Consider the following 55,613-nt stretch of genomic DNA (forward strand, 5'->3'; position numbering starts at 1 on the left):
AGAGCGCCGCCAGTGGATCCCATCCGGCGCACGGTCTCCACCAGCAGCGCTCCGCCGGCTTGCAAGACCACTCCCGATCCGCCCGCCGATAACCGGACCGTGGACGGGGGGTATCCTCCCAGCTCACGTGTGCTTCCTTGATCTCCATCCGCCGCCTGGGCCGAGGAGTCGCCGGTCTTGTCGGGTACGGAGCACCCCGAGCGGAGAGGCCCACCCATGTCAGCCGACGGATGGCCGGAGTTCCTGGTCCACTCCGAGCCGTTCGCCGCGCTCTACAGCGAGCTGCCGGCTCTGGAGGGACTGGTTCTCAGATCGGTGCACCTCAGTCCGTACGGTCAGGCTGTGACGTTGCGGGTCGAGCTTCCCCGCTTTCCCGACCTCGCTCCGCCGGAGTGGACCGAAGCCGGCTGTGACCGCTTCGAGGCCCAGATCGAGTTCTCCGCGGTCGAGGACCTCCGGATGCGGGGTGTCCCCGACAGCACCGTGGTTGGCATCGAGTTCGGCCCCCGGATCCAGACCCCGGAGCGCCGGATCAGGCTCGCGGTGAGCGGCCCGGAGTTCTCGCTGGACTTCACCACGCACGGCCTCAAGGTGGGCCGTCTCAATGCCTATCGCTCCAACGACGAGGACCCCTACTCGGCTCGGCGATGGTTCGTGAGTCCCTTGGACCAGCGCAGGCACCAAGGGGTGCTGCCTCCCACGACCGCGAAGGTGTTCTATGAGCGAGTATGACTGGTCTGCCGAGGTGGCCAACTCCGAGGCGGTCCGCGACGTCCTCGGCTCACCTCCACCACCGCTCACCGACTACCACCTCGACTCCGTCCTCATCGACGAGCGCGAAACATCGGTCACCTTGAGGTTCTCCGCGTTCGGCATCCCGGCCGGTGCCGCCGACCTGTGGCAGGCCCGCGGCCACAACGCGGTCGAGTTCGTTCTGGTCTGCGTCGGCGTGAAGAACTTCGAGGTGGACGGCTGGTCCGGCTGGCCCACGACCGTCGCCGCGCTTGGCGGGCGAACCGTTGTGCTCGCCGGCCAGGACAAGCACGTGTCCTTCGAGACCGACGAAATTCGTGCTCTCCCCCCGGTCGGACGCCTGTGGAGCCAAGCAGAGTGACCTCAGCTCGACAGCCGACGAGGAACCGGCGCTTCGAGGCGTTCAGCTTGAAGGTGAACGTCACGGCCCTCGGTCGGGCCTGCGCAAGTGGCGGTCAGAAGACATCGGTGGTCCACATGCTGTGCATGTGCATGTCCCATGCGATGTCCAGGGATTCCTCTGCTCCCTCATGCCACGCGCGTTGCGCGGCGTCGTCCGGCACGGTGCGAGGCAATGCGAGCCGCGGCTGTCACACGGCAAGCGCGGACAGCGCCTCGAACAGCGCCGGATGGAGACACCAGGCTGGTTTCCCATCGGTGGCGCTTCAGTCACAGGGCTCGGGGTACGCCGATACGCGCCCTGCCGAGCGCGAGTAGCGCAGGGCTCGTGAGCCTCTGAGGGTTTGCCTGGACTTGTCCGTGTCTCTCGGATCAGTCCGGGCCCGCGTCCGCGGCTGGAACGCCGGTCACTACAGTGCACCCATGGACGCCGCCGTACTCGACCGCCGGACCCGCACGCACACCGAGTGCGTACCGCCCGTCCTCGTCGAGCGTCTGCTCGCCCTCGGCCATGCCGACGTCGTGCGCGCGCAGGCCCTGGCCGGGGACGGCGACTGGTTCTGCGCCCGGGCCTGGGCGCGGCGGCTCGACCGGCAGGGCGATACGCGAGGAGCCCTGGCCGTGCTGGCCCCCTATGTGGGCACCGGCTGGTACACGGCGGCCGAAGAAGCCGCCCGCCTCCTCGAAGCGGTGGGCCGCGCCGAGGAGGCCGTCGGCGTGCTGCGGCCCTTCGCCCGGGACGGGGAGCGGTCGGCGGTGCGCGCGCTGGCTCGGCTGCTGGCCCGCCGTGGCCGGGGCGAGGAGGCGTACGCGCTGCTCCTGCCGCACATCGACGACTGGTACCTGGCGGAAACACTGGCCGACGTCGCCGCCGGGCTGGGCCGGGGCGACGAGATGGCGACCCTGCTGGCGGAGCGGATCGCGGCCGACCGCACCTGCACGCGGTGCGGCGGCCCGGACTGCCCGCGCCTGCCGGAACCTTCGAACGCGGTGGCCCTCCTGGCGTCCCTCCGTGAGCGGCAGGGCCGCCCCGACGAGGCGCTTGAGGTGCTGTACACGTACGGCTCGGCGCCGGTGAACGACCACGACCCCCTGGCCGAACTCCTCGTACGGCTCGGCCGGATCGACGAACTGCGCACCTACGCGGCCGACGGCGAGCATCCGTCGGCGGTCCGCCGGCTCGCCGGGTTCCTGGAGGAGCAGGGGGACGTGCCAGGGGCCGTCGAGGTCTACCGGCCGCACCTGGAGCGGGACCTCGGACACCCGCGGATCCTGCTCGCCCAGTTGCTGGCCCGGCACGGCCGGGGTGATGAGGCCATCGAGGTCCTGCGGGCGCGTGAGACGGACGACGACTGCACCCTGGACCAGTTGTGCGGGCTGTTCGCCGCCGAGGGCCGCGCCGAGGAGGGCCTCGCCCACCTCGACGCCCTCAAGGAGCGCCGGGGCCGGGAGGAATGGGAGCTGTTCCGGCTCCGCGGCCCGCTGATGGCGGCCTGCGGACGCCTGGACGAGGCGGCGGCGCAAGCCCGCGCCCACCCGGAGGGCGGGACACCGTACGCGGTGGAGAGCCTGGCAGTCCTCCTGGCCGACTCCGGCCGCCTGAAGGACGCCGTCGCCCTGCTGGAGACGGCCCCGCTGGAACACCGTCACACCCTCGCCCCGCTCCTGGTGGAAGTGGGCCGCATCGACGAGGCCGTCGCCCTCCTACGCCTCCCGCTGCCCCCGGCACCCTCGACCTGGGGTGCGGGCTCGGACTACAGCGACTGCCCGCCCTTCTAGCGGTTCGGCCTCTAACGCTGGAACCGGTCGGTCGAGGGTTCGCGACGAATGATCCGGCGGAGGTGGCTGAGCGCCGGGCGACGGTGGAACTCCCGGGTCATCTGCGCCGCCGCCGCGCTGCCCTCACCGCAGGGCGCATCGCGCGGTGGCGGGTGTAGTGGTGGGGACGGCCCCCGCCGGAGTGCCGGCTGCGGGGCTGTCGTGGTGATCGGGGTCAGGTTCAGAAGATGCTCCCGCCGCCCTTGCCGCCGCCACCGCCGCTGCTGGGGGTCTCGGTGAAGACGCCGTAGTCGTAGTTGGTGGGGATGCCGTGGTCGGTGTTGTCGCCGCCCTGTTCGGTGCCTCCGGCTCCACCGGTGGGGGGCTTGGTGTCGTCGTCGTTGCCGGGGGGCTGGGGCTGCCCGCTGCCGCAGCCGCCGAAGAGGCCGCAGCCGCCGTCGCCGCCCTTGTGGGTTCCGGGGGGCTGGGTGTCGCCGCCGGTGGCGGTGCTGTTTTTGTTGATCTTGGTGAGGTTGCCGGATTTGAGGAGGGCGTCGAGGAGGGGGTTGTCGCTGTCGGTGGTGACGTGGGTGGTGGTGTGGGTGGGGGTGGCGTGTGCGGCGGTGGTGGTGAGGGTGATGCCTGCGGTGGCGAGGGTGGTGGCGATCATGAGCGGGGCGAGGCGGCGGGCCGTGATCGACATGGCAGGGGCGTCCTTACCTGGCTGGGGGAGGGGTGGCGGACGAGCGGGGCGGTAGGGGTTCACGCCGTGTTGTTGTCCGTGTCTCCATTGGGCCCCAGGCCGATGTCGGCGGTCACGACCCGGGATCTCGTGTCTTGACAGCCCCGCCTTGCCACTGCTCGCGGAACGGTCCGTCCACCGGGCCGACGCCGGGCTCGTAGGCCCTGCCTGCCGGTCATCCCGTGACACCGCAGGCCGCACCGGTCAGGAACAGGGGTGCGCCCGGCCACGGCCCGGCGAAGCCGGCGGACCGGAGCCGCCTCATTCCCTGCTCCCGCCAGGCTGTCGTTGGCCGGTCCCGTGCGCAGCACGGGGACGCCGGGCGGGCCTCCCCTGCCGGAGCCGGGACCCGGGGTGGGGCCAGGGGCGGGGGCGAGGATGACCACGGTGACTTCCCGCCCGGCCGCCCACGCGTCGACCGAGGCCGACGCCTCCCCCAGAGCCGGATCAGGTGCGCAGTCGAGGTCCAGGACGACCGAGTCGACGCCCGCGCCCAGCCGTGTCAGCGCCGAGGCGAGAGCGTCCCCGGCTGCGGCGTGGCGGAAGGGGTGGGAGGGGTCCGGGAGCGCGCAGAGGGTTACCACCGCCACGGATCCGTAGAGGCGGACCTGCACCGTGTAGGACCGCACCGTGGGCTCCCACTCACGCGGGGTACCGGCCCTGCAAGCAATCGGAGGCAGCTGTGCTGCGGCTGCGCGAGACGTGGCCGCAGCGGCCGGCGAACAGTAGGGTGCGGCCAGCCGTCTCAGGGGATGATGACGACTTTGCCGCGGAGGCGGCCTGCTTCACTGAGGCGGTGGACGTCCGCGAGGTCGGCCAGCGGGTGTGAGGCGCTGACGTCGAGGGTGACCTCACCCGCGTCGACGAGGTCCACGAGCGCCGCCAATTGCGCCACATCGTTGCGGGTGACCATGTGCGTCGCCGTCACCCCGGCGTCGGCAGGCGGGTCGATGGGGGTCGCGATCGAGACGATCCGCCCGCCCGGCCGCACCGCAGATGCCAGGCCAGTGGCATCGTCTGGGCTCAGCGGTACGAGATTGAGCAGGGCGTCTACCGGGCCGTCGAGCGCGGCGGGGACCGGCGCGGCGGTGTAGTCGATCACATGGTCCGCCCCATGTCGCCGCACTGCCTGGTCGCTGCGGGCGCTGGCCGTGGGAGGGTCGCGGCGTGTGAGAGAGGAACGGACGCAGGCGCCGGGACCAGCAGTGCAGCCGGTGCCCGGACGTATTCGGCAGCCGCGCCGGCACCCTCCAGCCGCCCGACGACTCGGTCGCCGACGGCGAACCCCTCGGCCCCGGGCCGATCTCGGTAACCGTGCCGGCGACGTCCCAGCCCAGTGTGTAGGGGAGATCCACGGGCAGGAATGCCTGCAGCAGCCCGGCGCGCAACGCGGCCCCGGTGGGATTGAACGAGGTCGCCGCGACGCGGACGAGCACTTCACCGGTGTCGGGTCGAGGCCGCGGAACATCGTCGTAGCTGATCACGGACGCGTCGCCGAACGCATGGATACGCGAGGTCTTCATCTTCATGCCGTGAAACCTACGGCCGCCCGCCGAGACGATCCATGCGCCAGGGTGCCCCGTTCATACGCGTTCGTCTCGCGCATACGCTCGCCCCATGGATGTGCTCAGCGAGGTGATCACGGTGGCACGGACCGGCCGGCCCCGGTCGGCGTACGTGCGATGGCACGCCCCGTGGAGAAAGGAGTTCGCGTCGGTACCGGGTTCGGCCGGCTTCCAGGTGATCCTGGAGGGGCGCTGCTGGCTCCTGTCGCCACACGCGGCGCCGGTCCCACTGGACGCGGGTGACGTGATGTTCCTGCCGCACGGCACCGGACACACCCTGGCCGACAACCCGGCAACCGCGGTCACCATGCCTGCCTGCACTCCTGACGACCCCGAGCTGCCCGGGCCCTACAGATCGGAGAGCGTCGACCGGCTCGGCCAGGGCGGTCCGTCCACCGTGGTGCTCTGCGGCGCCTACCAGCTCGACCCGTCCCGAGCACACCCCCTGCTGCTGACCCTGCCCGACATGATCCACCTGTCGGCAGACCGTAAACGTCACCCGGAGCTGCACGCGGCGGTGCGACTCCTGGCCTCCGAGGTGGGCAATCCGCGCCTGGGCACCACGGCCACCGTCCCCGCACTGCTGGACACGCTCCTGATGTACATCCTGTGCATCTGGCTTGCCGAACAGCCCGCTCACGGCAGCGCCACCGGCTGGGCCGCAGCGCTGAACGACCCGGCGGTCACCGCCGTCCTCCACGCCGTCCACCGGGAACCGACAGCCCCCTGGACCGTGGCGAAACTCGCCGCGGAAGCGGGACTCTCCCGGGCGGCATTCGCCAGGCGCTTCACCTCGATGATCGGACAACCGCCCCTCGGCTACCTGACCTGGTGGCGGATGACGACGGCAGCCCGCCTGCTGCGGACGACGGAAGCGCCTTTGAGATCCATTGCCGCCCAGGTGGGGTATACGTCCGAGTTCGCCTTCTCCAACGCATTCAAGCGCACGCATGGGTTGGCCCCCGGTGCATACCGGCGCAGGAGTTGAATCGGCCGCAAGGACCGCGAGTACGTTGACCTGTACACGACTGGGCACCTTCGGGTGTGCGCCGGCACACGGCACACGACATGTGGCCCGGCCCAGGCTTCGGCGGCGGATGCCTGCCCAAGGCCCTCGCCGGATTCATCAATCGCGCCGCGCCGATGACCTCGAAGCCGGCCAGGCCCTTGACAACGCCAGCAAGCTCCACCCCGAGCTCGACTACGTCGAAGGCCCCATCGCCGCCGTCCTCGGCGTGGACCTCGTCCTCCACCTCACCGAGTGGCACCACTTCACCACCATCGACCCAAGCGGCTGGCCACCCGTGTGGACAGTCACTCATTTCGGCTCTGTCGGGGATGCTGTGACGTCACGGGCCCTGGAGCATAGGATCAACCATCGCTGAAACCGGCTGGGCAGGGCCTTCTGTACCGTGGCGACCTCTTACCTTGCTGCCATGGGAGGGACCAACAGAACGGGACGGGTCGAGTTGACGCACGAGGACGCCCACGCGGGTGAGCGCGGTACCCGGGCGCGGTGCCTGCCCGAGCCGTGGATGTGTGATGTCTTCCATGTCGATGGCAGCCTGAGGGACATTCGGGTCCTCGACACGACCCGCGTCGAGTGGATCGCGGTCCTTGAACGGCTGCGTGTCGTAGCCGACGAGACCGAGGTGGAGCACCCCTACGCCCGGCTCGATCCAGTGCGTCCCGCCCCCGCCGACCTCTTCCGGGCCTGGGCAGACGAGCCGGAGGGCCAGGGGACGAGCTTCGCCTTCCGGGCGCGCTTCGGCGCCGTGTGGTTTTTCGCTCTGCCCTACGACGAGGAGGAGATCGAGTTCTCCCTCTGGCCGGAGCACGTGCTTGACGGTGAGGGGGTTGCCGCCGTACTGCGGTTTCTGGTCGAGGTTGCGACGGCCAGTCATCGACGCGCACTGCTGACCGCCGAGGTCGTCCGGTACACCCCGGAGCTGCCGACGCTGATCTCCCACGACCCCGACACCGGTCTCACTTCCCACATCTGAAGGGCGTGGTGGATGTCTCGCGTCATTCGGCCCTGTGGGCATCCTGCGGTGCCGCACGGTCATGGGGAGATCCGCAAACAACGTAGGACCATCTGATCGTCGACCGCCACGGCACCCCCGATCGTCGTCACGCTTACCGGCGGGAACCGACATGACGTCCCCCAGTTGTTGCCGCTACTGGACGCAGTCCCAGCGATTCGGGGTCCACGCCGACGTCCCCGCCGCACTTCATTCTGAAAGATCAGTAAGGGGCGATGCGCCAGATTCGGTAGCAGGGTGGCGAAGTCGATTTGCTGCCCTTCCGGGATGAACTCAGATGAGGTCGAAAGTGACGCTCACGGAGCCGTCCCAGTCCGGTGCATCCATAAGCGTGAGGGTTCCATCCTCGGCCTCGACGACTTGCACCGTGATCCCGCCGCGGTCCTCACCGGGAAACGCAATGGAGAAGTGGGGATCCATCTCGACGAGGAAGTCCCAGCCCTCGCGTTGGGTCGCGTCAAGGACGCTGGCATGCCGTCCGGTTGCCCGCCACTTGCCGCCCGCGTCGACAGTGACGGTGATGTCGATGTCGTACTCCTCAAGGCAGGTCGCGTGATTGGCCCACCATTGGAGGCGGGCCTGACCCGCGAATCGATCCATGAGCACACTATGCACGTTGCCCAGGCCGTATGGGTGAGTGTCTGCGCGGCTGTCGGCCGTCGTCGGTCAGGCCGCGAGACAGAACCGCATGGGGCAGACCGGACAGGCCCTCGCTTCATCCGGCGGCGCCTCGGACGCCGGGACCCCGCCCTCGTCACGGAGCGGCTGGCGGGATCCTGGGGACGGTCACCTGCTCAAGGAGGTTTTTGATGTAGTCGCGGCGCCGGTCGGAGTCCGGCCAGGTCAGCTGACGCACCGCCGGTCGGCAAGCTCGGGGAACCATCTCCTGATCAGCTGGCTCAGTTGTCCTCGCTCATGGGGGCCGCCTGGGGATGATCCCGGACAACTCCGCCGGGACCAGGTACTCCTGACTGCCTTGCGGTCCGCCCCCCCGGCGACGTCGCCAGCTGAGCCTCCACGTGGCCAGTGGCCGTGCAGGCGTCGTCCCGGGCAGCGGCTGATATCGGGGCCGAGGGGGCGCTGTCCCGCTCTCTCTGTGGACGGGGACGGGTCCACGCTGCAGGCTTCGGCCTTCTCCGCAAACGGGTCCTGCTCGCCCCGTAGTCGTGTTGTCAGTGCCTGATGCGAGGATCCGGGCGACCGTACGCAAGGAGATCAGCATGGGCACCTGGGACACCGGTCCCTTCGACAACAACACAGCCGCAGACTTCGCCAGCGCACTCGACGAAGCCGAGCCAGAGGCACGAGAAGCCCTGATCCGAGGCGTCCTCGTCCGGACGATCGACGCAACCGGCTACCTCACGGAAGCGGAAGAGGCGGTGGCCGCCGCCTTGATCGCGGCGCAATGCCCGGCAGGCGACTCCGTCGACATGCCCTACGGCCCGGAAACACCCATGCCCCTCTTCCCCTCCGACCTGCGCGCAGTGCTTGCCTCGCCACCCCCTTCCATCGCTCTCTTCGACGTCCAGCCGCAACGGAGCGTCACTCCCGCGATGGCCCGCCGGTCTTCGTCGTCGCGGTGGACGAGGCGGAGGGCAGCCAGGGGCAGGGGCAGCCGTCGAGGGCGGGACGTCCATCGCATGGGCCTGGCCGTAGGGGCACGTCGCACGGCCAGACGGGGTGGCCCCGTCTACCGTGGCGGCATGCGCCTGTTGTTGACCTCCGACACGCATCTGCCCGCGCGTGCCAAGAACCTGCCGGACGCGTTGCTGGACGAGGTCGACGCGGCCGATGTCGTCATCCACGCCGGGGACTGGACGGACGAGGCGACGCTGGACCTGCTGGAGGCCAGGGCCCGGCGGCTGATCGGCGTGTACGGCAACAACGACGGGCCGGCGCTGCGTCGGCGCCTGCCGGAGGTGGCCCGGGCCTCGCTGGAGGGCGTGCGGTTCGGGGTGGTGCACGAGACGGGCGGTGCCGCTGGGCGGGAGCGGCGCTGTGCCGAGCGCTTCGCTGATCTGGACGTGCTCGTGTTCGGGCACAGCCACATTCCGTGGGACACGACGGCTCCCGGCGGGCTGCGGCTGCTCAATCCAGGCTCGCCGACGGACCGTAGACGGCAGCCGTTCTGCACGTTCATGACCGCAGTCGTCGCCAGTGGGGCGCTGGCCGACGTCACGCTGCACCAGCTGCCGCGGCGCGGCTGATCCGTCGGTAGTGCAGCGCCCGGCGGGCAATCGGCAGGAGTCCGTGTTCTTGCCGGTGTACAGGTACGCCGAGGCCACCCGAGACGGCACCGCTCCGCATCCGACGGCGACCCGAATGTTCCCCCCCCCCGGGAGGGTGTTCCGGCACGGGTGGGCTCTCTTCCAGCGGGCGGGTTACCCGGCCGACCCCGAGCTGGCCTCGAGACACGTCGCCGGCGGGCGCTCGGGAGACCAGCTCTGAAGGCAGCGTCGAGTCCGCCACCGGATCGCTGCGCGTCCACTCCTGGGAAGACGGCGTCATCGACGATCTGCCCGACTCTGCCGCACACGGCCCCGGCCTCTACCACCAGCGGCCCTTGGGAAGACAGCGGCGAGCACAACTTCACGGATCTTCGGCAGCACGGAAGTGGCCGGCCGGAATCGCATCCCAGGTTTCCTTCGGCGAGGCACTGACCCCGGCTCACCCCTGCGACCGCACCACGCGGCAGCGGATAGCAGGCGCCTCCTTTCGACCCGTGCGGGCCTCCCGACCTGGGGAGATGAGCAGGCCCCTGTTATCGTGCGCCGATGTCAACGATCAAACAGTTCCAAGTGACCTTCGACTGCGCGGATCCTGTGCGCCTCGCCGCCTTCTGGTGTGAGGTGCTGGGGTACGTCCTGCCGGCGGTCCCGGACGGCTTCGCCACGTGGGAGGAGTGCTTCCGCTCGCTGCCGCCCGAGGATGCGGTCTACTTCGCGTGTACTGATCCCTCGGGTGTGGCTCCGCGTCTGCTCTTCCAGCGAGTCCCCGAAGGCAAGGCCGTCAAGAATCGGGTGCATCTCGATGTACGGGCCGGTGCCGGCCTCGTGGGTGAGGAGCGCCTGGCCACGCTCGAGGCCGAATGCGCACGGCTGATGGCGCTCGGCGCGAAACACGTGCTGACGCAGCGCGCCGATGGCGTCAACGAGTCGTGCATCACGATGCAGGACGTCGAGGGCAACGAGTTCTGCCTCGCCTGATTCTCGCCCGAGACCGCGGGGTGGGGAGCCGTATCCGGCCTTCGGGGACCTCGGTGCAGCCTATGTTCCCGAAGGCCGGCCTCCTGTGGACCGCTCAGGTCCCGCATGCGGCGGGAGTCATCCCGTGAGAGTGAGGTTGTGCAGGCGGGCAACGCCGTGCATGGCGTAGCGCACACCGTCGCCTCTCAAGCGGCAGTCGCGCAGGATCCTCCAGGTTTCTCGCCCTCGCGTCGGCGGTGCGGCACGATCAGCCCGACCGCCCGCTTGGCGCCGGACTCGACCCAGGCCGGGCAGTCGTCGCGGTTCCCCGCCAGTGGCCGGCGGGCCACCATGACCAGGCGGCTGTCGGCGTCGACGATCAGCACCGGGTCCTTGGCCAAGCGCCTGTGCGGGGCCGGCGCGAGCCCGGGGCCGAGATGGTCGATGACGCGGTCGGCAGTGGCAGCCGGTCCTCCCGGGACAGCTTCCACGTCCGACCACGGCCCGCCGCGTCGCCGCTGCCTCATCAACGTGCCGAAGGCACGCGGCTCAGCCCAGCGAAGGGGGCCGAGCAGGAACAGAATGCCCTGGAGCACAGCCGGTCCTCATGCCGCTCGCGCGCCCGGGATGGTGGCGAGTGGATGGCGAGTGCGGCGCTCCACCTTCGGCAGCAGCGGTTCGATCACCGTCCGCAGCCCGGTCCTCGACATGCAACTGCTTCGACCGAGCCACCCCACGCCCCCCGGACCCTCACTCCCGGAGCGATCCGACCACCTCGAAGCTCACCCGATGGGGGTTCTCAGTCGCGGTTGCGGTAGCCGGGGTGGACCCCCGGAGTCAGGCCCTGCTCGGTGGCGATGCGTGCGAGGAGGCCGGAGAGGTGCGTGCGCTGCTCCGGGTCGAGGGCGGCGAGCAGGGCGTCCTCGTGGGCCGCGGCGGCACGGGAGACCGCGCCGAGGGTGCGTGTGCCTTCCGCCGTGAGGTGGAGTTCGTGGTTGCGGCGGTCTGCGGCGCTGCGTCGCCGTTCGACGAGGTCCTTGCCCTCCAGATTGTCGATCAGCGTGACGACGCGGCTCGGTACGACGCCCAGGTCCTCGGCGAGGGCCCGCTGGCTGCGTCCTGGCTGCGTGGCGATCATGCGGAGCAGCCCGACGTCCGCCGGCGCCAGACCCAGCTGACCGACGCGTTCGGCGAAGCGTGCGGCGGCGTGCGCGCCGATCTGGGCAAGGAGGAACGCGGCTCCGCGCGGCCCGGTGGTGGCCGGGTCGGGGCCCGTCGTAAGCGGTTGCGGGGGAGTGTCCACCCGCCTATCGTAAGCCAAGCGAAATGATTCTCCACGATGAACGATTTGCCCGAGAGAATGGATCCGCCGTGACCGTGACCCCGCACACCGTCAGCCCGAAGGCACGCAGCCGACGCGACCCGCAGGCCGGGCCGCCACCCGGCATCCTCGCGGTGGTCTTCACCGGGCTCTTCCTCGCCGGGCTCGTGCTCAGCACCCTCCTCGCGGGGGGCGACTCCTTCCCCTCGCCCTTCGGGCCCACCGACACGGTGACCTCCTACTTCCGTGACCACACCGGCGCCGTCCAGGTCTCCGGGACCCTGCAGTTCGCGGCGTCCGTGCCACTCGCGATCTACGCCGCGACCGTCTCGGCACGGCTGCACAAGCTCGGGGTCCGGGCCCCCGGCGCCACCATCGCCCTCGCCGGGGGAGTCCTCGCGTCGGCCTTCCTTGCCTGCTCGGGGCTGGTCACCTGGGTGCTGTCCCGGCCCGAAGTCGCGAGCCGCGGCGAAACCGTACGCGCCCTGCAGTACCTGGCCTTCGGCCTCGGCGGCCCCGCCCACGTCGTCCTGCTGGGCCTGCTGATCGCCGGCATCGCCGTACCCGGGCTGCTCGCCGGCCTGCTGCCCCGCGCCCTGGCGCTGGCGGGCCTGGCGATCGCGACCCTGGCCGAACTGTCCACCCTGGTCCTGCTGACCGACGCCGCCGCCCTGCTGCTGCCCATCGCCCGGTTCGCGGGCCTGCTGTGGCTGATCGCCGCCGGGTTCCTGCTGCCGCGCCGCCGTGTCCGCACGGAGGGCTGACCGGCATGAAGAACACCGCCCCCGACCCGGCGGAACGGATGCTCCGCTTCCACCAGCCCGAGAGAGTCCTGCGACACCTCGGCCCCGCGCCCGACGAGGCCGCGCTCGCCGCCCTGTTCCGCCTCGACCGGTCCGGCTACCGAACGCGCCTCGACCGGTTCGAGGAACGGAACCGGTCAGCCGCCACCGCACTCGCGGCCGCTCCGGGAACGGCAGCCCTCCGTGCGGGCCTGCCGTTCCGGCCGGGCCAGCACGTGATGGCCGTCGGGGAGAGCACCACCGCCGACCGGCTCTCCTGGTTCGAAATCCTGCGGCACCTCCTCCCGGAGGGCGTCCGCTGCACCAACACGGCCGTATCCGGCAGCACGACGACCCAGGCCCTGGCGAACCTCCCGCAGCTCGCGTTCCACCAGCCCGACTGGGTGCTGTGCATGCTGGGGGCCAACGACGCCCAGCGACTGGACGGGGTCCCGCTCGTCGCCCCCACCGAGACCCACCGCACCCTGCTGGCCCTGCGCGACGGGGCGGTCCGCCGGACCGGGGCCCGCTGGATCTGGCTCACCCCGCCCGCTGTCGACCCCGGCCGCATCGCGGAGTACGCGCACTTCCGGCGCGCGGGCCTGTCCTGGGACGGGGCGGACCTCGACACCGTCGCGGAACTCCTGCTCGCCCAGGCCGAGACCACGGTCGACACCCGGGCCGCCGCACGGGGCCACCTGGAGGAGGACGGCATCCACCTCACCCCGGCCGGCCAGCAACGCATCGCCGCGACCGTGCTCGAAGCACTCGGTTCCCCGTCGACTCGGGAGAAGGCCATCTCCGGCCCGTCGGTGCCCCAGCCGTGACCGGGCCGCCTGCCTGTCACTCGGCAGCCGTCCGCGGGCCACGCCACGCCGATGCGGTACATCCACGCCCGTGTCCGTCGGGAGTTGCTCGAAGAGCCGTACCCGCCCGACTTCCCGCCGGTCGGGCGGCAGGAGGGTGATCGCCAGGGGTGGTGGGGGCGGTCATGGGCACGGGCGGACGGCCGCCGAACCGTGGCGAGGCCCGCTCACCCTGGTCACCGGCGCCGTCGTCCTCCTCGTCGCCGTATGGACCCTCGGGCCCGGACTGCGCCTGGGCGGCTGGCGGCCCTCCGACTGCCCGGCTACCGTCGGCGCCGCATGCCCCGACGCCTCACCGTCCCCGCGATCTGACTGATCATTACACTGTCCATGATCATTTGAGCGCCGGGGAACGGGGTGGCACGGGGGTGGAGACGGTCATGGCGGGAGTGGACGTGGCCCAGGCGCTGGCGGGCCGCCGACCCGAGGCGCAGGACCGATTCCTGACGGAGCGGTCGTCGGTGGTGGCCGACGTGATGGCCCACGGCTTCGGCCGTCGGTACCCGGACCTGGCGGCCAAGACCGGCTTCGCGCGCTGGCAGCTCGCGGCTCTGGTGGTCGCCGTCACCGCCATCACAGCGGCGGTGGCGTTGGTGCCATTGGCCGCCCTCGCACTGCTGACCGCAGCGGTGACGGCCTACAGCCTCCTGAACGCCGTCATCGCGGTGGCCGGCCTGCTGCACCGCAGGCCCGGGGCGGCTCCCACGGACCCGCCGGTCCCCGACGAGGAACTGCCGTCCTATACCGTCCTGGTGCCCGCCTACCAAGAGGCCGAGGTGATCGGCGGGCTGGTCCGGCACCTGGCCCAACTGGACTACCCGCCGGACCGGCTGGAGGTGCTGATCCTGGTGGAACGGCACGACCCCGACACCCGACGGGCCGTCCTCGCGGCGGATCCGCCGCCGTTCGTCCGCATCGTTCAGCTTCCGCCCGGCCCGCCGCAGACCAAACCCCGCTCGGTGAACCTCGGCCTCATGCTGGCCCGCGGCGAGCTGCTGGTGATCTTCGACGCCGAGGACCGCCCCGACGTCGCCCAACTGCGCTGCGCCGCAGCCCGGTTCGCCGCGCGCGACGGGCGGACGGCCTGCGTCCAGGCTCAGCTGCTGTTCCGCAACGCCACTGGGAACTGGCTGACCAGGCAGTTCGCCATGGAGTACGCCCTGCGGTTCGGACTCGCCCTACCCGGGCTGGAACGACTGCGCCTGCCGATCCCGCTCGGCGGCACCAGCAACCACTTTCGCACCGACACCCTGCGCGCGCTGGGCGGCTGGGACGCCTGGAACGTCACCGAGGACGCCGACCTCGGCATGCGCTGCGCCGCGATGGGCTACCGCACCGAAACCATCGAATCGATCACCTGGGAGGAGGCCCTCGACACGGTCGGCCCGTACGTCCGGCAGCGCACCCGCTGGTTCAAGGGCTTCCTGACCACGACCATGGTCCACACCCGCCGCCCCGGCCGGACCCTGGGCCGGTTCGGCGTGCCCGGGGTGCTCGTGCTGCTCGGCGTCGTCGCCGCCGCTCCGGTGACCGCCCTGCTCCAGCCCCTGCTGAGCGTCCTCACCGTGCTCGCCCTCACCGGTCCGGTATGGTCCTCGACCGGTGCGGGGCTGGTGGTACCGGCCGTGGCTGCCCAGGGCGTCTCCGTCGTGGTCTGGATCGCCATCACGTTCGTCGCCGCCCGGCGGGCGGGACTGGCGGCGCCCTGGCTCGCGCTGTTCAGCCCGCTCGTCCCGATACTGTGGTCGGCTGCCGCATGGCGGGCCGCGCACCAGCTGGCGTTCTCCCCGTTCAGCTGGGAGAAGACCCCGCACCGGCCCCACGCGGACTGATCCGGACGTTGACCACCAGGCGGTCCCGGCCATCGGATCGCCGACTGGTTGGCGCCGCGCCGGCGGCATCCGCTGCGCAGGCCACCGAGTCGGTGCCGGGCCCGGCCGCGCTGCGGGTGGGGGTGGCCTATGAGCAAGAAGGCGCCGCCCGGTGGGGGCCTGCGCTTCCCGCTCGGAACCGGCGACGTGACGGCGAGCCCCGGAGCGAGGGGCGGGGAGCCGTGGACGCCCGTACGGGGACGCCGCGGCGCCACCAGCGGACACCGGCCGAGCCGTACGGCGCCGTCTCGCCACGCCGAGGCGGCGGCTCCGGCCATCCGGATGCGCGTCGGCGGCAGCTGACACACGCCGGCGCTCACCCGGCGGCGGCCTTGAGGTGCTGGCACAGCCGAAGGAACAGATCCACGTTGGCGATGTTCTGCAGATCGGCGCTGTCCACGGTGGTGCGCTTCAGGGACCCATTGAAGATCAGCGTGCCGCTGAAGGAGGAGATCTCGGTGATCTCCGACCACGGAGCGGAGTGCCTGCGGCCCGCCAGACCGTGGCGGTCCACCTTGTAGGCACCGAAGTTCACCGTCTCGCCGCGTTCGACGGCTCCGAGGACCTTGGGCAGCTGGGCCCGCGTGACGGCTTGCATCATGTGCTCTCCCCACACGTCCGGCCACAGGAACAGCGCACCCTGCACCACCGACGTGATGCCCAGGGACTGCTTGTCCTCCTTGAGGAACACCCGCATTCCCGGGCCGATGTTCACGGCGGCGCCCTGCGGGTCCAGCAGCGTGTACCGGGCGTCCCACGGAACACCGTTGCGGGTGCTCAGGTACCGCAGCACCCGCACCGTCTCCCAGTCGTACGCGGCCCGGAACCCCTGGGGTCCCGTCACCACCGTGCCGTTGGTGTAGAGGTAGAGCCGCGACTCGTTGTGCTTGGTGACCAGGCGGCTGCGCTTGCACCGGAACGTCCGCAACCACGGCCCGAGGCCGCGTTCGGCCGCCAGCGCCGCGGCTTCACTGGTCGGCGGCTCGTAGGTGTCCTTCTCTTCCACGTCTTCTCCTGGCAGCGGTACTTGATGGTTGGGGGGCGATACGGCCACGTCTGCCGGGCGGTCAGCGCGCCGCGGCGAAGGCGGCTTCGAGGCGCGGGACGTAGTCGGCGAAGGCCGGGGCCCAGCAGCCGTAGTTGTGGCCGCCGTCGCAGCTCGGCGCCAGCGACGCACCGTTGCCGTAGTTGACGTAGCGGCTGGGGATGCCCAGCTGGTCCAGGCGGGCCTTGACGGTGTTCGAGGCCGCCGCGGTATGGACGTCGATGAGGTCGTTGTCGCCGGTGTAGAGCGTGACGCCGGTGCCGGCCAGTTTGGCGAGGTTGTCCGGCGCGGCCGGGTCGACCGCCTTCCATACGCGGTCGGCATCGAAGACCGGGTACGGGGAACCGAAGACGGCGTCGCTGTCCACGACCGGGCCGAAGCCGGTGCACTGGCCGGAGCCGGAGGAGGAGCTAGCGCACCAGGCACCCGTGACGTTGAGTTCGGTCCCCAGGACGGCAGCCGGGACCTGCCACATGCCGAAATCGATGCCACCCAACAGGGCGGCCACGTGTCCGAACAGGTCGGGGCGGGCCTCGGCGTAGTGCAGGGAGCCGAATCCGCCCATGGACAGTCCCACGACCGCCCGGTGGGCCCGGTCGCCGCGGGTCCGGAGGTTGGCGTCGATGAACGGGACGACCTGGGTGAGGTGGAAGGTTTCCCAGTTCGCAGCCCCTTCGGCGGTGTTCTGCATCAGCCAGTCGGCGTACCAGCCCTTCAGCCCGCCGTCCGGTACCACGGTGATCATCGAGTCCGAATGCAGTGCCGGGGCGGCCTCTACGTCGTTCACGTTGCCGCTGCCGCCGTGCAGGAAATAGGTGACCGGCCAGCGCCTGGCGGGATCGGTGCCGTACGCGGTGGGCAGGAGGATGCGGATCCTGTGCTTTCCGGAGAGCTGCTTGGTGGTGACGGTGAGGGTGAAGTCGGTCGGGCTGTGCACCTCCGTGTCGCCGGGGACCAGCGTCAGACCGTAGCCGTTGCTGAAGACGGGTATCGAGGGTGACGGCGAGGGCGAGGGCGAGGGCGAGGACACGGGCCCGGATACGGGCACGGGAACGGGAACCGCCGACGGGACGGCCGGTGCTGCGGCGTGCGCGGCGCCGGCGCCCGTCAGGGCGGTGATCGCGAGTGCCGCGCCGAGTGTGGCGAGGCGCAGGGACGTCATGGGTAACCCTTCATCGAGGAGGCTCGCGGCCCCGTGGGGTGCCCCGAGCCGGACGTCCCGATGTTGGTTCCTTCTGCCGTCCGGCCAACAGGTCAGGGGACCGGCCATTGGTGACCGGCCGCCCGAAGCCCGTGGTCCGGTGCCGCTTCCCAGGTCACCCGCCCTCGCCCTCCCGTGGCCGCGGGGCGCATGCCGGAGGGGGAGTGAACGTGGCCGGTGCGAAGTCCGGGTGCCGGCCGCGGAAGGTGCGTCCGAGGTGGTGCTGCAGCCGGACGTGGCGGAACTGGTACACGGCTCCGGTCTGGCGCAGCACCCCCCTGCGGTAGGCGTCGTCCAGGAACGCGGCGGGGGCCCAGGGAAGCCGCCCGGACAACGGCAGCCAGACGCGTGCGAGGACGATCCACTGGCCCCACGCCGTGAAGGCGAGCACGTAGGAGGCCGCCCCGCCCAGCCCGCCGACCGCGCCGATGAACAGGCTGTCCTGGAGACCCCAGTTCAGTGGTCCCATCACCCCTTGGAGCAAGCGCACGACCAGGTACCCGCCGAAGGCGATGGCCAGGGTGAACGCCGGTGCCAGGATGAGGAACTGCCGGCCGGCCGTGGTGCGGTTCGAGGCCAGCAGACTGACCGGGCTGGCCGCTGTGGTGACGTCCACGGGCGCTTCGAGCGCGGCCATGAGAGCGAAGACGAGACCGCCGGCCGAGCCGAAGATCAGCCCGAGGACCACCATGTTGATCAGGGTTCCCTCCATGACCTGCGGGTCGGTGAGCCGTGTCCCGGAGACCAGCGCGCGTTGGAGGGTGAGGGCGCAGGCGCACCCGATGCCCAGGACGGCTCCACCGGTCAGGCCCTGCGCGAACCGGGAGGCGAAGGTGCGCAGGGGTCTGCGCCCGAGACCGCCGTGGGCGGCGCGCAGGGTCAGCCGGACATGGCCCGGTTCGAAGGCCCCTCCTCCGCCGGACCGGTCCGCCATCGCGTAGACGGCTCCGAAGCCGAGGCCTGCGGCGGGTCCCATGAGGCCCCCCTGCAGGAGGAGTTCGCCGAGGGGGAGCGGGGTGAGCAGGAGACCGATCAGCCAGTCGGCCAGGGTGATGCCCATGGCGGTGGCCAGGACGAAGGCCGTGATCCGCGTCGAACGTGACAGCGAATCGCCGAGCTGCCACCACGCGAGGTCCTGCCGCTCACGGTCGAGGCGGACCAAGTGGTGGGCGAGGTGGCCGAGCCAGTGTTCGGCCCGGGCAGGGTCCGCGTACGGCGCCCGGGGCTGTCCGCCGGCCGTGTCCCGTTCGGGGGCGTGGCGTCGGTAGACCGCCGGCACGAAACCCGCCAACAGGTGTTCTTCCAGGCTCTTCACCGAGGGGAACCGGGTGTCGTCCAGAAGCTCGGCGGGATCACGGCCGGGCGTCTCGCTGTACAGGGTGCGGGCGAGAATGATCATGAGCGGGGTCGTCAGTACCGTGGCGAGGTTCCTGTGTGCCGAATCCTGGCCCGTGCGCAGTCCGGTGAGGACCGCGTCCCACGCCGAGCCGGGCACGCCGGTGCCGTCAGCGGCACTCGCGTCGGACGCAACGGTGCGGGTGGTGCGGGGCAGGTAGTCGGCGAGGTCCTCGAGAGTGAGGTCGACGAGCTCGATGCACCCCGCCCAGACGAGCGGAGCGTGCGCGGCCCGGACCGCTTCGGCGTACTCCTCGCGCCGACTGGTGAGGACCAGCGGAGTGGAGGTCGCGTTGAGCGCGTCCAGGGCGTCGCGCCGCAGGCCTTCGGCGATCTCGTCGAAGCCGTCCAGGACCGGCAGGATGAGGTCGGTGTCGACGAGCGCGGCGGCCAGGGGGACCCCGCCGGAGCTGCGACGGGCCAGATGCGGATGGTCGCGCAGCAGCCGGCCGATCAGCCAGTCCCGCAGTGCGGTGGTCGACGGGTCCCAGGAGCCGATGCTGAAGACGACCGGCACACGGCGGTGCGGGTCCGGGGTTTCCAGGAGGTCCAGGGCGAGCCTGATCGTGAGGATGGACTTGCCCGAGCCGGCCCGGCCGAGGACCACCAGGCGTCCGGAGGGGATCCTCAGGTAGACCTCGGCGAGACTGCGGAGGTCGCCGTCCAGATCCACCTCGCGCGGCGTCTCACCGGGCCCCAGGCGTTGGATGTTGTCCGCGCGGTCGGTCAGAGCGGGGGCCGCGGGCTTCCACCGTACGGGCAGGGGGAACGGGTCGTGGACGCGGCGTTGCGCCTCCTCGCTGCGCCAGCGGCGCCGGACCTCCGTCGCCAGCTCCCGCGCGGCGTCGGCGAGCGCGTCGTGGACGGCGGGGCGGACGGGTGGGGCGGGCACCGGCGCCGGCAGGGCGTGGCCGGGCCGGCCGGGACCGGTGTCCGCGGTGGCCGGCCGGGGTTCCCCGCCCGGTCGGGGAAGCCCGGGTATGGACTCGGGGCGCGGCCCCGTCCCGGTCGCCGCCCGGGCGGCGGGGGAGCGGGAGGAGCCGGCGAGAGCGGCCGCCAGGCGCAGACGGTCCCCTTCGCTCAGGCTCAGGGCGTCCGCGAGCAGATTCACCGTCCCCATCCGGTGGTTCGTGGAACTGCCGCTCTCCAGCCGTCGAATGGTGCGCTCACTGACCCCGGACCGTTCGGCCACCTGCTCCTGCGTCAGGTTCGCACCCTCGCGCAGCTCACGTAACAACGAGCCGAGGTCCTCTGTCATCCCGCATCTCTCCTGACCCACACGTACCGACGGCGGTGAGCCTACCCGTGGCCGCCGGTCACGAATGGCCGGGTGCCTGACCTGTCCAGCCGGCACCACCAGGGTCACGATCGTGGTCGGCGCCCCCGCGGACGGAAGGTGAGGAGTCGACGTGGCCAACCGCTACTGGTGCGGAGAGTGCAGCTTCAAAACACCCTGGCTCGAGGAATCCGAGGGGCTCGGTCGGCAGATCGAGCACTACACCCTCAAGCACCCCGGCACGGCCCCGGGTGGCCAGGTCGAGACCCGAAGGCGGCCGCCCGGGTACACGGCACGGACGCCTCCTGCTGGCGGCCGCCGTTCTCATCCTGCTCACCCTCGTGGCCCGCTGGCGCCCATGAACACAGACGACCTGACGGAACGACAAGGAGTTCGAGGCATGAGCGACTTCTCCACGGAGCCGAGGCGACCGCGACCCCAGCGGCCGCTCCCACGGCCGGCGGCGGCCACCGGCGCGGGCGCCATGGGCATCGCGCTGGGTCTCGTCATCACGAGCGGCGCGGTGTACACGCTGCTGCTCCTCACGGAAGGGAACGGCTTCGGGCTGTTCGGGCTGCCCGTTCTCGCCCTCGGCGTGGGCTTCCTGCGCAACGGCGGCAAGGTGCTCGCCGGGGTGGCCCACTCGGGGGACCGCCTCAGCCAATTGGGCCTGATGCCCGCGATCGTGGCGGGGCTGGGCATCGGCGGCATGGTTGCGGGAGCGGACTGGGACCGCGACGACTCCCTCGTTCAACTGGCGGGGTTCACCTTCGCACTCCTCCTCGCCGTCGTCCTCATCACCCTGTGCGGCCGCCCCTCGACGAAGGTCTACCTCCACGAGGACTGAGCCGGACGGGCGGTGGCCGGCCCGTCCCGTCCCCGGCCTGCGCTATCAGGAGTGCGACGGAGCCTGGAGGGCCGGGACGGCCTGGGCGGGGAAAGGAGGACCGAGCGGCGTGCCGTCCCCGAACGGGCGGGATCTGCTGAGCCACTGGCCCTCCTCCACATGTCGGGGGGGCACGGCAGATGTCAGCCGTCTTCCCCCGCAGTGGGCGGCAAGCGGCAGTCAGGCAGGACATGCCGCCAGACCGCCCGGGTCGCGGCGGTCCGTCACTGCGGCGGCGAGCACCAGGCCGAGTACCAGGTCTGCGTCAGCGGTGGCCGTACGGAGCCGGGGCTGTGGCATCCGGCGGGCGTCAACGCGTCCCGGTCGGCGGGCGGGTGCTGGCGAATCGCCGACGGTAGAGCGTGGGAGTGGTGCCCAGGTGGCGGGCGAAAGCGCGGCGCAGGGACTCATCGGTGCCCAGGCCGCTGTGGCGTGCGGCCGCGGTGACGCTGTGTCCGTCCAGGAGGAGTTGCCGGGCCCGGTCGAGGCGGACGCCTTCGACCCAGCGGGCCGGTGTGGTGTCGAGTTCGGCGCGGAACAGGCGGGTCAGATGCCGGGGACTGAGCGCCGCCGACGCCGCCATCGCCGGCAGGCTGTGGTCGGCGGCGGGGTCGGCGACGACCGACGCGGTCAGCAGGCGCAGCAGATCGCTGCGCGGCGGTGGGGTGGCAATGGCCGTGGAGAACTGGGACTGTCCGCCCGGCCGGTGCATGAAGACGACCATTTCCCGGGCGATGTCGCGGGCCACCTCCGCCCCGTGGTCGTCCTCCACCAGCGCGAGACTCAGGTCGATGCCCGCGCTGATCCCCGCGGACGTCACATAGCGGCCGTCGCGGATGTGCAGGGCGTCCGGCTCGACGCGCACGTGGGGGTAGCGGCGGGCGAGTGCCGCGGCGTGCCGCCAATGCGTGGTCGCGCGGCGGCCGTCGAGCAGGCCCAGTTCGGCGAGGACGAAGGCACCGGTGCACACGGAGGCGACCCGCGCCGCACGTGCGCCGAGCGCACGCACGGCTTCCGACAGGTCCTCCTCAAGGGGTCGTTCAGCAAGCCGGTCACCCCCGGCGACCACCACCGTGTCGACGCGCCCGACCTCCGCCGCCGCCGTGGTGTCCCCCAGCGTGGGCCCGGCCGAAGTGGAGACCTGTCCGCCGTGTGGTGAGACCAGCACAAGCTCGTACGGGTGGCCGAGCCGGCCCGCCTGGTGCAGGACCTCCGACGGTCCGCTGACGTCGAGCATCGTCACACCGTCGAACACCACGAACGCAACCCGGTGCGTCACCTCTGACCCCCCGTCTCATGCGCCCCCGCGACATGACGTCACCCTAACCGACGCCATGTCCGAATCTGTGGGCTGTGCGGCCGTTTGGACATGGCGCCGAGGTGGGAACCCGGGCGAGATTGGAGCGACTCACCGGCCGAGACACCAAATGAATCCAAGGGAGACGGCACCGATGAAGGAACCGATCGCAGGCGTGGAGATTCCGGACAGCACCCTGGCCCGGGAGGCCACCGAGTTGGTTCGCGAGTCCGCGACCCCGTTGGTCTTCCACCACTCCCGGCGGGTTTTCCTGTGGGGGACGCTGCGCGGCCGGGAACAGGGGCTGCAGTTTGATCCCGAACTGTTGTACGTGGCGGCCATGTTCCACGACCTGGGGCTGACGGAACGATTCCGCCGTACGGACCAGCGCTTCGAGATCGACGGAGCGGACGAGGCCCGCAGGTTCCTGAAGAGCCATGGCATCACAGACGAACCGGCCGACAAGGTATGGACGGCCATCGCCCTGCACACCACCCCTGAGATCCCGCTTCACATGTCGCCCGAGGTGGCCCTGCTGACCCGGGGGGTCGAACTGGACGTCCTGGGCATCGGCTACCACGCGGTCACCCGGGAGCAACGTGCCGCCGTCGTCGCCGCACACCCCCGTCCGGACTTCAAGAACGGCATCCTCGCCGCGTTCACCGAGGGCCTCGTGGATCGCCCCGCCACGACCTTCGGCAATGTCAAGGCGGACGTACTGGCCCACTACGCCCCGGGCTTCGTGCGGGGCGACTTCGTCGAGGTCATCAAGGAATCCCCCTGGCCGGAATGACGATGGGCCCTAGAGTGGGTGCGTGACCGACGACTGCGCGGAATGCGGGTTCGCCTACGACCTGGAACTGGCGCCCTCGGTGGCCGGCCTCGTCGGTGGGTACGCGGCACGGTTCGCCGAGTTGCTGCTGCACGGCGAGCGGGCGGTACTGGCCCGGCGCGTCGTGTCCGGGGTCTGGTCGCCGCTCGAATACGCCTGCCACGTGCGGGACGTCCTGCTCGTCCAGCGCGAGCGGGTACTCGCCGCCCGGCGCGCCGAGACCCCCGTCGCCACCCCTATGGGCCGCGACGAACGGGTCGAACACGAGGGGTACGCCCTCCAGGATCCGGCCGATGTCGCCAGGCAGCTGACCGACGCGGCCTCGCTGTTCGGGAACGTCCTGCACCGCCTGCCGGTCGTGCAGTGGGAGCGCACCCTCGTCTACAGCTACCCGGAACCCGCCGAGCGGTCCCTGCGCTGGGTCGCCGTGCACACCCTGCACGAACTGCGCCACCACCTGCGCGACGCCCGCCGCGGACTGCCGGGCCCGCCGACCGTCGGCAACTGACCTCCTGGGCGGATTCGGGCTCCCTCCGCTGCGCCAGTGGCGACGCTGAGCTCCCCGATGTCCCCGGACCGGGCGGCCGCCTTCGGCCGACGCCTCAACACGGTCCAACTTCGCCGCCAGTCGGCGGGTTTGAGGACAGCGAACGGGGACACACGCGCTACTGACGGTGGTACGTCTCGCCCGAGCGGCGACCGCAGGCGACACCCCTCCTCCCCCCAGGGGTGCCGTCTGCGGGCCACCGGCACGGCACCGTTCCGCCCCAGGCACAGCCCGCAGGCCCGTGTCCACGCTTCCCCACGGACCCGGCCCGGCCAAGCCCCCGGCGATCACTGACCCACAGCGGTCCCCGGGCTCGTGGGCGGAACGACCACCGCCCCGACCCTTTCCCCGACCGGAACGCGGGGGCGGGGGCGGGGCCGAGGACATCGCCGCCGCGGTGGCCTACCTGGCGGGTCCCGGCGGCCGTCATGTCACCGGCACGGCGTAGTCCGCCAGCGGCACCTCACGGTGCCACCGGCGGACGGGACCGGGGACGGGGGCCGGGTGCTACCGGTTGTCGCCGCGGCTCAGCCGGGCCGTGAGGCGGGTCCAGTGCACGCGGGTGGTCGTGCGTACCCACAGGCGTACCGCTTCGCTCGATGCCAGGTCGTGGACGACCTGGCCCAGGAAGTGGACCTCGGGGCTCGGGTGCCATGAGAGGACGGCGCCCGCGGTGTGCAGTGCGTGGCTGATGAAGGCGTCGAGGAGGGAACGGACATCGCGCATGGTGTGGTGACCTCACCGTTTCTCGAGACGGGTGAGGTGCGGGCCCGCACCCCGGGGTTGCCGGCGTGCGCAGTCAGAGTCGTCCGGTGCGGTGGGGCTCCCGAACTCCCGCGGGAGATCCGGTGCGGAGGATGTGTAACTGCAGCTCAGAGGCGGTGCGTGCAGGACTCCCGTGAGGTCTCGTTCGTCGCGGGGCGGGCCGGGACGGCTACGTGGCCGGGCCGTGTGCCTTACGCTGAGCGGCCTGTCGATCCGTCAGTGGGGGAGGGGCCGATGGCGGCCGAGGAGGATGTCGCGCGGGCAGTACGGGCGTACCTGCACCGGGCCCTGTGCCTGCTCTACGACCTCGAGGACCGACGGCAGTCCGGACGCCCCCTGCCCCGTTCCGGCGAGACGCGCGAGCGGCCGGCGGACTCCCCCCTGTGGCGGCACGTCCACGCGCGGATCGCCCGCCAGATGGAGCGGGACCGGAGGGCCGGGGTGAGCACGGCGCCCGACCGGTACACGAGGTTCCACTGGACGACGTTCCAGCGGCTGCACGCCGACCTCTACCTGGAAAGGCCGATCACCCAGGACCGGCAGCGGGTCGTGGAGGCGCTGGCGCGCCTCGGAGAGCCGGAGTACGTGCTGCCGTCCGGGCTCCGCCTCGGGCTGGAGAAGGCCGCGCGGCGGCTGTGGCAGTTCGCCGCCCGACGGGCGGGCGACGGCGGCAGCGCGCACCGGCAGCTGGTCGACGAGATCAGCGGGTGGGCCCGTCAGGACATGCTGCTCCTCGACCACGGCTCCGCGGACGCCCCGCCCGTATCGCTGCGGGACGTGTACGTGCGCCGCGGTACCGAGGAGCGCCTGGCGCGCGTCCTGCAGCAGCAGGCCCTGGCCCGCAGCCCGGGCCAGCCGGTCCAGGTGGTGCTGGGCGAAGCGGGCACCGGCAAGTCGAGCATGCTGTGGTACCTGGCCGACCTCCTCGACGGCCGTCGGGCGGCGGCCCCGCTCGCCGGGACGCGCACCGGCCCTCCCTCGGACGAGCTCCGCGCGGGCACGGAGCTCCGGCCGGTCCTGCTGAGGGCCGAGCAACTGCTCACCCCGGGCGAGGGCGAACAGCTGCTGGACTCCTTCGAACGCAGCCCGCAAGCCGGCCGTATCGCACTGCTTGACACCGCGGACCTGCTCCTGCACGCCGCGGACGGCCGCAGCGTGCTGCGCCGGGCGGTCGCCTTCTGCCAGGAGCGGGGCGTACCGCTCACCCTGACCTGCCGTACGCGTGACGGCGCCGCCCTCCACGACCTCCTGGGCAGGACCCCGTCCGACGTCGTCTTCCACACGGGCGACTTCCGCGGCGGCGAGGAGCTGGAGCGCGCCCTGTCCACGTACTGCCTCCACTACCTGCCCGCGGCCACCCCCGCCGCCCGGGCGAAGGCGGTGGCGGACCTGCTGGAGGCCGCGGTGCGCGGGCTGCCCATCCGCGAGGTGGTGGCCCGGCCCCTGACGCTGCGCATGCTCTTCGAGGTGTACGCGCCCCAGTCGCCGGCGCCCGAAATCGACGCGGCGGGGCTGTACGAGCGTTACTGGGAGCGACGCGTCCGCGAGGACGGCCGTCACGGAGCCGCCGGCCACGCGGTGCCGGAGTCGCCGGACCTGTCCTGGCCCGCCCAGTCCCTGGCCCGCCTCATGCTGCACGACGGAGCGGTGGCCCTGCCCGTTGCGGACGCGGTCGGCCGCATGGCGGGGGCCAACCCGGAGGCCGGCGACGGCGATCCGCTGGAGCAGCTGACGCAGCTCGACCGGCGCAGCGTGGTCGCGGGGACGGCCGACCGCCGCTCCAGCGTCCACTTCTTCCACCAGACGCTCTTCGAGTACGCGGCGGGCCGCTGCCTGGTGCGGCTGGCCGCGGAGAAGAAGCAGTCGTACTACGGGGCGCTGGGCCGGCACCTGGCGGCGCATCCGGACGATTTCCTGCGGGCGGTGGTCGCCGAACAGGCCCTGGTCCAGGGGATGCGCGCGAGCGGCCGGGTACGGGACGACGCGGAGAAGCTGCTCGCGGAACTCCTCGGGAGCGAGGACGTCGACCTCCAGGTGATCGCCGTCCGGGCCTGCGCGCTGCTCCCGGACGACCTGTACAGCGACGTCCGCGCCGTGTTCCACGACTACCTGCGGGAGAAGGCCTCGCCGGCGATGCTGCGCGAGGTGCTGGCCCTGCTGCCCACGCGGGAGCACATGAACCCCGAGCGGGTGGCCGAGGACCTGGGCGTCGTCCTCAGGAACAGCCCGCGCATGCGGTGGCGCGTACTGGACGTGCTGTGCAGGTTCGGGCGGCTCGACCGCAGGACCGCGGGCGTCGTCTGGACGTTCCTGCGTGAGCTGTGCGCGGACCACGCGCGCTGTCTGATGCGCGAGCCGGACCCGCAGGACGCCGCCCCGACCGGCTGCGCGGGCGAACACTGCCTGTGGTCGTGGCTGGTCAACCGGGACTCCAACAGCGCGGGCAGCCACGGCAACCAGGCGGTGAGGCTGATCGACGCCCTCGCCGAGCACCGCGGCGAGTGGACGGCCGAGCGCATGCGGGAGCTGCTCGCGCTGGCCGAGCGGCATCGCTCGCGCGCCCAGGCCCTCCATTGCGTGGCCGTCATCCACCGGCGAGCCGGTGAGCCGGAGTGGGACGCGCTCTTCCCGGTCGCGGCCCGGATCGCCCAAGGGCTCGGTACCGACAAGGCCCTCCCGGCCGATATCGACGGTGAGATGGAGGAGAGCGGCGGTACGTGGGAGGCCCGTACGCCGGTGGAGGAGTGGAGGCGGGCCCAGGCGGCGCTGGACGCCCACTGGTTCGCCGCCTCGCTCTCCACGCCCGCCACGTCGCCCGGGGACGTGATCCGTGACCTGGCGGCGGAGGGGAAGAACCCGTTCGACGTCCCCCACTCCCGGCTGAGGGCGGTGCTGGGGCAGGTCGGCACGCTGCTGCGTGAGGCAGCCGAGGGAGTGCCCGAGCTCCTGGAGGAGACCGTGGCGCTGTGCCGGGGCCGGGACACCGTCGACACCATCGCCGCCTTCCTGCTGCCGCCCCTGCTCCGCGAGCCCGCCGACGACCCCGGGACGCGTGCGGCCGCCGACTGGTGCGCCGCCCGGCTCGACGTCTTCGACCCGCGCGCCAACCGGGGCCGCCGTACGGGATCCCCGGCCCTGCGGTTCGCGGTCACCGGCCTGTCCATGCTGCCGCCGGCCCGGCTGTCGGACATCGTGCCCTGGCGGCGGGAGGGGGGCGGCCCGTGGGGGGAGCACAGGATCGACGACACCTTCCTGGCACTCGACGGCGCCGCCAAACTCCTCGTCCCGCTGGCGGCATCCGGCCACTTCAGGGCGGTCGTCGCCCTGGAACGCTGGCGGACCCTTGAGGGGCTCAGGCACGAGCAGCAAGCCCGGGGCCGCAACGCATGGCCGGAGTTCCGGGGCGGAAAGCCCTACCACGGCCGCCGCGACCGCGACAGGATGAACGGGGTGATCCAGGCGGCCTTCGCCGATCACGCCGCCGAGGCCCACCGGCTGGTCCCGGAAGCGCTGCGCCGACGGGTGCCGACGGCCGACGTCCCCTGGCTCGCCGCCCTCGCGAAGCGCACGGCGGAGCAGCCCGGTCCGGCCGCCGCCCCGGCCCGTGCCCTGTTCGACCGCTACGGTCCGGAACTGGCCGACTGGTGCGCCGCCCTGTGGACCACCGGTCCGTGTCCCGATCCGGCCGCCAAGCTGGCGGCGCTGCGCCTGTGGGGCGACGTGGTCCGCCTGGGCGCCGCCGACCGGCCGTCGCTCGCCGCGCAGGCCCGGCTGGCCGCGAAGGTGCGCAACGGGCAGTGGTCCACGGCATGCAAGGTCCTGGGGCACTGGAACGGCCACGAGGTCTCCCCGCTCGCGGCCGTCGGCGGCGAGCCCGGCTGGGAGGAACTGGACGAGGCCCTGGCCGCGGCGGTCGTCCCGGACGCCTCGACCGGGGAGCTCGCCCTCCTCCGCTCGCTCCTCCGCTGCCGTTTCGCACCCCTGGCCACCCGGGACGCGGTCACCGCGGCGATCGACACCGTGGCCGAACAGGTCCGGCTCTCCACCGACACGGCGGCGATCCACGACTCGGGGGCCGGTTTCCTGACCGAGCGCCTCTGCGACTCCGAGCCCGGTCGGGCCGTCGAGGTGGCGCTGGAGGTGGCCCGCCGGACGGCAGGCTCGGGTCTGACCGACCCCCACCACGTCACCCGCCTGGGCTGGAAGTGGCAGAAGCCGCTGACCCGGCTGGCCTCGACCGCCGACCGCGAGGACTGGCTGCGGCTGATCGGAGGCCTGGCCGACGGCCCCCAGGCGATGCTCCAGAAGGCCCTCGACGCGGCTGCCGCCCGCCGCCGCGAGGAGGACGTACGCGCCGACGCCGCCCGCGAACTGGAGACCAGCCCGTACCGCGATACAGCGATGGCCGGCCTCCGCGACGCCGCGGTCCGCCACCGCAGGACCCCGCTGGAGGAAAGGCTGTGGCCTGCCGTCCTGCGCCCTGCGGGAGCGTGAGGACGGGCGTGGGCCCAGGTGCGCGCTGGTGGTGGCGGGGGCCGACCTTGTGCTCCTGGAGCAGAAACGCCTTCTCACCGGCCGGGTCACGGTCAGATCACCGGCGTCCGGCCGAGCCGGGTCGTGCGCCGTACCCGTCCGCCAGTGCATGGGGGGCACGGGGTCCGGACGCCCTCGAAGAAGCCTGCCCACCATGACGCGAGCCCGGGCCAAGGGGGTCGCTGGAGCAGGGTGTACGCCGCCCAGGAGGCGAGGTAGACCGGTACCAGGACGGCGGGGAGGCGGCGTTCGGCCAGCAGCCCCCGGGCTCCTCAAGCATCAGCATCGAGAGAGCGTGCCCGCAGCCCCGGGAACGTCGTCACCGGGCCGCGCCGCATCGGGTCACCGGCCCGCAGACTCGGCACGTGGCACCGCTGCCGCCCCGGCCGTGAACGCCGCTCCGCTGGCGCGGTCCAGTGGCAGTGCGGCGGTCGCAGCCGCCACGTGCTCTGGTGACCCCCGCGTACAGTCCATGATCAACCGCCTCCGGTCGGGGCCTGAGAACGGTGAAGGTCGCCGGGTTCGACGGAGTCCGACGACGGAAGCGATCCGGACGCGGCTCGCCCGGACGGTGAACCGACCGCGGCTCCGTACCCCGGTTCCCGCCGCCGGCGGCCGAGTCAGCGGCGGGTCTCGATCCGCAGGTCGCCGGTGGTCACCCGGCGGATGGGCTCGCTCGTCAGCAGCTCGTGCGGCTGGCCGAGGGCGATCGCGCCCGCCGCGTCGAGCCGGGCCAGCTGGGCGTCCGTCAGCTCGACCGCCAGGGCGCCCAGGTTGTCCTCCAGCTGGGCGGGGGTGCGGGCGCCGAGCAGCGTGCTCGTCACGCCCGGCTTCCGCAGCGTCCAGGCCAGCGCCACCTGGGCCGGGGTGTGCCCCAGCTCGCCGGCCACCTCCCGGACCACCCCGGCCACGCCGAGGCTGCGTTCGGTGAGGGTGCCCAGGGCGATGTTGTGGCTGCGGCGGGTGCTCCCGTCGGGGCCGACGCCCGTCGCGCCCACGTCCTCCCGGCCGTACTTGCCGCTGAGCACCCCGCCCCCGAGCGGCGAGTAGGGGACCACGCCCAGGCCCAGCTCCCGGGCCATCGGGATCAGGTCGCGCTCCGCGGTGCGTTCGATCAGGCTGTACTCGAGCTGCAGCGCGACCAGCGGCGACCAGCCGCGCAGGTCGGCGATCGCCTGCATCCGGGACACCTGCCAGGCCGGGGTGTTGGAGATCGCCACGTACAGCACCTTGCCCTGCCGGACCAGGTCGTCCAGGCCGCGCAGCACCTCCTCCACCGAGGTCCGGAGGTCCCAGACGTGCAGGTACAGCAGGTCGAGGTAGTCGGTGCCGAGCCGCCGCAGGCTGCCCTCCACCGAGCCGAACAGCGCCTTGCGGTGCCCGCCCCCGGAGTTCGGGTCGCCGGGGCGGCGCAGGGTCGAGTACTTGGTCGCCAGCACCAGGCGTTCGCGCTCCTCGCGGGCGAACTCGCCCAGCAGGCGCTCGGAACTGCCGTCGGTGTAGGTGTCGGCGCTGTCGAGGAGGTTGCCGCCGAGCCCGACGTAGCGGTCGAACAGCTTGCGGGCCTCGGCCCGCTCGGCGCCCCACCCCCATTCGGTGCCGAAGGTCGCGGTGCCCAGGGCCAGCGGTGAGACCCGCAGTCCCGAGCGGCCCAGCAGCCGGTAGTCGTCGAGGGCCAGTGCCATCAGGTTCTCCTGTGCTCGCGTGTGTTCGTGTTCCGTTGCCGGGACCGAGTCTGCTGCGGCGGCGGGCCCCGGATAAGGGAGGGACTTTCCTGGGAAGGCCAGTACCACCCTGGCGGTTGGACCGGTCATGACGACACGAACCGTGGACACCACCCAGGAACTGGCCGCCTTCCTGCGGAGCAGGCGCGAACGGCTGGACCCGGAGCGGCTGGGCCTGCCCGCGCACCGGCGGGCCCGGCGGACGCCCGGACTGCGCCGCGAGGAGGTCGCCGAGCTGGCCGGGGTCAGCACCGACTACGTGGTACGGCTGGAACAGGGCTGCGGGCTGCGACCCTCCGCGGAGGTGCTGGCGGCGCTGGCCCGGGCCCTGCGGCTGGCACCCGGCGAACGCGACTACCTCTTCGACCTGGCCGGACACCGCCGCCCCGGCACCACCGGTGGACTGCCCGCTGGTGCGGCCCCGTCGCTGGCGCGCCTGGTCGATGACCTGTCACCGCTGCCGGCCATGCTGCTGAACCACCGCTACGACATCCTCGCCTGGAACCCCGAAATGGCCCGGCTGCTACCGGGCTTCGAGGCCGTGCCGCCGGCACGGCGCAACGCGATGTGGCTGTGCCTGCTGCACCCGGAGATGCGCGGCTTCTACGCCGACCGGGAGCAGGCGCTGCGGGACGGGATCGCCCACCTGCGCGCGGCATGGGCCGCGCACCCGCAGGACCGGGAGCTGACCGAACTCATCGCCGAGTTCGCCACGCAGGACGAGGACTTCGCCCGCTTGTGGGCCGAGCGGGAGGTCAGCGTCAACGGACGAGGCCGCAAGGTGCTGCGGCATCCCGTCGCAGGTGCGATCATCGTCGACTTCGAAGTCCTGCTGCCGCTCCAGGACCCGGAACTGCGCCTGCTGGTCTACCGCGCCGCGGACGAGGAAAGCCGCGCGTCCCTGCACCGGCTGTGCGCGCGGTGACTGGTGCCGAGAAGACTGACGACTCACGGTTGGTCGCAAGAAGCGTGACCAGGCGGGACCGGTGGCAACCATCTTGACCGACTGCTGACAGGCAGCGTGACCCACGCGAGGCGGACGCACAGGTCGCCGAGCGTCCTCGGTGACAACTACGGCGACCAGTCGCACGGCTGGCCATCCCTCGGAAGCCGTTCCTCCCGGAGGTTGACCAGGACCGGAAGTCAGAGGGCCAGGCGGCGGATCGCGACTGCGGCCGCGTCGTCGTCCAGGTGGCCGTGGACGTGGGCCAGAAGGTCGTCATGGAGAGCGCGCAGGAACTCGGCGGGGTCGTCATTGGTCCACGAGGGCGCCCGGTCAGTGAGCTGGTAGAAGAGGTGGCCGGCGTCACGTGCCTCGATGACGCCGTCCGTGTACAGAAGGAGCAGGTCGCCGGCCTCGAAGGGAAACGTCTGGACCTCGTAGGCGGGCATGCCGAAGGCGCCGCCGAGTCCGATCGGAAGGTAGCTCGTCTCCGGCGTGAGGGCGGTGACGTGAGTGCCGCGCAGGAGCAGCGGTGGTGGGTGGCCGCAGTTGATGAGGTGGACGACCGGCTCGTGGTCGGGGATGTCGAGCAGGATCGCCGTGGCGAAGTCCTCGTCGGTGTCCTGTTCCGTCCCCGAACGCCACTGGCTGCTGTCCCAGCGGAAGGCGGCGTCCAGGTGGATGGCGAGGCGGGGCAGGGTGGCCTGCCGGTGGGCGGCCGCACGGAAGGCGCCGAGCAGCAGGGCGGTGTTGTTGATCGAGGCCAGACCTTTGCCGCGGACGTCGCCGATGAGGAGCCGGGTGCTGTGGTGATCGGTCCGCGCGGCTGCGTACAGGTCCCCACCCAGATCGGCTTCCTCCTCGGCCGGAATGTACAGGCCGGCGATCCGCAGCGGGCCGGCGCGGCCGGGCAAGGGCTGTAGCAGCACGCTCTGCGCCGCCTCGGCGACGGACCGCACCCGGTGCAGCTGTCGCTCACGCTGGTCCCGCAGCACGCAGATGCCGGCACAGACGGCCGAGACGACGATCAGAGCGGCGATCTGAGCCTGGATGTTGGCGGAGGACAGGCTCTCTCTCAGCACACCGATCAGCACCTGGGCCGCGACCGCGAGCACTCCTATCAGAGCCGTCACGCGAGCGCCCGCGAACGCCACCGTGATCGCCGGCGCCGCCACCAGCAGAGGCCCGAGGTGAATGTGCGGCGGAGCCGACACGTCCACCACGCAGACCGCGACGATCAGCCCGAGAGGGATCACCATCAGCGCGGGCGCGTGACCCGGCCGCCAGGACTGCCGGAGGTCCCGCCATGGTCGCAAAGCCATGCCCCAAGCCTTCCACTCGCCTCCCCAATGCGGGAACACGCCGCTCCGAAGGCCGCGCGCCGCGCATGACCACTGACCACGCCTGCGCCCGTGACGGCCTCCTGTCGAGGGGCCGCCGTGCACGGGGCCGGCGTGCACGGGGCCGCCGTGCACGGCTCCGCCGCGCGAGGGGTGCCGGGCCACTCGCCGGCCACCCCGTCACGCCGGGGCCCCGCCACTGTGCATCGCATGCGTCCATCCGGGCCACCTGTCGTGCACAGTCACAGGAGCGGCGGCAGTCGGGAAGTGGTTGCTCTGGTTCATCTGCGGTGCAGTGGGCGGAAGGTGAGGGCGAAGAGGGCGGCCGCCGTCAGCAGGGCCAGGGAGGCGGCGAAGGCGGGGACGGATTCGCCGGGTGGCAGGAGGAGTGCCCACGGCTCCGTTCCGGCACCGCGGGCGCGTCGGCCGGCGGCCGCGCAGAGCAGGGGGAAGGCCGCTGTGGCGAGGGCCGCGGGGCGGTGGCCGAGGAGCGGTTCCAGGATCAGGGCGAGGGCGAGGAGCACCAGGGTGTTGCGGCCGACCGCGAGGGCGGTGCCGCCGGCGCCCAGGGTGTGGCCGAGGAGCGTGACGGCCAGGACGGCGGCTGCGAGGGCCGTCGCGAGCGCGGTGTCCCAGCGCCGGACGGGCCGGACGGCCGTGGCCTCCGTACGGGGTCCCGCGCGCCCCGTGCCGGACAGCCACAGGGCGGCCGGCACCACCGGGAGCAGTCCCGCGAGGAGGAACCGCCCCGTGGCGCCGGTGAACGAGGGCAGCGGGATCACGGTGCCGCCGAAGGCCAGGCCGGCCAGGGTCGTCAGGAGGGTCCAGCCGCCGAGTGCCAGGACGCCCCGGGACTTGAGCCACCAGGTCATCCCCTGCCCCCGGGGAGGGTGAGCAGCGCGGGCCGGTCGCAGGTGGTGAGGGCCTGGCGGTTGTACTCGAACCAGGCCAGCTGCTGTTCACGGGGCGCGCGCAGGACCTGCTGGACGAGAACCGTGTCGTCCGGCGAGAGTCGTCCGGGCCGGGGCGGGGACTGCAGGGCGACCGCGGTCAGCCAGGCCGCCAGCGGGGCGGATGCCCGGTACTGGCCGGTGGTCCGTGCGCATGCGGGCACGCCGTTGGGCGGCAGGAGCGCGGACGTGAGGCTGCCCGCGACGTCCTCGGCGCCCCGCAGGTGACCCGTGAGGCCGAGACGGGCCTCCCCGGGTCCGAGAGTGCGGGTGCGGGCGCCGGTGAGGGAGGCGGGCATCGGCACCCCGGCCTGTTCGAGCCGGGCGGCGAAGGTGCGGGTCTGCGCCACCACCTGCCCGTCGGCCGCGACCTCGGGCCACAGGCAGACCCGGGGCCGTCCGGCCGTGTCGCAGACGAGCTCCGCGTCGGCGCGGGCGGTGACGGAGCCGTAGCCGAGGCCGCGGGCCGACGGCAGCGCGGCCGTGGCTCCGGCGGCGGCCAGCAGGAGGGCGACGGCGCCGTTGCGGGGCGTCGGCCGGTGGACGAGCAGCAGCGCCGCGGCGCACAGCCCGCCCGCGAAGATCAGCGGCGCCCAGAGGGCCCGGGGATCGATCACGGAGGCGGTCGAGCAGCACATGGAGAACTCGCCGGCGACCAGCTGCCTCGGCCAGGCGCTGTCCATCGACACCGGGAAGGCAGCCAGGCAGAACCCCGCCGTCAGCGCGACGGGCCCGGCGGCTATACCGGGCAGGATCCGTCCGGCGAGGTACCCGGTCAGGGTGGCGGCGGCCGCGAGGAGCCCCTCGGCGCCCAGCATCCCGAGGTGCGAGGGGGCGGGGGCGGTCCCGGTGGCGACCGCGGCGAACGCCAGGGCCGACAGGAGTCCCGACACACCCATCAGCCACACCGGCACCAGTACCGGGATCACGATGCCCAGCCGGCCACGGACCGGAGCCTGGTCGAAGACCCCGCCGCGCCGCAGCCGCGCGCCCTCCCAGGCCGCGCTTCCCGCACAGGCCGCGATGACGAAGGGCAGGGCGTAGGCGGCCTGGCCGAAGACGGCGGGCCCGTACCCCTTGAGGACGTCCGGCCTGAGGTTCGCGTGGATCACGAGGAATCCGAGGCAGAGCAGGACCGGCAGCAGCACGGGAGCGGAGGAGGAGCGCAGGAGCGTCCACGGCTTCACGGCTCAGACCTCCTGTCCGACGAGCAGCCCGTAGGCGGCCTCCGCCCGCTCCCGTCCGCCGGCGGCGCCGGGCGGGGCGAGGGTGAGGAAGTCGGCCGGGGTGCCCTGGAACCGTACGGTGCCGCGGTCGAGCACCACGACCTGCTGGTACAGCTCGGAGAGGTCCTCGGTCTGGTGCGTGGACACCAGCACCTGGACCGGCCCCGACAGTTCCGACACCAGGTCGCGGAAGACCTGCCGCTGCTGCGGGTCCAGTCCGGCGGTGGGCTCGTCCATCAGGATCAGCTCGCTGTCGTGGGTGAGGGCCCCGGCGATGCCCATGCGGCGCAGTTGGCCGCCGCTGACCTGGTGGCTCTTGCGGCCGGCGAGGGGTGTCAGGCCGACGCGTGCGAGGGCTTCGGCGGACGCCTCCCAGGCCGCGGGGCGGGGCATGCCCTTGAGCCAGCCCGCGTACGCGACCTGCTCGCGGACGGTGAGTCCGGGTACGGGCGTGATGTGCTGCGGGATCCAGGCGACCCGTCTGCGGTACCCGGCCAGCCCGCGGCGCCGGTCGGGGCGGCTGCGGCCGAAGGCCACGGTGCCGGCGGCCGGGCGAAGCTGGGAGGCCGCCAGTCCCATCAGGGTCGACTTGCCGGCTCCGTTGGGGCCGAGCAGCACGGTGGCCGGTGCGTCGACCGTCAGGTCGAACGCGTCCAGCACCGGGGTCTGACGGCCGTACCGGAACCTCACACCATCGAAGACGAGAGCCATGGAGCGACGCACAATCCGCCGTCCCCTGGGGGGAACGGCTTGTTCTCGGAGGGGGGCGGGGCCGTGGGGGCGCCGGTACTGGGCCCACCCCTCCCCACTCGCCCCTGTTGAATCGGCACTGTGGGCGTGACGGAGGGAACGAGGCCCCCGCCGAAGGCTCGAACGCTAATGCCGGAAGGGACCATTCCAAACAAACCGCCCACAATCTGGCCTGATCGCGTCGCTCCGGTGCGCCCTGGCCGGAACCATCGGTCCTGGCAGGGCCAGGCCGCGCACCGAGGACGCCGGCCACAACCGGGGCATGACCGTGAACCCGCCGCCGCCCGCCGCGACTTCCTGCGCACCCGCCGCTCCCGCCTGACGCCCGAGGACGTCGCGCTGCGCGACTACGGGGGCCGGCACGGGGTGGCCAACCCCTCGGTGGGGCTCCTCGGCGCACTGGCCCGGGCGCTGCCGCTGACCGAGGGCGGGACGGCACCTGCACCAGCCCCCACCGGATCACGACCAGACGAGTCGGCCTTCGGCGAACCGACAGACCGGGGAGCTTCCATCGGCGATCCTCGTCAGCGTCTCCGCCACGAAGTCGAAATACCGGGCCAGCGACTCGTACTCGCCCGTAACCGTGGGTTCACCCACGAACCATCTGCCGACGCACCCGTCCCGCACATCGACGAACTTGCCCATCCAGCCGTCCTGGTCCGACAGGAACGGGATCCACTCGTTACGCCAGAACGGGGAGTCCGGCTGGTCCGGAGGGTCGAATCCGCAGGACGTGGAGCGGCTCGCGTAGAGCCTCTCCATCGCCCGGATGCCCAGAAAGAAGCTTCCCTCGTCGGGGAACCCGTCGAAGCCGCAGCATGCCACTTCGTCGTCGACGTCTTCCTCCGGCAGATCCAGATTGTTCTGCAACAGCCACGTCCGCAGGTCCCCATGCAGGGAGATCCCCATCCGTTCCTCGGCTGCCGTGAGCATCCGCTCCGTAGCGGGCCCTGGCAGATCCGCGTGATCGGCCGGCGCGTGCACCCGAAGAAGACTCATCACACGCGACCAACTCTCCGTCACACTCATCGCCCTCTGCCCTCCGTCCTCTCTACCGGGATTGTCTCCGTCCGGCTGCGCCACTGCGGAGTTCACAGACAACCCACTGTGCCCGGCGGGCCCAGCCGAGGAGCTTCCAGGACTCAAGTGAGGGCCACGGCGTCATCCTGGGGTGGCGAAGCTGAAAACGCACTGTGACGCGCCTCACCTTCGGCGCCGTCACAACCGGCAGGGATCCGGTGTCTTAAGGGCATCAGCGGACACGGACAAAGGAACCAACGATGAACGCTCGTCTGAACGTCTTCACCAGCCCGGTCGCCGCCAAGGCGTGGAAGCACATCATCGCGGCGGGCAAGGCCCTCGCTGACTCGACCCTGCCTGCCGCGACGCGCGAACTCGTGATGCTCCGCGCCAGCCAGATCAACGGCTGTGCCGGATGTATCGACATGCACACCAAGGACGCCACCGCCGCCGGGGAGACCGCCGTACGCCTCCACCTGGTCGCGGCCTGGCGGGAGGCCACCGTCTTCACCGAAGCCGAACGCGCCGCTCTGGAACTGACCGAAGAAGCCACCCGGATCGCCGACGCCGCCGGCGGCGTCCCGGACGAGGTCTGGGCGAACGCCGCCAAGCACTACGACGAAGACCAGCTCGCCGCCCTGGTGACCCAGATAGCCGTCATCAACGCCTTCAACCGCCTGAACGTCACCGTCCAGCAGCCCGCCGGCCACTACCAGCCCGGCCAGCACTGACGACACCCCCGAGGGGGGATCCCCTGCAAGCAGCGGCGCTGCGCCCCGAGGCGCGAAGGCGCCCGCTCGCGGGTGAGGTGTGTGGGGGCCGTGGAGCGGCCCCCGACCCTGGGCAGTGGGTCGGGGGCCGCCGCACCGTGGACAGGACGCGCGTCCGCGCTCAGTGGCGGAAGGTGTCCTTCAAGGTGTCCTTGGTCTTTTCCTTGGCCTCGCGGGCATCGCCCTTGGCCTGTTCGGCGCGGCCTTCGGCGATCAGCCGCTCGTTGCCGGTCATGCGGCCGATTGCTTCCTTCGTCTTGCCCCTGGCCTGCTCGGTTGCGGCCTTGGTCTTCTCGGTGCCCGACATGGGGACCTCCTCGTGTGGTACCGGATCGGTCGTGACCGCTCTCCTGCTCACATCCGCGACGGGCAAACGTGGGTCGCCTGTTGTGCCGTGCCGGTGGGGTGCCGGAGCCGGCAGGCCGGGGCCTGAAGCCGGTAGGGGTCCTGGGCCCGGAGGGTCTGGGCGGCCATGGTCAGCAGAGCGGTGATGGCCTTGGGCCGGTCCAGGACGCGGGGGAGCTGCTCCACCCCCTGACTGGCCCGCAGCTTCTAGGCCGCGGCGGTCGAGGCCCGGCTGCGCACCTTGGGCCGTACGGTCCCGCTGCCTCTGGATCCTCCAGGTGGGCCGTGCGGTAGCCAGTGTCCCCGGACGGAGGTGCGAACAGCTCCACCGCGCGGCGCGCCTCCTCGTCAGTGAAGATGCCGTGTCGTCCGCTGAGGGCACTGAACAGCCGGAACTCGTCCTCGGCCAGGGCCGCGGTGGTGGGCGCGGTGCCTCGGCCAGCGCCGGGCTACAGAGGTTGCCCGGGACTCTGTGGGCGATGGCCCGGCGGAATGGGCCGCGTGCCGTGTCCATGGTCAGCAGCGCGGCGACCGACCCGGCGCCGGCGGACTGTCCGGCAACGGCCACCCGGTCGGGGTCGCCGCCGAACCGGGCGATGTTTTGCCGCACCCACTGCAGAGCGGCGATCCGGTCGAGGAACGCGCGATAGGCCGGGGCACCGCCACCAGGGCGAACCCCTCCGCGCCCAGGTGGTAGTTCACTCTCACGACGACCAACCCCGCCCGCGCCAGGGCGATCGGGCCGTACAGCGGGTCGCCGGAGGTCCTCAGATGTAGCCGCCGCCGTCGATCCAGACCAGCACCGGCAGTCCGGCCCGGCCCGGCCCGGATCGGGGGTGCGGACATCCGTGTGAGCCAATCGGTCCCCGCGCCCGCGGGTGCGGGCCGGAGGGCAGCGGACCGGACTGCGGTACCCCGGGCCCGAACTCGAGCGCCTGGCCCACGCCCGCCCAACGCACGGGCGCGGCAGGCACGGCGCAGCGCAACGGACCGACAGGCGGCTGGGCGTACGGGTGGACCAGCCGCCTGATGCCCTCGGTGTCACCCTCGGCCTTCTTCGCCGCGGCCCAGAACGCTTCGTGGGCGGCGGTGAAAGGACCCTCTTCGCGGGCCTGGTCCAGGGCTTCGGAGCCGGCCATGGCGCCGGGCTCGGCCAGCAGGACTCAAGACGCGACACCACCGAAGCGGTCGTCGGTGCCATCGCCGGCGGCCTCTCCCGCCCACAGCTCCTGATCCTCGGCCACCACGACGAGCACGGCCGGCTCCGCGCCGTCGGCCGCACGGTCGCGCTGCACCCGGGTCAGGCCCGCCAGGTGGGTGAGCACCTCGCCCTGGCCGGCTCCGGGCATCCGTGAACGGGGGTGCGGTTCGCGGCCGCGTGGAGGCCCGCGGCGTCCTGGACGCGGTTCTGGTGCGCCCCGAGGTGGTGGCGGAGACCGGCGCCGACCCCGCCGTTGACCACGGCGGTGTCTGCCGGCGGTCCGTGAGACCCTCGAACAGCCGGTCCAGCGCGCCGCTCTCGCCGAAGCGGGCGCACACCGAAGGCCCGGCCGCCGGCGTCCGTGATCCGCGCCACCGTCTCGGCGGCGGCCGCCTCGTTGCCGCCGTAGCGGACCGCGACCAGCGCTCCGTCGGCGGCGAGGCGCAGCCGCGACCGCGCGGCCCCATCCCGCGTGAGCCGCCGACCACCAGGGCGGTTCTCCGGCAGGCGCGGACCCACAGGACGATGACGTCCTTGCGGTCGGAGCGTCGGGGGCCGCAGTCTCCCGGCTCACTGCCCGGGCGCGGGCCCGTGGGCGATCGGGCGGTGCTGACAACGCCGCACGAGCCGAAGTCGTCCCTCGGGGGTGCGGTGAAGCACAGGCGTTCCTAGCGCCAGGGATCGAGGGCCAGCTTGCCCCGGGTCTGGCCCGCTTCGAGTTGCTGGAGCACTGCCGGTCCTTCGGCCAGGGAATACACGTGGGGGGTGCCGGGCGGGTAGACGCCGTGGGCGATGAGAGCCTCGATCTCGACGAGCAACGACTGGTAGAGGGATGGGGCCGCGACCGCCAGCGCCCCGACGTGCAGGCCCTTGATCTGAACCTGGTGGGTGAAGACCAGGTCGCGCGTGCTCACAGTGGCGTCACCGGAAGCGGCTCCGAACACGACGATGCGTCCGGTGAAGGGTTTGGTGACCGACAGGCTGGCCTCGAACGTGGCCTGGCCCACCGATTCCAGGACCAGATCGACCCCGCCGGTCAGACGGGTGATCTCCTCGGCCAGATCGGGGCGGCGGCTGTCCAGCACCTCGTCGGCGCCGAGGGCTTTGACGGTGTCGTGCTTCTCCGGCGAGGCCGTCGCGATCACCCGCGCACCGTAGTGGCGGGCGAGGCGAACGGCAGCCTGCCCGACGCCGCCGGCCGCCGCATGAACGAGCACCGCCTCACCCGCCTTGATCTCGCCCAGCGGCTTCAGTGCCGCCAACGCGGTGGCCCAGTTCAGCACCAGACCGAGAGCCTGGGCATCGTTCCAGCCGGACGGTACGGGAAGTACCCCCGCGGCCGGCATCGTCATGTACTGCGCGAAGGCGCCCGGGCCGGCTCCGACGACATGGGTGCCGAGTGGCAGCGGATTCTCGACGTCCGCGCCGACCCCCACGATCTCACCGGCCGCCTCGAAGCCCGCCACGTAAGGTGCCTGCGGGCCTCCTCCGTAGGTGCCATGGGTCTGCATGACATCGGCGAAGTTGACCCCGGCGGCGCCGACGCGGATCAGGTACTCGCCGGGCCCTGGGGCGGGGCGGAGGTGATTCGTCGCAAGAGTCAGGTCCTTCGGCCCCCGGTGCGACCGCTGGACCAGTGCTCGAACGGTCTGCTGGGCGGTGTTCTGCTGCGCGTTGGTCTCCATGCACCGACCGTAGGAGCCTCACACTTACGTCAAGGTCAAGCGGTCGTCAGAGATCAGTACGGCGGGCCTCGCGCAGGTAGGCGTCGAGCGCCGCCCGCTGATCGCTGAGAACGGCGATGCGGGCTGCGAGCCGATCGCGATAGCCCTGCACCTCGTGCAGGAACTCCGCGCACACCACCTCGGTGCCGGCATCGGATCCGTCCGTGAGGCTGGGCAGGATTTCCCTGATCAACCGAACGGGCAGCCCGGACTCCAGCAGCGACCGGACGACGAGGACCCGATCGATCGTGGACTGGCAGTAGTCACGGAACCCATTGCTGAAACGACCAGGGACGATCAAGCCCTCGTCCTCGTAGTGCCGCAACGACCGCGCACTCACACCGCTGACCCTGCTGGCCTCGCTGATCCTCATACCTGCAGCCAACGTCCAGCCGCACCGCGATCTTCCCCCACTCGCTGCGACGAGTTGAAGACCTCCTCAGGGCGTCAACGAATTCAGGTCCCGCAACGTCTGGTTGTGATTCCGTGGTCGTCCGCACCGATGTCCGAAGTCCTGCGAACACGCTGGTCACCGTTTGGTGGTGTCAGCGGACTCGCCCGGGGAGACGAGCCCTGTCTCGTAGGCGAGGACGACGGCCTGGGCGCGGTCGCGCAGGGTCAGCTTGGCGAAGCTCCGGGCGACGCGGGTCTTCACCGTGGTTCGGCCCGGTCGGCGGCCCGCACGACCATCGCCGCGGTGCTGCACACCGAGTAGATCACCCGTCAGCACCAGCCTCTGGAACCGGCCCGAGGCAGGCAGCCAAGCCGTCGGCTGGCTTTACGGATACGCCTGTGTGCTGCTTACTGTCGCGGGCAACGGCACCTTCGGCTGGGCGGAGATGTATCGGCTGCATGCTTACGACGGCGGCCGGGCACCTGCGCCACCCGCAGATGCCCGGCCAGCCACTGCCCCGGTCCTGACGGGCCCGTATGCCCCAGGAATCCGGACGGGGAGTGACGATCCTGCCCGGACGCCTGTCGGTCCGCCCGTGCTCCGGGGAGGTGCCGCGGCGCGAGGGGGTCAGAGGTCTTCCCTGTCGGTGCCGGGTTGTTGTGCCTGGCGGGGGAAGAGGGCGTTCTCCAGGGCATCCAGCCCGTACAGCGTGAACACGACCAGCACCGACACGAACACAGCAGTCGCCACCGAGACGCCTCTCGAGGGCACGCGATGCACCACCCCTATAGCCCAGACTGCTCCGAACGCAGGAGCGGGGCTCGTCCCGGCACGACCGCAAGCCGCCGTCCGGGTGAGATCCCGACGTACGCCCGGGTGTGAAGCTGACTGGCACGGGTACCTGCGGTGGTGTCCGTGGTCACGGAACTCTCCTTCGCGAGTCGTGGATCGACCCGGCGGCGTGCCGCAGGCGCGAAGGAGCGACGGGCCGCTGGGTGCCCGCTGCCACCGGCCCGCCCCACGAGGCCCTCGGGTCTCCGCACGCGCTCGTCGCGCACGGGCAACGGGCAGGTCTTCGGACTCGTGGGCACGCTGGCCACTTGGGCCGGCACCTACTGGCCGTCGCTTCCCAGGACCTCACGGTCGCAGTGCGTATGACGGCGGTCGTTCCCGCTCACCGTTGCGGGGCAGTCCCGGATTCCCCCGGGTTCCCGCTTACGACGCATCCCGCCCGGAGGACGGCGCGAACCAGCTACACCCTCACCCTAGGTCACAGTCCCGGGCATTTCGGCGGCCGAGCCGGATGGCGTACGTCTCACGTCCCACCAGCCAGGCGCACGGCCGCCGGCACGATGGTGGTGCGGACCATGTGCCGAAAGCGGTGGGTTGCGAAGGGCGTGCCCACGCCCGCGGCACGCTGGAGGGTCGAGCCGTCCGGCTACGCGTGCCACCACACATGCCAGAGGGTTGTCGCCTGCCTCACTCCGGGCGGGAATCCGGTCCGCGACTGGTCCGGGAGGCGCGACCGAGCGACCCTGTGTCGCACTTAGCGTGACGCTCTGGCCTGGAGATGGTCCGGATCTCGGGAGCGCGATACGAGCAGCGCCGGCGTGGTCAGCGGCACGCCGTACGGGTACGTACCGCGGATGGGTGACGTACGTACCCCGGGCGGGCCCCGCAGGAGGGGTGCTTCGTTGGCTAGCTGCCGAATCGGCCGGCGGTGGCCGTGACGGGGATCGGGATTTCGAAGTGGACGGTCCCGTAGCCGCCGTGCTCGCCCGTTGTCCGGGCGTCGCAGACTTCTTCGGCGATGCTGCGCCAGAAGGCTTCCGCGCCGGGGATGTCGACGTTGGTGTGCAGGTAGATGGCGTCGTAGCCGGGGACGCCTGCGGCGAACTCGCAGGCCGTCCTGACCATGGCGCGGGCCAGTCCGTGCCTGCGGTGGTCCGGGCGCACGTACACCCGCAGGAGCTGCGCCGTGCGCCCCGTGGGATAGCGCTCGGTGAGCCAGCGGGGGTGCGGGGGGTGGGCGGGGCCGCGGGAGTTCAGTGCGGTGGTGCCGACGACCTCTTCACCGAGGACCGCCACGACGAGGGCGTGGCGCGGGTGCGTGAGGTAGGTGCCGACGATGTCGACGACGTCGTCGTGCCATTGGGGTACGTACCCGTAGTCGAACTCCCGGTAGAACGTGTCGAGCATGACGCTCCGCGCGCCGGCTACGTCGCTCGGCCCGGCGTGTCGTACGACGTACGGCCCGATCTCTTGCCCCTGCGGCAGGTCTCTCATGGCTCGGTGGCTCCCTTCCGGCACTCCGGTCTCGTGAGCGGCAGGCTATCGGAAATCCACTCTATTGGAAATGAAAACGATTTCCGATAGCTTCCTCCTTGGTTCGGTGCGGATGTCTCCCGTCAGGCAGTCCGCTTCGCAGGTATGCCCTGCGGTTGTGACGGCATTTTGAGAGGAAGTCCCTTGGCGCATCTGCTGGTGGTCGAGAGTTGGGTGGGGTCGATGAGCAGGCTGCTGCCCAGGGCGATCGGGGAGGGCGGGCACGAGTTCACGTTCGTCACCCGCGACCTGCACCACTACCTGCGCGGCGCCGGGTCCGGCGGCCCGCACCCGCTGCTGGCGGCGCGCAACATCATCACCGCGGACACCAACGACATGGAGGAACTGCTGCCCCACCTGGAACGGCTGCACGCGGTGCTCGCCTTCGACGGGGTCGTCTCCTCCTGCGACTACTACCTGCCGGCCGTGGCACGGATCGCCGAGCGGCTGGGCCTGCCCGGCCCGGCCGCCGAGGCCGTCGAGGCTGCCTGCCGCAAGGACTTGACCCGCCGGGTGCTGGCCGAGGCCGGGGTATCGGGCCCCCGCTTCGCGCTCTGCGCGGACACAGTGCAGGCAGCGGCCGCCGCTTGGGAGATCGGCTACCCGCTGGTGGTCAAGCCGGTGGACCTGTGTGCCGGGATGCTGGTGCGAGAGGTCCGCGACGAGAGCGAGCTGGAGGCGGCCTGCCGGGCGCTGGAAGCGTTCCCGGTCAACGCGCGCGGGCAGGACCGCAGCCCCGTTCTCCTCCTTGAAGAATTGCTCACGGGCCCCGAGGTCAGCGTCGAGACCGTCTCCTTCGGCGGTGTCATCGGCGTGGTCGGTGTCACGGACAAGAGCATCGGCGGGGCGCCCGCCTTCATCGAGACCGGCCACATGTTCCCGGCGGCCATCACGCCGGAGACGGAGCGGGAAGCGGTCGACACGGCGGTGGCCGCCATCAAGGCCCTCGGCCTGGACCACGTCGTGTGCCACACCGAAATCAAGCTGACGCCCGAGGGCCCCAAGGTGGTCGAGGTCAACCCCCGGCCCGCCGGCAACCGGATCACCGAACTCGTCCGGCACGTCACGGGCATCGACCTGGCCGCCGCCTGCGTGGACGTCGCCCTCGGTCACCTGCCCGACCTCGAGGCGCGCCCGACCGGCATGCACAGCGCCGCCATCGCCTTCCTCCTCCCCGACACCACCGGCACCCTCACCGGCATCGAAGGCGCCGACGAGGTCAGGGCGCAGCCCGGGGTCCTGGAGCTCACCCTTGCCGAGCCGGGCCGTGCCGTACGTGCCGCGACCAGCAACAACGAATACCTCGGCCACATCATGACCGCCGACACCCAGGGCAGTGGGGCACGGGAAACCGCCGAGCGGCTCCTCGCGCACCTGCACCCCACCTATGCGGAGTGTTCGGTCGAGCTGCCTCCGGTGGTGCCCGCATGACCACACCCACCCTGCACCAGCCCGCCGTACGCACCATCGACCAGCTCATCGAAGCGGTCCGCACCGGGACGTACGGTCCCGACCCCGCCCAGGGACGCATCGCGCTCGCCTTCACCACGGCCCAGGCGGTCCACCACGCCGGCCGCAGCGGCGGCTACCGCAACGAGGTCCTCAGCCTGCGCCTCGACGCGGCCGTAGGGTCCTGCGCCGTAGAGCCGGGCGCCCTGCCCCCGGCGGCACTCGACGACTGTGTCGGAGCCTCGGTGGCCGAACTCCTCAGCCACCCGATGCTTCCCGTACAGGTTGCCGCGCTCGACGCGTACCTGAGCCACGTACGCCCCCACACTCCCGAGCACGGCGCCCGCCCTTACGCCCTGCCGGCCGGCAGCTCCCTGCACCGGTCCCGAGCCCGTGCTCGCGCGGTGGTCGGCCTGCTGCCCGCAACCGGGATCCGCCGGGTCCTCGTCATCGGCGTGGTCAACTCCCTGCTGGAACAGCTGCGTGCGCGCGGACTGGAATACGTGCCCTGTGACCTCAAGGGCGGCGCCACCGAGTGGGACGAGCCCGTACGGACCGACGCCCTCGCGGAGCTGGAGCACTGCGACGCCGTCCTCGCCTCCGGCATGACCCTCGGGAACGGAACCTTCCAGCCGCTGCTCGACCACGCCGCAGCCACCGGCAAGCCCCTGGTCATGTTCGCGCAGACCGGCAGCGCGGTCCTCCCGCGCTTCGTCGGCGCCGGGGTCAGCGCCGTGTCCGCCGAGCCCTACCCCTTCTTCTGGCTCGACGGCGGCCCGGGAGTCATCCACCGCTACGGAGGTACCCGGTGACCCTCGCACCTCCGCTCCACCGCCCCCGGGCGCACCGTACGAACCCGGAGCTGTTGGCACTGGTCGGCCGCACCCCGCTCGCGCGGATCCGTACGGAACTGCCGTACGCCCACCCGGGCTTCTGGGCCAAGCTCGAATGCCTCGGCGCCGGCGGGATGAAGGCGCGGTCCGCCGTGTCCATGCTGCGCGGTGCCCGGCAGCGCGGCGAACTGCGCCCGGGCGCCACCGTGGTCGAATCGACCTCCGGCACCCTGGGGGTCGGTCTGGCCTTCGCCGGACAGGCCCTCGGCCATCCCGTCGTCCTCGTCGGCGACCGCGAACTGGAACCGTCCATGCGGCAGTTGCTCCGCACGTACGGAGCGCAGCTGGAGCTGGTGGAGCGGCCCGCTCCCGAGGGAGGCTGGCAGGCAGCCCGTATCGCCAGGCTCCGCGAGGTCCTGGCCCGGATCCCGGAGGCCTACTGGCCCGACCAGTACAACAACCCTGACAACGCGGCGGGTTACCTCTCCATGGCCGCCGAGCTCTGCGGGCAGCTCGACCACCTGGACGTGCTGGTGTGCAGCGTCGGCACCGGCGGCCACAGTGCCGGGCTCATCGGCCCGCTGCGCCGCCGCTGGCCGCGCCTGAAGGTGATCGGGGTCGACTCCGTCGGCTCCGCCATCTTCGGCCAGCCCGCCCGGCCCCGCCTCATGCGCGGGCTCGGGAGCAGCATCCACCCGCGCAACGTCGCCCACCACGCCTTCGACGAGGTCCACTGGGTGGGCCCCGCCGAAGCCGTCGACGCCTGCCGCAGGCTCGCCCGTACCAGTTTCGTCAGCGGCGGCTGGAGCACCGGCGCCGTCGCGCTCGTCTCCGCCTGGGCTGCCCGGGTGGAGGCCGGCGCGGTCGTCGCCACGGTCTTCCCCGACGGTCCGCACCGCTACCTCGGCACCGTCTACGACGACGACTTCTGCCAGGCCCATGGTCTCGACCGGGCCGAACTGGCCCTGCGGCCACTGGAGATCGCGCACCCGCACGCCACCGAGGCCGTTGGCTGGACCCGCTGCCGCACCGTGGTCGACCCTCGCGCGGTGACCCGGCCGCACCTGCCCGCACCGACGCGGGGAGGCGCCGCATGAGACTCACCTGGCACACCACAGAACTGGAACTGGCCGAGCCGCTGCGCATCTCCCGCTCGGTGATGGCCCGCCGCGACGCCGTCTGGGTCGCGATCGAGCACGGTGGCCTGACCGGCTGGGGAGAAGTCGTCAGCAGCGACTTCCTCGGCCTGCCGACTGCTCGCATCCTCCGGCACCTCACCACGGCGCGCGCCGCCGTCGAACACCTTCCCGACCCCGAGACCGCGTGGGGCGAACACATGGCCGGCTCGCCGGCCGGCTTGCCGAAGCTGCCGGCCGGAGTGCTCGCCGGGCTGGAGGCAGCGCTGCTCGACCTGGTCGGCAAACGGGCCGGCCGGCCCGCCCACCAACTGCTGGGCACGCACACCGCGCCGACCGCGCCGACCACCCGTACGATCGGCATCACCGCGCCAGTGGCCGCCGCCGCGCAAGCCGCCCGGCTCTCCATGAGCGGCTTCACCGCCCTCAAGGTGAAAGCGGGATCCCCCGATCCGGCCGAAGACCTCGCGCGCGTGGCCGCCGTGCGCGACGGAGCCCCCGAGGCGAGCCTGCTGCTCGACCCCAACGGAGCCTGGACCGAACGCCAGGCTCTCGACCTGCTCCCGCGCTTCGCCGACCTCGGCGTCACTGCCGTGGAGCAGCCCATCGCGCCGGGCAGCCCCGATTCCCTCGCCCGCGTGGCGAAGGAGTCCCCGGTCCCCGTCATCGCCGACGAGGACGCCGTCTCCTACGAGGACGCCGTCGCCCTCGCGGGACTGGTCCACGGCGTCAACGTCAAGCTCGCCAAATGCGGCGGGGTACGGGCCGCCCTGCGCATTCACGAAGCCCTGCGCGGCAGCGGCACCGACCTCATGCTCGGCTGCCTGACCGCCAGCTCCCTCGGCATCGCCCCTGCCGTGCACCTCGCCGACCGGGCCCGCTGGGTCGACCTCGACGGGCACCTGCTGCTCGCCGACGACCCCTGGAACGGCATCGGGGGCACGGACGGCACGGTACGCGCCGCCGACCGGGCCGGCCTCGGCGTCAGACGCACCCACATGGCGGTCGTACGGTGAAGGTCCTCAGCTCGGTACGAGACTTCCCCCTCGCCGTCCGCCTGCTCCTGGTCAACCAGCTCGGCGTCAACGCCGGCTTCTACCTGCTCATCCCTTACCTCGCCACCCACCTCTCCGACGGCCTCGGGCTTTCGGCCGCCGTCGTCGGCGTCGTCCTCGGCCTGCGCAACCTCAGCCAGCAGGGCCTGTTCCTGATCGGCGGCTCGGCCGCCGACCGGCTCGGCGCCCGCAGGGTGATCATCGCGGGCTGCGCCCTGCGTACGCTGGGATTCGGTCTGTTCGCCCTCGGTGACAGCCTGCCACTGCTGATCACCGCGTCCATACTCAGCGGGCTCGCGGGGGCCCTGTTCAACCCCGCCGTGCGGACCTACGTCGCCCAGGAGGCGGGTGAGCGCAAGGCGGAGGCGTTCGCGCTGTTCAACGTCTTCGCCACGACCGGGGCGCTGCTCGGCCCGCTGCTCGGCGGCCTGCTGCTCCTCGTGGACTTCCGGACCGCCGCCGTTACGGCAGCCGGTGTGTTCGCCGTCCTCACCCTCGCGCAGCTGCTGGTCCTGCCCGCCCGCAAGGTTCCGACCCCCGATACCAGGCTGCTCGGCGACTGGCGCGACGTGGCAGGCAACCGCCGCTTCCTCGCCTTCTCCCTCGCCATGATCGGCATGTACGGCCTGCAGAACCAGCTGTACCTGCTGCTGCCCCGAGCGGCCACCGACGCCTCCGGCTGGGGCGGCTCGGTCGGCCTCCTGTTCCTCGCCGGGACCGTCGCCAACCTGCTGTTCCAGCTGCGCATCACCCGGGTCCTGAAGGCCCGGGGGAGCGGGGGGCGCTGGATCGCCACCGGCCTGGGCATCATGGGCCTCGGGTTCGTGCCCCCGATGCTCGTGGCGGGCCCCGCCACCGCCCACCCGCTGCGCCTTCTGCCGGTGCTCGCCGGGGCCCTGCTGCTGCACCTCGGGGTGATGGTCGCCCAGCCCTTCGTGATGGAGCTGATACCGGCCTTCGGCCGCGCGAACCTGACCGGCACGTTCTACGGGCTCTTCTACGCGGTCTCCGGGGTCGCGGCCGCGGCCGGCAGCGCGGCCATCGGCTGGTCCATGGACACCGCCGGCCACACCGGCCTGACCTGGCTGCCCTACGGCTGCTGCCTCGTCCTCGGCCTGGTCTCGGCAGCGGCCGTGGGACACCTCCAGCGAAGACGGGCCCTGCCCTGCGAGCAGGCCCCGGACGCCCTGCCCCCTCGTGCACCCGCACGTCCCCGAAGCGAGACCCGATGACAGCCACCACCAGCGGCAACCTGCTCACCGACCACCCCGAGCTCTACGAAGAACGCTTCCCCGACCCCGAACGGCTCGCCGCCCGCTGGACCGAGGACACCCTGGCCCGCCATGCGGCCGGACCCCGCGTGCTCGACGTCGGCTGCGGCACCGGCCGCGACGCCGCCTGGCTGCACCACCGAGCCGGGCGAGAGGTCACCGGCATCGACACCTCGCAGGCGATGCTGACCCACGCGGCCACCCACAACCCGGGCCCCGCCTACCACCTGGCCGATATGCGCGAGTTCGACCTCGGAGCCACCTTCGACGCGATCGCCTGCCTCGACAGCGCCCTCCTCTACTGCCACACCAACGAGGACCTGACCGCCTTCCTCGCCCGCTGCCGCGCCCATCTCGCCCCCGGCGGGCTCCTCGTCGCCGAAATGCGCAACGGCGCCTTCTTCCTCGGCAACACCGAACTCCTCGACGGCCCGCGCACCAACACCTTCGCCTGGCGCGGCACCACGTACACCTCCCACACCACCCTGTGGATCGATCACGGCGCGCAACTCCTGCGCCGCCGGAGAATCTGGACCGCCGACGACGGCTGCCCACAGGAGGAGCAGCGCTCCGCCTGGCGCCTGCTCTTCCCGCAGGAACTCCGGTACTTCCTCACCACCGCCGGGTTCGAGGTCCTCGCACTGCACGACGGACCCGGCCCGCGCACCGAACCGCCGTGGAGCGAGGGCGAGGCCCCGCATGGGACCACGAGTTCCGATCGCCTCCACCTCATCGCCCGGCTCATGCCCCACCCCACCAACGGAGACACCCCCGCATGAACGACGCCCGCTCCAGCCTCGCCCGCAGAGGCTTCCTCATCGCCACGGGTGCCACGGCCCTCGCCTTCACCGCCGCCTGCGGCACCGGCACCACCATCCCGGACGCCAAGAACGCCGCCGAGGGAGCCCCGAAGCAGGGCGGCCGGTTGCGCGCCGCCTTCGCCGGTGGCGGCGCGAACGAGACCCTGGACCCGCACGCCGCCAACCTGTTCGTCGACGCCGCCCGCGCCAAGGCCCTCTTCGACAAGCTCGCCGACTTCGGCGCCGACCTCGCCGCCGTCCCCAGGCTCGCCGAGAAGTGGGAGCCCAACGACGCACTCGACACGTGGAAGATCACCCTGCGCAAGGCCGCCTTCCACGACGGCAAGCCCCTCACGGCCGAGGACGTCCTCTACAGCTACCGCCGCATCGCCGACCCCAAGGGCACCTTCCGTGCCAAGGCCTCCCTTGAGCCCATCGACCTCGACGCCAGCCGTGCCCTGGACCCGTCCACCGTCGAGTTCAAGCTCAAGCGGCCGTACGCCGAATTCCCCAACGTCCTCGCCGCCTTCGGCGCGTACATCGTCCCCAAGGACGCCACCGCCTTCGACAAGCCCATCGGCTCCGGACCGTTCAGCTTCGTCTCCTTCAAGCCGGGCAGCTCCCTCGTCGTCAAGCGCAACGACGCCTACTGGGAGGGTGCCCCGCACCTCGACGAGCTCGAATTCGTCGTCGCCTCCGAGGAGTCGGCACGTGTCAGCGCCCTGCTCGGCGGCCAGGTCGAGTACGCCCACGAGCTGAACCCGGCCACCGCCCGCACCCACGAAGGCAAGGGGAAGATCGAGATCGTCCGCCTCCCAGGCAGTGCGATGCAGGGCTTCGTCATGAAGACCGACCGCCCGCCCTTCAACGACCCCCGGGTCCGCCAGGCCTTCTTCCTCATCGCCGACCGCAAGGAACTCGTCGACGGAGCCCTCTCCGGCGCCGGTGACATCGGCAACGACCTCTTCGGCAAGGGCTACCAGTACTACCCCGCCGGCCTCCCGCAGCGCACCCAGGACCTCGACAAGGCCCGCGCGCTCCTCAAGGAGGCCGGCGCCGAGGGCCTCAAGGTCACCCTCGACACCGCCCCCGCCGCCACGGGCTTCGTCGAGGCCGCCGGCATCTTCAAGGAGCAGGCCGCCAAGGCCGGGGTCACCGTCGAGATCAAGGTCGGCAACAAGGACACGTACTGGAAGGACATCCTCAACAACGGCACCTTCGCCTCCTACCGGTCGGGCGCCATGCCCATCGAGTCCCACATCTCGCAGCGGCTGCTGACCGGATCGACCACCAACGCCACCAAGTGGCAGCACAAGGACTTCGACGACCTGTACCAGCAGGCCCAGTCCACCCGTGACGTCACGCAGCGCGGCGCCCTCTACGAGCGGATGCAGCGCCGGCTGTACGACGAGGGCGGCTTCCTGATCTGGGGCTTCGCCGACTGGATCATCGCCACCGCGCCCACCGTGCACGGGGTGTCGAAGCAGGCCCCCGCCAACACCCTCGACTGGGCCCGCTTCGACAAGATCTGGCTCGCGTGACACCGCACCTCTCATGGATGGGCCGCCGCCTGCTCCTCGGCCTGGGGCAGACGGCGGCCGTCGTCCTGTTCATCTTCGCCCTCACCGAGGCGCTGCCCGGTGACGCGGCCGTCGCGCTCGCCGGGGACCAGCCCGATCCCGCCCGCATCGCCCGCATCCGCGAGACGATGGGCCTGGACCGGCCCGCCGCCGAGCGCCTCGCCGACTGGGTCGTCGGCCTCCTGCACGGCGACCTCGGCACCTCCCTGGTCAGCGGACGGCCCGTCACCGGCTACCTGGCCGCCGGCCTGGGCCCCACCCTGCTGCTGGCCGCCGCGACGCTCGCCCTGCTCGTCCCCCTCTCGGTCGGCCTCGGGGTCCTGGCGGCCCGCCGCGAGGGCGGCCGGCTGGACCGGACCGTCAGCGCCCTGACCCTCGCCGTGCACGCCGTACCGGAATTCGCCGTGGGGGTCCTGCTCGCCACGGTCTTCGGACTGTGGCTGGGCTGGCTGCCGCCCACGGCCGTCGGCGCTGACGTGTTCACCGAGCCCGCCGTCCTGATCCTGCCGGTCGTCGTCCTGCTGTCGCGGCCGGTGTGCACCATCAGCCGCCTCGTGCGCGCCGGGATGATCGACGCGATGGCATCGCCGTACGTCGCCCAGGCCCGGCGCTACGGAGTCTCCGGCGTCCGGATCACCTGGACCCACGCCCTGCCCAACGCGCTCGCCCCCGCCACCCAGCAACTGGCCCGCACCTGCGACTGGCTCCTGAGCGGGGTGATCGTCGTGGAGGCCCTCTTCGTGATCCCCGGCCTCGGCACCGTACTCATCGAAGCCGTCGCCGCCCGTGACATCCCGGTCGTCCAGGGCATGGCGGTGGTCTTCGGCGTCGTCACCGTGGTGGTCAACCTCGCCGCGGACCTGGCCGCCCGCCGCTTCGCACCCCGGTCCGAGGTGGCGGCATGAGGCAGAAACCCGAGAGATCCCTCCTGGCCCTCGTGCTGATCGGCCTCCCCGTCCTGCTCGCCCTGGTGGGCCCCTTGGTGGCCGGTCCGGCCGGTCCCCGCTCGGTCTCCTTCGCCTCCGGCGACGGGCACCGGCTCGGCACCGACTTCAGCGGACGCGATGTCTGGCACCAGGTGCTCCTCGGCGGCCGCTCCGTCGTGCTCGTGGCGATCGCGGCCACCGCCCTGGCCTACCTCGTCGCCGTCCCGCTGGGACTCACAGCCGCTCTGACCCGCCGCACCTGGCTGGAAGAGGCGCTGATGAGGCCTTTGGACGTGGTCATCGCGGTCCCCTCGCTGCTGCTGGTGCTGCTCGTCGCGGCCACCCTCTCCCCGGGGCCCGCCGGACTGACCGTCCTGGTCGGGTTTGCCGCCGTACCCGACGCCGCCCGGGTCGTTCACGCGGCGGCCGTCGAGATCTCCTCCCGGCCGGCCGTGGAAGCGCTGCGCATGCAGGGCGAGTCCTGGTGGCGCACGGCCATCGGGTACGTGGCCCGCTCCATGCGCCGCACCCTCGCCGCCGACGCCGGCATCCGCCTCACCGGAGCCCTCTACCTGGTCGCGACCGCCGCCTTCCTCGGCGTGGGCATACAGCCGGACGCCGCCGACTGGGCGGTCATGGTGGACCGCAACCGCACCGGCCTCTTCCTCCAGCCCTGGGCCGTGGTCGTACCCGCCCTGCTCATCGCGGCCCTGTCCATGGGCACCAACCTCCTGTTCGACGCCGCCCTCCAACGGGCCACCCCCCGGAAGGGAGCGCCGCGATGACCCTCGTCGCGCACGTGCGGGACCTGCGAGTCGAGATCGACGGACGGGCCATCGTGGACGGCGTCAGCCTCGCCGCCCACGCCGGCAGGATCACCGCCCTCATCGGCCCGTCCGGCAGCGGCAAGACCACCACCGGACTCGCCCTCCTGGGCGAATACCCGGCCGGCGCCGTGGTCGACGGCGAGGTCCACACACCAGCCGGCCCGGTGGGATACATACCCCAGCACCCGGCATCCGTCCTCAACCCCGCCCGCCGGGTGGGAGCGCTGCTCGCCGACATCGCCGCCCGCCACGGAGGCAACCGGCGCGAACGCAGGCACCGCACCGAAGAGGCCCTGCGCCTCGCCCAGATCCAGGATCCCGCGGCCGTGCTGCGGCGCTTCCCGCACCAGCTCTCCGGCGGCCAGCAGCAGCGCGTCGTCCTGGCCCAGGCCCTGCTGCTCGGTGCGCGGGTGATCGTCGCCGACGAGCCCACCACCGGCCAGGACGTCCTCACCAAACAGGGCATGGTGGCGGAGCTGGCCGTCGTCGCCGCACAGGGCATCGCCGTCGTCCTGCTCAGCCACGACCTGGGCGTCGTACGGGAGCTGGCCGACGAGGTCGTGGTGATGCGGGACGGACGGGTCGTGGACCGTGGACCCGCGTCGTCAGTCCTCGACGGTCGCGTACCGGAGCAGCCGAGCGCCGCGCGAGCGCCCCGCCCGCCCGGGCAGGTACGCCTGGAGGCGCGGAATCTGACCGCATGGCACCGCACCACACGGGGGGCCGTCGAGGTGCTGAGCGACATCGGAGTCCCGGTTGCGGCAGGGGAGTGCGTGGCGCTCGTCGGCCGTTCCGGCAGCGGAAAGACCACACTCGGACGCTGCCTGGCCGGCCTGCACCGCGCCTACGAGGGCACGGTCCTGCTCGGCGGGACGCCGTTGCCGCGCAGCCTGCGTTCCCGGAGCCGCCCCGAACTGGCCGCCGTGCAGTACGTGTTCCAGGACGCGAAGGCAGCCTTCGACGAGCACCGGCCGGTCCTCGACCAGGTGGCACGCAGCGCGGTACGGCTGCGCGGCGCCGCACCGGCGCACGCTCGGCGTACCGCCCTGAGCACCCTCGGTGAGTTCGGCCTCGGTGAGAGCCTCGCCCGGCGCCGCCCCGGCGAGCTCTCCGGCGGCGAACTCCAGCGAGCGGCGGTGGCCCGAGCCCTGCTGGCAGAGCCACAGGTGCTCATCTGCGACGAGATCACCTCCGGACTCGACCCGGCCACCCGGGCCACCATCCTCGACGCCCTCGCCCGGCTCAGGGAACGCGACGAGCTCAGCCTGGTCTTCATCACCCACGACCTGGCCGCTGCCGCAGTCCTCGCGGACCGCATCGCAGTGCTCGATGCAGGCCGCATCGCCGAGTCCGGCCCCGCCCGTCGGCTGCTGGAGACGCCGCAGCACCCCGTCACCCAGGGGCTCCTGTCAGCCTCGTTGACGCAGAGGGCCTGATCGTCAACTGGAGGGCGGGACCACCCGGGGACATGCAGTCACCTACGTCGTCACCCGTGACGCACGGCGCACGATGACCATGCTGCTCATCGCCTGCCCCTGCGCGGCGGGGCTCGCCACCCCGACCGCCATCAGCGCGGCCATCGGAAACGGTGCCCGCCGCGGCACCCTCATCAAGGGCGGCACCCACCTGGAGGGCATCGGCCGGGTCACCGCAGTCGCCTTCGACAAGACCGGCACCCTCACCTTCGGCCGCCCCCTGGTCACGAGCGTGGTGACCCTCAGTGAGAAGGTCACCGCCGACGAGGCCCAGACCTGGACGGACCGGCTGCGCGCCGGCGGCGAGACCGTCATCCGCCTCGCCCACGACAAGGACCTCATCGGCATGCTCGGCGTCTCCGACGCCGTACGGGCCGGCGCTGAAACCGTCATTCAGCAGCTGCGTGACCTGGGCGTCGACCGCCTGATCCTGCTCACCGGCGACGCGCAGGAGACCGCCCAGGTCGTCGCCGACACCCTCGGGATCA

The 55,613-nt window shown here is 72.1% G+C and carries 52 protein-coding genes, 6 pseudogenes and 1 riboswitch (1 of these 59 only partly in view); of the genes and pseudogenes, 32 read left to right on the plus strand and 26 right to left on the minus strand.

Features of this window, described 5'->3' with window-relative positions; translation table 11 throughout:
• Positions 1-216 precede the first annotated feature (216 nt).
• The 3 genes from ABT403_RS26095 (at position 217) to ABT403_RS26105 (ending at position 2,931) form a co-directional block, all read left to right on the plus strand.
• Complete coding sequence (locus ABT403_RS26095) at positions 217-732, plus strand: Imm50 family immunity protein (protein ID WP_344161780.1); 516 nt, start codon at positions 217-219, stop codon at positions 730-732.
• Positions 719-1,114 (plus strand): Imm50 family immunity protein, encoded by a 396-nt coding sequence (locus ABT403_RS26100; RefSeq protein ID WP_344161777.1) that lies wholly within the window; start codon positions 719-721, stop codon positions 1,112-1,114. Before ABT403_RS26095 ends, ABT403_RS26100 begins: the two co-directional genes overlap by 14 nt.
• A 461-nt stretch (positions 1,115-1,575) precedes the next feature.
• The gene (locus tag ABT403_RS26105) at positions 1,576-2,931 is read left to right on the plus strand and encodes a tetratricopeptide repeat protein (protein ID WP_344161774.1); all 1,356 of its coding nucleotides are present in this window, start codon (positions 1,576-1,578) and stop codon (positions 2,929-2,931) included.
• Positions 2,932-3,151: 220 nt separating this feature from the next.
• Here ABT403_RS26105 and ABT403_RS26110 read toward each other — a convergent pair whose 3' ends face one another.
• From ABT403_RS26110 to ABT403_RS39075, 3 genes and pseudogenes are all read right to left on the minus strand, one after another.
• Positions 3,152-3,613 carry a hypothetical protein gene (locus ABT403_RS26110; protein ID WP_344161771.1) on the minus strand — a complete coding sequence of 154 codons (462 nt, stop codon included), beginning with the start codon at positions 3,611-3,613 and terminating at the stop codon, positions 3,152-3,154.
• 784 nt (positions 3,614-4,397) lie between these two features.
• Positions 4,398-4,754, minus strand: coding sequence for a zinc-binding dehydrogenase (locus ABT403_RS26115; RefSeq protein ID WP_344161768.1), 357 nt, complete (start codon positions 4,752-4,754; stop codon positions 4,398-4,400).
• Positions 4,755-4,956: 202 nt separating this feature from the next.
• Positions 4,957-5,181, minus strand: a pseudogene (locus ABT403_RS39075) (alcohol dehydrogenase catalytic domain-containing protein); the annotation flags it as partial.
• Positions 5,182-5,269: 88 nt separating this feature from the next.
• Between ABT403_RS39075 and ABT403_RS26120 the strand changes: the two are divergent.
• The 4 genes and pseudogenes from ABT403_RS26120 to ABT403_RS26135 form a co-directional block, all read left to right on the plus strand.
• A complete protein-coding gene (locus tag ABT403_RS26120; RefSeq protein ID WP_344161765.1) occupies positions 5,270-6,205 on the plus strand; it encodes an AraC family transcriptional regulator in 936 nt (311 codons plus the stop codon).
• Between the two features lie 109 nt (positions 6,206-6,314).
• Positions 6,315-6,602, plus strand: a complete 288-nt coding sequence (locus ABT403_RS26125; protein WP_344161762.1) for a hypothetical protein — start codon at positions 6,315-6,317, stop codon at positions 6,600-6,602.
• A 51-nt stretch (positions 6,603-6,653) separates the two neighbouring features.
• Complete coding sequence (locus ABT403_RS26130) at positions 6,654-7,220, plus strand: hypothetical protein (RefSeq protein ID WP_344161759.1); 567 nt, start codon at positions 6,654-6,656, stop codon at positions 7,218-7,220.
• 126 nt (positions 7,221-7,346) lie between these two features.
• Positions 7,347-7,439 (plus strand): annotated as a pseudogene (locus tag ABT403_RS26135) (IS5/IS1182 family transposase); the annotation flags it as partial.
• A 93-nt stretch (positions 7,440-7,532) separates the two neighbouring features.
• Here ABT403_RS26135 and ABT403_RS26140 read toward each other — a convergent pair.
• Positions 7,533-7,859: a hypothetical protein gene (locus ABT403_RS26140; protein WP_344161756.1), complete on the minus strand. Its 327-nt coding sequence runs from the start codon at positions 7,857-7,859 to the stop codon at positions 7,533-7,535.
• 620 nt (positions 7,860-8,479) lie between these two features.
• Here ABT403_RS26140 and ABT403_RS26145 point away from each other — a divergent pair.
• The 3 genes and pseudogenes from ABT403_RS26145 to ABT403_RS26155 form a co-directional block, all read left to right on the plus strand.
• Positions 8,480-8,743 (plus strand): annotated as a pseudogene (locus tag ABT403_RS26145) (DUF4259 domain-containing protein); the annotation flags it as partial.
• A 219-nt stretch (positions 8,744-8,962) separates the two neighbouring features.
• On the plus strand, positions 8,963-9,466 hold the full coding sequence (locus ABT403_RS26150) for a metallophosphoesterase family protein (RefSeq protein ID WP_344162338.1): 504 nt from the start codon (positions 8,963-8,965) through the stop codon (positions 9,464-9,466).
• Between the two features lie 567 nt (positions 9,467-10,033).
• Positions 10,034-10,465, plus strand: a complete 432-nt coding sequence (locus tag ABT403_RS26155) for a VOC family protein (protein ID WP_344161753.1) — start codon at positions 10,034-10,036, stop codon at positions 10,463-10,465.
• A gap of 117 nt (positions 10,466-10,582) precedes the next feature.
• Here ABT403_RS26155 and ABT403_RS26160 read toward each other — a convergent pair.
• Positions 10,583-11,042 (minus strand): annotated as a pseudogene (locus ABT403_RS26160) (hypothetical protein).
• Positions 11,043-11,243: 201 nt separating this feature from the next.
• The gene (locus ABT403_RS26165; protein ID WP_344161750.1) at positions 11,244-11,747 is read right to left on the minus strand and encodes a MarR family winged helix-turn-helix transcriptional regulator; all 504 of its coding nucleotides are present in this window, start codon (positions 11,745-11,747) and stop codon (positions 11,244-11,246) included.
• 68 nt (positions 11,748-11,815) lie between these two features.
• Between ABT403_RS26165 and ABT403_RS26170 the strand changes: the two genes are divergently transcribed.
• The 4 genes from ABT403_RS26170 (at position 11,816) to ABT403_RS26185 (ending at position 15,587) form a co-directional block, all read left to right on the plus strand.
• The gene (locus tag ABT403_RS26170; RefSeq protein WP_344161747.1) at positions 11,816-12,529 is read left to right on the plus strand and encodes a hypothetical protein; all 714 of its coding nucleotides are present in this window, start codon (positions 11,816-11,818) and stop codon (positions 12,527-12,529) included.
• Between the two features lie 5 nt (positions 12,530-12,534).
• Positions 12,535-13,374, plus strand: a complete 840-nt coding sequence (locus tag ABT403_RS26175; protein ID WP_344161744.1) for an SGNH/GDSL hydrolase family protein — start codon at positions 12,535-12,537, stop codon at positions 13,372-13,374.
• Positions 13,375-13,793: 419 nt separating this feature from the next.
• Positions 13,794-15,245, plus strand: coding sequence for a glycosyltransferase (locus ABT403_RS26180; protein ID WP_344161741.1), 1,452 nt, complete (start codon positions 13,794-13,796; stop codon positions 15,243-15,245).
• Between the two features lie 129 nt (positions 15,246-15,374).
• Positions 15,375-15,587 (plus strand): hypothetical protein, encoded by a 213-nt coding sequence (locus tag ABT403_RS26185; protein ID WP_344161738.1) that lies wholly within the window; start codon positions 15,375-15,377, stop codon positions 15,585-15,587.
• Between the two features lie 13 nt (positions 15,588-15,600).
• Here the strand turns inward: ABT403_RS26185 and ABT403_RS26190 are convergent, their stop codons facing one another.
• The 3 genes from ABT403_RS26190 to ABT403_RS26200 form a co-directional block, all read right to left on the minus strand.
• On the minus strand, positions 15,601-16,290 hold the full coding sequence (locus ABT403_RS26190) for a DUF6585 family protein (RefSeq protein WP_344161735.1): 690 nt from the start codon (positions 16,288-16,290) through the stop codon (positions 15,601-15,603).
• A 61-nt stretch (positions 16,291-16,351) separates the two neighbouring features.
• Positions 16,352-17,491, minus strand: coding sequence for an alpha/beta hydrolase (locus ABT403_RS26195; RefSeq protein WP_344161732.1), 1,140 nt, complete (start codon positions 17,489-17,491; stop codon positions 16,352-16,354).
• Between the two features lie 154 nt (positions 17,492-17,645).
• Positions 17,646-20,183 (minus strand): helix-turn-helix domain-containing protein, encoded by a 2,538-nt coding sequence (locus tag ABT403_RS26200; RefSeq protein ID WP_344161730.1) that lies wholly within the window; start codon positions 20,181-20,183, stop codon positions 17,646-17,648.
• 418 nt (positions 20,184-20,601) lie between these two features.
• Between ABT403_RS26200 and ABT403_RS26205 the strand changes: the two genes are divergently transcribed.
• Positions 20,602-21,048: a hypothetical protein gene (locus tag ABT403_RS26205; protein ID WP_344161728.1), complete on the plus strand. Its 447-nt coding sequence runs from the start codon at positions 20,602-20,604 to the stop codon at positions 21,046-21,048.
• A 349-nt stretch (positions 21,049-21,397) separates the two neighbouring features.
• Here ABT403_RS26205 and ABT403_RS26210 read toward each other — a convergent pair whose 3' ends face one another.
• Complete coding sequence (locus tag ABT403_RS26210) at positions 21,398-22,366, minus strand: GlxA family transcriptional regulator (RefSeq protein WP_344161726.1); 969 nt, start codon at positions 22,364-22,366, stop codon at positions 21,398-21,400.
• A gap of 172 nt (positions 22,367-22,538) precedes the next feature.
• On the opposite strand from ABT403_RS26210, the gene ABT403_RS26215 reads away from it, so the two are divergent.
• A complete protein-coding gene (locus ABT403_RS26215) occupies positions 22,539-23,177 on the plus strand; it encodes an HD domain-containing protein (RefSeq protein ID WP_344161723.1) in 639 nt (212 codons plus the stop codon).
• Positions 23,178-23,199: 22 nt separating this feature from the next.
• Entirely contained in the window at positions 23,200-23,724 is a 525-nt protein-coding gene (locus ABT403_RS26220; RefSeq protein ID WP_344161721.1) for a DinB family protein, read from the plus strand.
• 546 nt (positions 23,725-24,270) lie between these two features.
• Here the strand turns inward: ABT403_RS26220 and ABT403_RS26225 are convergent.
• Complete coding sequence (locus ABT403_RS26225) at positions 24,271-24,489, minus strand: hypothetical protein (RefSeq protein ID WP_344161718.1); 219 nt, start codon at positions 24,487-24,489, stop codon at positions 24,271-24,273.
• A gap of 273 nt (positions 24,490-24,762) precedes the next feature.
• On the opposite strand from ABT403_RS26225, the gene ABT403_RS26230 reads away from it, so the two are divergent.
• A complete protein-coding gene (locus tag ABT403_RS26230) occupies positions 24,763-29,022 on the plus strand; it encodes a hypothetical protein (protein WP_344161715.1) in 4,260 nt (1,419 codons plus the stop codon).
• A 659-nt stretch (positions 29,023-29,681) separates the two neighbouring features.
• Here ABT403_RS26230 and ABT403_RS26235 read toward each other — a convergent pair.
• Complete coding sequence (locus ABT403_RS26235; protein WP_344161712.1) at positions 29,682-30,746, minus strand: aldo/keto reductase; 1,065 nt, start codon at positions 30,744-30,746, stop codon at positions 29,682-29,684.
• Between the two features lie 127 nt (positions 30,747-30,873).
• Between ABT403_RS26235 and ABT403_RS26240 the strand changes: the two genes are divergently transcribed.
• Entirely contained in the window at positions 30,874-31,710 is an 837-nt protein-coding gene (locus tag ABT403_RS26240) for a helix-turn-helix domain-containing protein (RefSeq protein WP_344161710.1), read from the plus strand.
• Between the two features lie 218 nt (positions 31,711-31,928).
• On the opposite strand, the gene ABT403_RS26245 is transcribed toward ABT403_RS26240, so the two are convergent.
• The 5 genes from ABT403_RS26245 to ABT403_RS26265 form a co-directional block, all read right to left on the minus strand.
• The gene (locus ABT403_RS26245) at positions 31,929-33,050 is read right to left on the minus strand and encodes a PP2C family protein-serine/threonine phosphatase (RefSeq protein WP_344161707.1); all 1,122 of its coding nucleotides are present in this window, start codon (positions 33,048-33,050) and stop codon (positions 31,929-31,931) included.
• A 299-nt stretch (positions 33,051-33,349) separates the two neighbouring features.
• Positions 33,350-33,940, minus strand: a complete 591-nt coding sequence (locus ABT403_RS26250; RefSeq protein ID WP_344161704.1) for a hypothetical protein — start codon at positions 33,938-33,940, stop codon at positions 33,350-33,352.
• Positions 33,937-35,205, minus strand: a complete 1,269-nt coding sequence (locus ABT403_RS26255) for a DUF7224 domain-containing protein (RefSeq protein WP_344161701.1) — start codon at positions 35,203-35,205, stop codon at positions 33,937-33,939. Before ABT403_RS26255 ends, ABT403_RS26250 begins: the two co-directional genes overlap by 4 nt.
• 3 nt (positions 35,206-35,208) lie before the next feature.
• Positions 35,209-35,955 carry an ATP-binding cassette domain-containing protein gene (locus ABT403_RS26260; protein ID WP_344161698.1) on the minus strand — a complete coding sequence of 249 codons (747 nt, stop codon included), beginning with the start codon at positions 35,953-35,955 and terminating at the stop codon, positions 35,209-35,211.
• Positions 35,956-36,453: 498 nt separating this feature from the next.
• Positions 36,454-37,023, minus strand: coding sequence for an SMI1/KNR4 family protein (locus ABT403_RS26265; protein WP_351649979.1), 570 nt, complete (start codon positions 37,021-37,023; stop codon positions 36,454-36,456).
• Positions 37,024-37,274: 251 nt separating this feature from the next.
• Between ABT403_RS26265 and ABT403_RS26270 the strand changes: the two genes are divergently transcribed.
• A complete protein-coding gene (locus ABT403_RS26270; protein ID WP_344161695.1) occupies positions 37,275-37,745 on the plus strand; it encodes a carboxymuconolactone decarboxylase family protein in 471 nt (156 codons plus the stop codon).
• A 160-nt stretch (positions 37,746-37,905) separates the two neighbouring features.
• On the opposite strand, the gene ABT403_RS26275 is transcribed toward ABT403_RS26270, so the two are convergent.
• The 4 genes and pseudogenes from ABT403_RS26275 to ABT403_RS39080 all read right to left on the minus strand — a co-directional run bounded on the left by ABT403_RS26275 (position 37,906) and on the right by ABT403_RS39080 (position 39,268).
• Positions 37,906-38,091, minus strand: coding sequence for a CsbD family protein (locus tag ABT403_RS26275; protein ID WP_344162333.1), 186 nt, complete (start codon positions 38,089-38,091; stop codon positions 37,906-37,908).
• Between the two features lie 47 nt (positions 38,092-38,138).
• A complete protein-coding gene (locus ABT403_RS26280; protein ID WP_344162379.1) occupies positions 38,139-38,315 on the minus strand; it encodes a hypothetical protein in 177 nt (58 codons plus the stop codon).
• A gap of 346 nt (positions 38,316-38,661) precedes the next feature.
• Positions 38,662-38,739: pseudogene (locus ABT403_RS26285) on the minus strand (carboxylesterase family protein); the annotation flags it as partial.
• Positions 38,740-38,896: 157 nt separating this feature from the next.
• Positions 38,897-39,268, minus strand: a complete 372-nt coding sequence (locus ABT403_RS39080) for a carboxylesterase family protein (RefSeq protein ID WP_425580222.1) — start codon at positions 39,266-39,268, stop codon at positions 38,897-38,899.
• On the opposite strand from ABT403_RS39080, the gene ABT403_RS26295 reads away from it, so the two are divergent.
• Positions 39,209-39,484 carry a hypothetical protein gene (locus ABT403_RS26295; RefSeq protein ID WP_344162376.1) on the plus strand — a complete coding sequence of 92 codons (276 nt, stop codon included), beginning with the start codon at positions 39,209-39,211 and terminating at the stop codon, positions 39,482-39,484. The two genes, ABT403_RS39080 and ABT403_RS26295, sit on opposite strands and share 60 nt — an antisense overlap.
• A 514-nt stretch (positions 39,485-39,998) precedes the next feature.
• Here the strand turns inward: ABT403_RS26295 and ABT403_RS26305 are convergent.
• The 5 genes and pseudogenes from ABT403_RS26305 to ABT403_RS26325 all read right to left on the minus strand — a co-directional run bounded on the left by ABT403_RS26305 (position 39,999) and on the right by ABT403_RS26325 (position 43,734).
• Entirely contained in the window at positions 39,999-41,015 is a 1,017-nt protein-coding gene (locus tag ABT403_RS26305; protein WP_344161692.1) for an NADPH:quinone oxidoreductase family protein, read from the minus strand.
• Positions 41,016-41,061: 46 nt separating this feature from the next.
• Entirely contained in the window at positions 41,062-41,427 is a 366-nt protein-coding gene (locus tag ABT403_RS26310; RefSeq protein WP_344161689.1) for a MerR family transcriptional regulator, read from the minus strand.
• Between the two features lie 156 nt (positions 41,428-41,583).
• Positions 41,584-41,712 (minus strand): annotated as a pseudogene (locus ABT403_RS26315) (DNA-binding response regulator); the annotation flags it as partial.
• A gap of 363 nt (positions 41,713-42,075) precedes the next feature.
• Positions 42,076-42,198, minus strand: a complete 123-nt coding sequence (locus ABT403_RS26320; protein WP_344161687.1) for a hypothetical protein — start codon at positions 42,196-42,198, stop codon at positions 42,076-42,078.
• A gap of 299 nt (positions 42,199-42,497) precedes the next feature.
• Positions 42,498-42,716, minus strand: a riboswitch (cobalamin riboswitch).
• 430 nt (positions 42,717-43,146) lie between these two features.
• Entirely contained in the window at positions 43,147-43,734 is a 588-nt protein-coding gene (locus tag ABT403_RS26325) for a GNAT family N-acetyltransferase (protein WP_344161684.1), read from the minus strand.
• A gap of 183 nt (positions 43,735-43,917) precedes the next feature.
• On the opposite strand from ABT403_RS26325, the gene ABT403_RS26330 reads away from it, so the two are divergent.
• The 11 genes from ABT403_RS26330 to ABT403_RS26380 form a co-directional block, all read left to right on the plus strand.
• Entirely contained in the window at positions 43,918-45,204 is a 1,287-nt protein-coding gene (locus ABT403_RS26330) for an ATP-grasp domain-containing protein (protein WP_344161681.1), read from the plus strand.
• Positions 45,201-46,034 (plus strand): Rossmann-like domain-containing protein, encoded by an 834-nt coding sequence (locus ABT403_RS26335; protein WP_344161678.1) that lies wholly within the window; start codon positions 45,201-45,203, stop codon positions 46,032-46,034. The genes ABT403_RS26330 and ABT403_RS26335 overlap by 4 nt, the downstream gene beginning before the upstream one ends.
• Positions 46,031-47,152, plus strand: coding sequence for a PLP-dependent cysteine synthase family protein (locus ABT403_RS26340; protein ID WP_344161675.1), 1,122 nt, complete (start codon positions 46,031-46,033; stop codon positions 47,150-47,152). Before ABT403_RS26335 ends, ABT403_RS26340 begins: the two co-directional genes overlap by 4 nt.
• A complete protein-coding gene (locus tag ABT403_RS26345; RefSeq protein ID WP_344161672.1) occupies positions 47,149-48,207 on the plus strand; it encodes an enolase C-terminal domain-like protein in 1,059 nt (352 codons plus the stop codon). The genes ABT403_RS26340 and ABT403_RS26345 overlap by 4 nt, the downstream gene beginning before the upstream one ends.
• Positions 48,204-49,478, plus strand: coding sequence for an MFS transporter (locus ABT403_RS26350; RefSeq protein ID WP_344161669.1), 1,275 nt, complete (start codon positions 48,204-48,206; stop codon positions 49,476-49,478). The genes ABT403_RS26345 and ABT403_RS26350 overlap by 4 nt, the downstream gene beginning before the upstream one ends.
• Positions 49,475-50,296: a class I SAM-dependent methyltransferase gene (locus tag ABT403_RS26355; RefSeq protein ID WP_344161666.1), complete on the plus strand. Its 822-nt coding sequence runs from the start codon at positions 49,475-49,477 to the stop codon at positions 50,294-50,296. Before ABT403_RS26350 ends, ABT403_RS26355 begins: the two co-directional genes overlap by 4 nt.
• On the plus strand, positions 50,293-51,858 hold the full coding sequence (locus tag ABT403_RS26360; RefSeq protein WP_344161663.1) for an ABC transporter substrate-binding protein: 1,566 nt from the start codon (positions 50,293-50,295) through the stop codon (positions 51,856-51,858). Before ABT403_RS26355 ends, ABT403_RS26360 begins: the two co-directional genes overlap by 4 nt.
• Positions 51,859-51,875: 17 nt before the next feature.
• The gene (locus tag ABT403_RS26365) at positions 51,876-52,802 is read left to right on the plus strand and encodes an ABC transporter permease (RefSeq protein ID WP_425580229.1); all 927 of its coding nucleotides are present in this window, start codon (positions 51,876-51,878) and stop codon (positions 52,800-52,802) included.
• A complete protein-coding gene (locus ABT403_RS26370; protein ID WP_344161657.1) occupies positions 52,799-53,608 on the plus strand; it encodes an ABC transporter permease in 810 nt (269 codons plus the stop codon). The genes ABT403_RS26365 and ABT403_RS26370 overlap by 4 nt, the downstream gene beginning before the upstream one ends.
• Complete coding sequence (locus ABT403_RS26375) at positions 53,605-55,086, plus strand: ABC transporter ATP-binding protein (RefSeq protein ID WP_344161654.1); 1,482 nt, start codon at positions 53,605-53,607, stop codon at positions 55,084-55,086. The genes ABT403_RS26370 and ABT403_RS26375 overlap by 4 nt, the downstream gene beginning before the upstream one ends.
• Positions 55,087-55,159: 73 nt before the next feature.
• Positions 55,160-55,613, plus strand: the start of a protein-coding gene (locus tag ABT403_RS26380) for a heavy metal translocating P-type ATPase (RefSeq protein ID WP_344161651.1). 518 nt of this gene lie beyond the right edge of the window; only the first 454 of its 972 coding nucleotides appear in the window; its start codon is at positions 55,160-55,162; its stop codon lies off the right edge, out of view.

Source organism: Streptomyces sp. NPDC000075, assembly GCF_040301925.1.
Classification (GTDB): domain Bacteria; phylum Actinomycetota; class Actinomycetes; order Streptomycetales; family Streptomycetaceae; genus Streptomyces; species Streptomyces polychromogenes.

Excerpts from the sequence above, each read along its gene's own strand:
- ABT403_RS26095 (WP_344161780.1), top strand. The coding sequence starts at position 217 with ATGTCAGCCGACGGATGGCCGGAGTTCCTGGTCCACTCCGAGCCGTTC.
- ABT403_RS26100 (WP_344161777.1), top strand. The coding sequence starts at position 719 with ATGAGCGAGTATGACTGGTCTGCCGAGGTGGCCAACTCCGAGGCGGTC.
- ABT403_RS26105 (WP_344161774.1), top strand. The coding sequence starts at position 1,576 with ATGGACGCCGCCGTACTCGACCGCCGGACCCGCACGCACACCGAGTGC.
- ABT403_RS26110 (WP_344161771.1), bottom strand. The coding sequence starts at position 3,613 with ATGTCGATCACGGCCCGCCGCCTCGCCCCGCTCATGATCGCCACCACC.
- ABT403_RS26120 (WP_344161765.1), top strand. The coding sequence starts at position 5,270 with ATGGATGTGCTCAGCGAGGTGATCACGGTGGCACGGACCGGCCGGCCC.
- ABT403_RS26125 (WP_344161762.1), top strand. The coding sequence starts at position 6,315 with ATGCCTGCCCAAGGCCCTCGCCGGATTCATCAATCGCGCCGCGCCGAT.
- ABT403_RS26130 (WP_344161759.1), top strand. The coding sequence starts at position 6,654 with ATGGGAGGGACCAACAGAACGGGACGGGTCGAGTTGACGCACGAGGAC.
- ABT403_RS26140 (WP_344161756.1), bottom strand. The coding sequence starts at position 7,859 with ATGGATCGATTCGCGGGTCAGGCCCGCCTCCAATGGTGGGCCAATCAC.
- ABT403_RS26150 (WP_344162338.1), top strand. The coding sequence starts at position 8,963 with ATGCGCCTGTTGTTGACCTCCGACACGCATCTGCCCGCGCGTGCCAAG.
- ABT403_RS26155 (WP_344161753.1), top strand. The coding sequence starts at position 10,034 with ATGTCAACGATCAAACAGTTCCAAGTGACCTTCGACTGCGCGGATCCT.
- ABT403_RS26175 (WP_344161744.1), top strand. The coding sequence starts at position 12,535 with ATGAAGAACACCGCCCCCGACCCGGCGGAACGGATGCTCCGCTTCCAC.
- ABT403_RS26180 (WP_344161741.1), top strand. The coding sequence starts at position 13,794 with ATGGCGGGAGTGGACGTGGCCCAGGCGCTGGCGGGCCGCCGACCCGAG.
- ABT403_RS26185 (WP_344161738.1), top strand. The coding sequence starts at position 15,375 with ATGAGCAAGAAGGCGCCGCCCGGTGGGGGCCTGCGCTTCCCGCTCGGA.
- ABT403_RS26195 (WP_344161732.1), bottom strand. The coding sequence starts at position 17,491 with ATGACGTCCCTGCGCCTCGCCACACTCGGCGCGGCACTCGCGATCACC.
- ABT403_RS26200 (WP_344161730.1), bottom strand. The coding sequence starts at position 20,183 with ATGACAGAGGACCTCGGCTCGTTGTTACGTGAGCTGCGCGAGGGTGCG.
- ABT403_RS26205 (WP_344161728.1), top strand. The coding sequence starts at position 20,602 with ATGAGCGACTTCTCCACGGAGCCGAGGCGACCGCGACCCCAGCGGCCG.
- ABT403_RS26215 (WP_344161723.1), top strand. The coding sequence starts at position 22,539 with ATGAAGGAACCGATCGCAGGCGTGGAGATTCCGGACAGCACCCTGGCC.
- ABT403_RS26225 (WP_344161718.1), bottom strand. The coding sequence starts at position 24,489 with ATGCGCGATGTCCGTTCCCTCCTCGACGCCTTCATCAGCCACGCACTG.
- ABT403_RS26230 (WP_344161715.1), top strand. The coding sequence starts at position 24,763 with ATGGCGGCCGAGGAGGATGTCGCGCGGGCAGTACGGGCGTACCTGCAC.
- ABT403_RS26235 (WP_344161712.1), bottom strand. The coding sequence starts at position 30,746 with ATGGCACTGGCCCTCGACGACTACCGGCTGCTGGGCCGCTCGGGACTG.
- ABT403_RS26240 (WP_344161710.1), top strand. The coding sequence starts at position 30,874 with ATGACGACACGAACCGTGGACACCACCCAGGAACTGGCCGCCTTCCTG.
- ABT403_RS26245 (WP_344161707.1), bottom strand. The coding sequence starts at position 33,050 with ATGGCTTTGCGACCATGGCGGGACCTCCGGCAGTCCTGGCGGCCGGGT.
- ABT403_RS26250 (WP_344161704.1), bottom strand. The coding sequence starts at position 33,940 with ATGACCTGGTGGCTCAAGTCCCGGGGCGTCCTGGCACTCGGCGGCTGG.
- ABT403_RS26260 (WP_344161698.1), bottom strand. The coding sequence starts at position 35,955 with ATGGCTCTCGTCTTCGATGGTGTGAGGTTCCGGTACGGCCGTCAGACC.
- ABT403_RS26265 (WP_351649979.1), bottom strand. The coding sequence starts at position 37,023 with ATGAGTGTGACGGAGAGTTGGTCGCGTGTGATGAGTCTTCTTCGGGTG.
- ABT403_RS26270 (WP_344161695.1), top strand. The coding sequence starts at position 37,275 with ATGAACGCTCGTCTGAACGTCTTCACCAGCCCGGTCGCCGCCAAGGCG.
- ABT403_RS26275 (WP_344162333.1), bottom strand. The coding sequence starts at position 38,091 with ATGTCGGGCACCGAGAAGACCAAGGCCGCAACCGAGCAGGCCAGGGGC.
- ABT403_RS39080 (WP_425580222.1), bottom strand. The coding sequence starts at position 39,268 with ATGGCCGGCTCCGAAGCCCTGGACCAGGCCCGCGAAGAGGGTCCTTTC.
- ABT403_RS26305 (WP_344161692.1), bottom strand. The coding sequence starts at position 41,015 with ATGGAGACCAACGCGCAGCAGAACACCGCCCAGCAGACCGTTCGAGCA.
- ABT403_RS26310 (WP_344161689.1), bottom strand. The coding sequence starts at position 41,427 with ATGAGGATCAGCGAGGCCAGCAGGGTCAGCGGTGTGAGTGCGCGGTCG.
- ABT403_RS26325 (WP_344161684.1), bottom strand. The coding sequence starts at position 43,734 with ATGAGAGACCTGCCGCAGGGGCAAGAGATCGGGCCGTACGTCGTACGA.
- ABT403_RS26335 (WP_344161678.1), top strand. The coding sequence starts at position 45,201 with ATGACCACACCCACCCTGCACCAGCCCGCCGTACGCACCATCGACCAG.
- ABT403_RS26345 (WP_344161672.1), top strand. The coding sequence starts at position 47,149 with ATGAGACTCACCTGGCACACCACAGAACTGGAACTGGCCGAGCCGCTG.
- ABT403_RS26355 (WP_344161666.1), top strand. The coding sequence starts at position 49,475 with ATGACAGCCACCACCAGCGGCAACCTGCTCACCGACCACCCCGAGCTC.
- ABT403_RS26360 (WP_344161663.1), top strand. The coding sequence starts at position 50,293 with ATGAACGACGCCCGCTCCAGCCTCGCCCGCAGAGGCTTCCTCATCGCC.
- ABT403_RS26365 (WP_425580229.1), top strand. The coding sequence starts at position 51,876 with ATGGGCCGCCGCCTGCTCCTCGGCCTGGGGCAGACGGCGGCCGTCGTC.
- ABT403_RS26370 (WP_344161657.1), top strand. The coding sequence starts at position 52,799 with ATGAGGCAGAAACCCGAGAGATCCCTCCTGGCCCTCGTGCTGATCGGC.
- ABT403_RS26375 (WP_344161654.1), top strand. The coding sequence starts at position 53,605 with ATGACCCTCGTCGCGCACGTGCGGGACCTGCGAGTCGAGATCGACGGA.